General features: G+C 68.9%; 42 protein-coding genes. 24 read left to right on the top strand and 18 right to left on the bottom strand.

From position 1 onward, the window contains the following. Nucleotides 1-130 precede the first annotated feature (130 nt). The 5 genes from VGV06_11105 (at nt 131) to VGV06_11085 (ending at nt 5,159) form a co-directional block, all read left to right on the top strand. Nucleotides 131-1,246, top strand: a complete 1,116-nt coding sequence (locus VGV06_11105; protein ID HEV2055704.1) for a glycosyltransferase family 4 protein — start codon at nt 131-133, stop codon at nt 1,244-1,246. Then, entirely contained in the window at nt 1,243-2,412 is a 1,170-nt protein-coding gene (locus VGV06_11100; GenBank protein ID HEV2055703.1) for a glycosyltransferase, read from the top strand. Before VGV06_11105 ends, VGV06_11100 begins: the two co-directional genes overlap by 4 nt. A 6-nt stretch (nt 2,413-2,418) precedes the next feature. Further along, the gene (locus VGV06_11095) at nt 2,419-3,297 is read left to right on the top strand and encodes a glycosyltransferase family 2 protein (GenBank protein ID HEV2055702.1); all 879 of its coding nucleotides are present in this window, start codon (nt 2,419-2,421) and stop codon (nt 3,295-3,297) included. A gap of 19 nt (nt 3,298-3,316) precedes the next feature. Further along, nucleotides 3,317-3,928 (top strand): sugar transferase, encoded by a 612-nt coding sequence (locus VGV06_11090; GenBank protein ID HEV2055701.1) that lies wholly within the window; start codon nt 3,317-3,319, stop codon nt 3,926-3,928. 67 nt (nt 3,929-3,995) lie between these two features. After that, nucleotides 3,996-5,159: an NAD(P)/FAD-dependent oxidoreductase gene (locus VGV06_11085; protein ID HEV2055700.1), complete on the top strand. Its 1,164-nt coding sequence runs from the start codon at nt 3,996-3,998 to the stop codon at nt 5,157-5,159. On the opposite strand, the gene VGV06_11080 is transcribed toward VGV06_11085, so the two are convergent. Genes VGV06_11080 through VGV06_11055 form a run of 6 tightly spaced genes read right to left on the bottom strand, consistent with a single transcriptional unit; the run spans nt 5,156 to nt 11,494 of the window. Further along, the gene (locus tag VGV06_11080; protein HEV2055699.1) at nt 5,156-6,076 is read right to left on the bottom strand and encodes an LLM class F420-dependent oxidoreductase; all 921 of its coding nucleotides are present in this window, start codon (nt 6,074-6,076) and stop codon (nt 5,156-5,158) included. The genes VGV06_11085 and VGV06_11080 overlap by 4 nt on opposite strands. A gap of 15 nt (nt 6,077-6,091) precedes the next feature. Beyond that, nucleotides 6,092-7,237 carry an epoxide hydrolase gene (locus VGV06_11075; GenBank protein ID HEV2055698.1) on the bottom strand — a complete coding sequence of 382 codons (1,146 nt, stop codon included), beginning with the start codon at nt 7,235-7,237 and terminating at the stop codon, nt 6,092-6,094. After that, nucleotides 7,237-8,919: a methylmalonyl-CoA mutase family protein gene (locus VGV06_11070; GenBank protein ID HEV2055697.1), complete on the bottom strand. Its 1,683-nt coding sequence runs from the start codon at nt 8,917-8,919 to the stop codon at nt 7,237-7,239. The genes VGV06_11075 and VGV06_11070 overlap by 1 nt, the downstream gene beginning before the upstream one ends. Beyond that, nucleotides 8,920-10,422, bottom strand: coding sequence for an AMP-binding protein (locus VGV06_11065; protein ID HEV2055696.1), 1,503 nt, complete (start codon nt 10,420-10,422; stop codon nt 8,920-8,922). A gap of 15 nt (nt 10,423-10,437) precedes the next feature. Further along, nucleotides 10,438-10,848: a cobalamin B12-binding domain-containing protein gene (locus tag VGV06_11060; protein ID HEV2055695.1), complete on the bottom strand. Its 411-nt coding sequence runs from the start codon at nt 10,846-10,848 to the stop codon at nt 10,438-10,440. A 31-nt stretch (nt 10,849-10,879) separates the two neighbouring features. After that, nucleotides 10,880-11,494, bottom strand: a complete 615-nt coding sequence (locus tag VGV06_11055; GenBank protein HEV2055694.1) for a response regulator — start codon at nt 11,492-11,494, stop codon at nt 10,880-10,882. A 280-nt stretch (nt 11,495-11,774) separates the two neighbouring features. Here VGV06_11055 and VGV06_11050 point away from each other — a divergent pair, with 280 nt between their 5' ends. Next, nucleotides 11,775-12,803 carry an Ldh family oxidoreductase gene (locus VGV06_11050; protein ID HEV2055693.1) on the top strand — a complete coding sequence of 343 codons (1,029 nt, stop codon included), beginning with the start codon at nt 11,775-11,777 and terminating at the stop codon, nt 12,801-12,803. Between the two features lie 171 nt (nt 12,804-12,974). On the opposite strand, the gene VGV06_11045 is transcribed toward VGV06_11050, so the two are convergent. From VGV06_11045 to VGV06_11030, 4 genes are all read right to left on the bottom strand, one after another. Then, nucleotides 12,975-13,385, bottom strand: coding sequence for a PIN domain-containing protein (locus tag VGV06_11045; protein HEV2055692.1), 411 nt, complete (start codon nt 13,383-13,385; stop codon nt 12,975-12,977). Continuing rightward, nucleotides 13,363-13,620 carry a ribbon-helix-helix protein, CopG family gene (locus VGV06_11040; protein ID HEV2055691.1) on the bottom strand — a complete coding sequence of 86 codons (258 nt, stop codon included), beginning with the start codon at nt 13,618-13,620 and terminating at the stop codon, nt 13,363-13,365. Before VGV06_11040 ends, VGV06_11045 begins: the two co-directional genes overlap by 23 nt. Before the next feature lie 181 nt (nt 13,621-13,801). Continuing rightward, nucleotides 13,802-14,605 carry a DUF3800 domain-containing protein gene (locus tag VGV06_11035; GenBank protein HEV2055690.1) on the bottom strand — a complete coding sequence of 268 codons (804 nt, stop codon included), beginning with the start codon at nt 14,603-14,605 and terminating at the stop codon, nt 13,802-13,804. 97 nt (nt 14,606-14,702) lie between these two features. Further along, the gene (locus VGV06_11030) at nt 14,703-15,512 is read right to left on the bottom strand and encodes an amidohydrolase family protein (GenBank protein HEV2055689.1); all 810 of its coding nucleotides are present in this window, start codon (nt 15,510-15,512) and stop codon (nt 14,703-14,705) included. A 49-nt stretch (nt 15,513-15,561) separates the two neighbouring features. Here VGV06_11030 and VGV06_11025 point away from each other — a divergent pair, with 49 nt between their 5' ends. Both VGV06_11025 and VGV06_11020 read left to right on the top strand, forming a co-directional pair. Then, nucleotides 15,562-15,783 carry a hypothetical protein gene (locus tag VGV06_11025; protein HEV2055688.1) on the top strand — a complete coding sequence of 74 codons (222 nt, stop codon included), beginning with the start codon at nt 15,562-15,564 and terminating at the stop codon, nt 15,781-15,783. Then, nucleotides 15,780-17,075 (top strand): APC family permease, encoded by a 1,296-nt coding sequence (locus tag VGV06_11020; protein ID HEV2055687.1) that lies wholly within the window; start codon nt 15,780-15,782, stop codon nt 17,073-17,075. Before VGV06_11025 ends, VGV06_11020 begins: the two co-directional genes overlap by 4 nt. A gap of 129 nt (nt 17,076-17,204) precedes the next feature. Here VGV06_11020 and VGV06_11015 read toward each other — a convergent pair whose 3' ends face one another. Then, entirely contained in the window at nt 17,205-18,002 is a 798-nt protein-coding gene (locus VGV06_11015; protein ID HEV2055686.1) for a BadF/BadG/BcrA/BcrD ATPase family protein, read from the bottom strand. Nucleotides 18,003-18,143: 141 nt separating this feature from the next. Here VGV06_11015 and VGV06_11010 point away from each other — a divergent pair, with 141 nt between their 5' ends. Genes VGV06_11010 through VGV06_10990 form a run of 5 tightly spaced genes read left to right on the top strand, consistent with a single transcriptional unit; the run spans nt 18,144 to nt 22,528 of the window. Next, nucleotides 18,144-18,719, top strand: a complete 576-nt coding sequence (locus VGV06_11010; protein ID HEV2055685.1) for an ABC transporter substrate-binding protein — start codon at nt 18,144-18,146, stop codon at nt 18,717-18,719. 54 nt (nt 18,720-18,773) lie between these two features. Beyond that, nucleotides 18,774-20,273 carry a sodium/solute symporter gene (locus VGV06_11005; GenBank protein ID HEV2055684.1) on the top strand — a complete coding sequence of 500 codons (1,500 nt, stop codon included), beginning with the start codon at nt 18,774-18,776 and terminating at the stop codon, nt 20,271-20,273. Nucleotides 20,274-20,304: 31 nt separating this feature from the next. After that, nucleotides 20,305-21,333 (top strand): cation diffusion facilitator family transporter, encoded by a 1,029-nt coding sequence (locus VGV06_11000; GenBank protein ID HEV2055683.1) that lies wholly within the window; start codon nt 20,305-20,307, stop codon nt 21,331-21,333. A gap of 41 nt (nt 21,334-21,374) precedes the next feature. Next, nucleotides 21,375-22,118: a glucose 1-dehydrogenase gene (locus VGV06_10995; GenBank protein ID HEV2055682.1), complete on the top strand. Its 744-nt coding sequence runs from the start codon at nt 21,375-21,377 to the stop codon at nt 22,116-22,118. Next, nucleotides 22,115-22,528 carry a TIGR03618 family F420-dependent PPOX class oxidoreductase gene (locus VGV06_10990; GenBank protein HEV2055681.1) on the top strand — a complete coding sequence of 138 codons (414 nt, stop codon included), beginning with the start codon at nt 22,115-22,117 and terminating at the stop codon, nt 22,526-22,528. Before VGV06_10995 ends, VGV06_10990 begins: the two co-directional genes overlap by 4 nt. A 9-nt stretch (nt 22,529-22,537) precedes the next feature. On the opposite strand, the gene VGV06_10985 is transcribed toward VGV06_10990, so the two are convergent. The 3 genes from VGV06_10985 to VGV06_10975 are packed head-to-tail and all read right to left on the bottom strand — an operon-like array spanning nt 22,538 to nt 24,810. Then, nucleotides 22,538-22,948, bottom strand: a complete 411-nt coding sequence (locus VGV06_10985) for a cupin domain-containing protein (protein HEV2055680.1) — start codon at nt 22,946-22,948, stop codon at nt 22,538-22,540. After that, nucleotides 22,941-23,954: an amidohydrolase family protein gene (locus VGV06_10980; GenBank protein ID HEV2055679.1), complete on the bottom strand. Its 1,014-nt coding sequence runs from the start codon at nt 23,952-23,954 to the stop codon at nt 22,941-22,943. Before VGV06_10980 ends, VGV06_10985 begins: the two co-directional genes overlap by 8 nt. 1 nt (nt 23,955) lies before the next feature. After that, nucleotides 23,956-24,810: a TauD/TfdA family dioxygenase gene (locus VGV06_10975; protein ID HEV2055678.1), complete on the bottom strand. Its 855-nt coding sequence runs from the start codon at nt 24,808-24,810 to the stop codon at nt 23,956-23,958. 71 nt (nt 24,811-24,881) lie between these two features. On the opposite strand from VGV06_10975, the gene VGV06_10970 reads away from it, so the two are divergent. The 3 genes from VGV06_10970 to VGV06_10960 are packed head-to-tail and all read left to right on the top strand — an operon-like array spanning nt 24,882 to nt 27,387. Beyond that, nucleotides 24,882-25,265, top strand: coding sequence for a PPOX class F420-dependent oxidoreductase (locus VGV06_10970; GenBank protein HEV2055677.1), 384 nt, complete (start codon nt 24,882-24,884; stop codon nt 25,263-25,265). An 8-nt stretch (nt 25,266-25,273) separates the two neighbouring features. Continuing rightward, nucleotides 25,274-26,197, top strand: a complete 924-nt coding sequence (locus VGV06_10965) for a glycine/sarcosine/betaine reductase selenoprotein B family protein (protein ID HEV2055676.1) — start codon at nt 25,274-25,276, stop codon at nt 26,195-26,197. Continuing rightward, nucleotides 26,194-27,387: a CoA transferase gene (locus tag VGV06_10960; protein ID HEV2055675.1), complete on the top strand. Its 1,194-nt coding sequence runs from the start codon at nt 26,194-26,196 to the stop codon at nt 27,385-27,387. Before VGV06_10965 ends, VGV06_10960 begins: the two co-directional genes overlap by 4 nt. Before the next feature lie 247 nt (nt 27,388-27,634). On the opposite strand, the gene VGV06_10955 is transcribed toward VGV06_10960, so the two are convergent. The 3 genes from VGV06_10955 to VGV06_10945 all read right to left on the bottom strand — a co-directional run bounded on the left by VGV06_10955 (nt 27,635) and on the right by VGV06_10945 (nt 34,056). Next, nucleotides 27,635-31,030: an adenylate/guanylate cyclase domain-containing protein gene (locus VGV06_10955; protein ID HEV2055674.1), complete on the bottom strand. Its 3,396-nt coding sequence runs from the start codon at nt 31,028-31,030 to the stop codon at nt 27,635-27,637. 318 nt (nt 31,031-31,348) lie between these two features. Beyond that, nucleotides 31,349-32,887, bottom strand: a complete 1,539-nt coding sequence (nagZ, locus tag VGV06_10950) for a beta-N-acetylhexosaminidase (protein HEV2055673.1) — start codon at nt 32,885-32,887, stop codon at nt 31,349-31,351. Beyond that, nucleotides 32,884-34,056 carry a DUF1343 domain-containing protein gene (locus VGV06_10945; GenBank protein ID HEV2055672.1) on the bottom strand — a complete coding sequence of 391 codons (1,173 nt, stop codon included), beginning with the start codon at nt 34,054-34,056 and terminating at the stop codon, nt 32,884-32,886. The genes nagZ and VGV06_10945 overlap by 4 nt, the downstream gene beginning before the upstream one ends. A gap of 167 nt (nt 34,057-34,223) precedes the next feature. Here VGV06_10945 and VGV06_10940 point away from each other — a divergent pair, with 167 nt between their 5' ends. Together VGV06_10940 and murQ are read left to right on the top strand one after the other, a co-directional pair. After that, nucleotides 34,224-35,414, top strand: coding sequence for an ATP-binding protein (locus tag VGV06_10940; GenBank protein HEV2055671.1), 1,191 nt, complete (start codon nt 34,224-34,226; stop codon nt 35,412-35,414). 5 nt (nt 35,415-35,419) lie between these two features. Then, the gene (gene murQ, locus VGV06_10935; protein HEV2055670.1) at nt 35,420-36,316 is read left to right on the top strand and encodes an N-acetylmuramic acid 6-phosphate etherase; all 897 of its coding nucleotides are present in this window, start codon (nt 35,420-35,422) and stop codon (nt 36,314-36,316) included. A gap of 6 nt (nt 36,317-36,322) precedes the next feature. On the opposite strand, the gene VGV06_10930 is transcribed toward murQ, so the two are convergent. Further along, nucleotides 36,323-38,053: an IlvD/Edd family dehydratase gene (locus tag VGV06_10930; protein HEV2055669.1), complete on the bottom strand. Its 1,731-nt coding sequence runs from the start codon at nt 38,051-38,053 to the stop codon at nt 36,323-36,325. 72 nt (nt 38,054-38,125) lie between these two features. On the opposite strand from VGV06_10930, the gene VGV06_10925 reads away from it, so the two are divergent. Genes VGV06_10925 through VGV06_10900 form a run of 6 tightly spaced genes read left to right on the top strand, consistent with a single transcriptional unit; the run spans nt 38,126 to nt 43,521 of the window. Next, nucleotides 38,126-39,283, top strand: a complete 1,158-nt coding sequence (locus tag VGV06_10925) for a mandelate racemase/muconate lactonizing enzyme family protein (protein HEV2055668.1) — start codon at nt 38,126-38,128, stop codon at nt 39,281-39,283. After that, entirely contained in the window at nt 39,280-40,077 is a 798-nt protein-coding gene (locus VGV06_10920) for an SDR family NAD(P)-dependent oxidoreductase (GenBank protein HEV2055667.1), read from the top strand. Before VGV06_10925 ends, VGV06_10920 begins: the two co-directional genes overlap by 4 nt. A 6-nt stretch (nt 40,078-40,083) precedes the next feature. Further along, a complete protein-coding gene (locus VGV06_10915) occupies nt 40,084-40,494 on the top strand; it encodes a DUF4864 domain-containing protein (protein HEV2055666.1) in 411 nt (136 codons plus the stop codon). A gap of 21 nt (nt 40,495-40,515) precedes the next feature. Then, complete coding sequence (locus VGV06_10910; protein ID HEV2055665.1) at nt 40,516-41,709, top strand: acyl-CoA dehydrogenase family protein; 1,194 nt, start codon at nt 40,516-40,518, stop codon at nt 41,707-41,709. Between the two features lie 22 nt (nt 41,710-41,731). Then, the gene (locus VGV06_10905) at nt 41,732-42,718 is read left to right on the top strand and encodes a 2-oxoglutarate and iron-dependent oxygenase domain-containing protein (GenBank protein ID HEV2055664.1); all 987 of its coding nucleotides are present in this window, start codon (nt 41,732-41,734) and stop codon (nt 42,716-42,718) included. Nucleotides 42,719-42,726: 8 nt separating this feature from the next. After that, on the top strand, nt 42,727-43,521 hold the full coding sequence (locus VGV06_10900) for an enoyl-CoA hydratase-related protein (protein HEV2055663.1): 795 nt from the start codon (nt 42,727-42,729) through the stop codon (nt 43,519-43,521). Nucleotides 43,522-43,596 lie beyond the last annotated feature (75 nt).

Raw genomic sequence — 43,596 nt, 5'->3', positions numbered from 1 at the left:
CCATCCTGGGCGACCCCGCGCTGCGGGCCCGGCTGATAGCCGCGGGCCGGCTCCGGGCGCGTCTCTACACCTGGGAGGCCACGGCCGCCAAGACCCTCGAGGTCTACCGGCGGGTGCACGGAGGCGTCGTGTGACAACGGTCGCGCCTCTCGCGATCGCCATGGTCCAGCGGTTTCTTCCGAGCCGCTCGCGCGGCGGGGTCGGCCACTTCACCCACGGGCTCGCGAACGCGCTCATGGAGCGGGACCACTCGGTTACCGTGTTCAGCCAGGATCCCGCCCCCGGCGGCGCCCGCTACCGTGTGGTGCAGGTTGGAGATCGGAAGCGCCCGGCCGGATCTCTGGGGGCGCCGCTGCTGTTCCCCCTGCAGATCGCGCGGCAAGACTTCTCGCCTTTCGACATCCTCCACGCCCAGGGCGATGACCAGCTGATCCCGCGCTCGGATACGCCGCCCGTGGTGCGAACGCTGCACGGCTCGGCCCTGGCCGAAGCCGTGCACAACGGCTTGAAGCGCGGGTCCGCCACGCGCTTTCTGATGCATCTGTACTTCTACGCGTGGGAGCGCGTCGCCGCGGCGCGCGCCGACGTCGTCGTGGCGGTCTCCGCCGACACGCGGCGCCACCACCCCCGCGTGCACCGGGTGGTTCCGAACGGAGTGGATCTGCGGCGCTTCGCGCCCCGGGGGGACAGCCGTGCCGCGAACCCGGCGATCCTGTTCGTGGGCGAGCTGTCCACCCGAAAACGCGGCGTGCTGCTCGTCAAGGCGTTCCGAGCCACCGTTCGGCCGGCCGTACCCGGGGCGGAGCTGTGGCTGGTGTGCCCCGAGCGCGTCGAGGGGGACGGGATCCGGTGGCACGGGGCCGTCGACGAGGATGCGCTCGCGCGACTCTATCGACAGGCCTGGGTGTTCTGCCTTCCCAGCTCTTATGAAGGGTTCGGACGGCCCTATGTGGAGGCTCTGGCTGCAGGCACCCCGGTTGTCGCGACCCCGAACGCCGGGGCGCTGGAGGTGCTCGGCCACGGCCGGTACGGGGTCATCGCCGAAGACCACGAATTGGGTCCCGCGCTCTGCGCCGTCCTGAATGATCCGGCGCGCCGAGAGGTGCTCAGCCGGCGCGGGCTCGAGCGGGCCGGGATCTATGCCTGGGAGCGGATCGCCCGAGAGTACGAGGAGGTCTACGAGAGCGCGCTTGTCGAGAGGCGGCGTGAGCGGCCGGCGCCCGCCGCAGGCCGGGGAATGCGATGATCCCCGTCCTCTACCTCCAGTCCACCTCCGAGATCGGGGGCTCCGACGTGACTCTCTTGCGGACGGTCGAAGCGCTGGACCGCACCAGGGTCGAGCCGCACGTCGTGCTGCCGCACGACGGGCCCCTGGTCGAGTCGTTCCGGAAGGCCGGCTGTGGCGTACATCTCCTGCCGGCCATGCGGAAGCTCACTCGGCAGCAGGGCATCGCGTATCTGGGGCGCTACGTCGCCGGCTACGTGCCGGGCGCGCTCGCCATCTCCAGGCTCATCCGGCGCGAGGGCATCGCCCTGGTTCACACCAATTCCATTCACAATTTGTACGGCTTCCTCGCGGCGCGCTGGGCCGGTCGCCCTCACATATGGCATGTCCGCGAGATCGTCGTGCAGTCCCGCGCCGTCCGATGGCTCGAGGTGAGGCTGGTCCGGCGATTCTCCACGCGCTTCGTCGTCGTGAGTGACGCGGTCGGGGAGATGTTTCGTGGGCGCGACGGCCGCGCCCCGAGCCACATGATCAAGCTCTACGATGGCGTGGACCTGGATTCGTTTCATCCGCGGCAGCGGGCCGACAACCGCATCCGCCGGGAGCTCGGCCTCGGTGATACCGTGCCCCTTCTTGGGATCGTCACACGCCTGGATCCTGTCAAGGGCGTCGATGTTTTCCTCGAGGCTGCGAGCCTGGTGCGCCGTGCCGTGCCGGAGGCGCGTTTTCTCGTCTGTGGCGGGGAGATCGCGGGGCACGAGGGCTATGAGGCGTCGCTCCGGCGCCGGGCCGAGACGCTGGGGCTCGCCCAGGCCGTCCTGTTTTCCGGCTGGCGCTACAGCCCCCGCGACATCCCGGAGGTGTACGGGGCGCTGGATGTGTCGGTGCAGTGCCCGGCGAACCCGGAGCCCTACGGACTCGCCAATGTCGAGGCCATGGCTTCAGGCGTGCCCGGTGTCGCCGCCGCCGCTGGGGGACCGCTCGAGCTGTGCGTGCAGGGCGAGACCACACTGCTCGTCCCGCCCCGGGATCCCCGAGCGACCGCGGAGGCCGCGATCGCCCTTCTGCGCGAGCCCGTACGCCGGGCCGCCATGGGCGCCGCCGGCCGGCGGCGCGCGGAGCGGCTCTTTGACCGCCGGCGGTGTGTCCGGGCGCTCGAGGATCTTTACGCCACGGTAGTTGGGTGACCCTGAATGGACCTCTCGGTCATTATCGTCAGCTTCAACTCGGCGGGGTTCATCGAGCGGTGCCTCGCGTCGGTGGAAACATGTCTCCGCGGGGTGAACCATGAGGTCTGCGTGGTGGACAATGCGTCGTCTGATGGGTCGGCGAGGCTGGTTCGCGAGCGGTTTCCACGCGTGACGGTGATCGCCAACCGGGTGAATCTCGGGTTTGCCGCCGGTGTCAACCGCGGTCTCGACGCGACCGAGGGCCGCTACGTGCTGTGGCTGAATCCGGACGCGGAGCTGCTCGACGCGGGAGCGGGCGATCTGGTCGACTACTTCGAGAGGCATCCGAGGGTCGGCATCCTCGGCCCGCAGCTTGTCGATCCGTCCGGCGGCGTCCAGCTTTCCTGCCGGTCGTTCCCGTCGTACCGGACCGCGCTCTTTCACCGGCACTCCCTGCTGACGCGCTGGTTTCCGAAGAACCCCGGTAGCCGCGAATACCTGCTGAGCGACTGGGACCATGGCACCGCGCGAGAGGTGGATTGGGTCTCCGGCGCCTGTCTGCTCCACCGCCGCCGTCTCCTCGACGAGATCGGCCCGTTGGACGAGCGCTTCTTCATGTACTGCGAGGATGTCGATTTCTGCCTGCGGGCGAGGCAGGCCGGCTGGAGCGTCCAATACCACCCCGGGACGCGAGTGCTCCATCACATCGGCGGGAGCAGCCGCGCCGAGGCGTTCCGCATGGTCGTCGCGCGGCACCGGAGCATGTGGCGCTACTACGCCAAGCACTTTCGACGCCATCCTCTGAAAGATGCGGCGGTCGCCGCGGCTGTGTGGGGCCGCTGCGCCCTGCTGGTCGCGCGCGCGGCATGGGCCGGGACCCGACCCCCGCGCGAGGCCGGCTGACCTGGACGGAAGACGCGCGATGCCCGGCGCAAAGCGCCTTTTCGACGTGCTCCTGGCTGGCCTAGGCCTGCTCGGCTCGCTGCCGCTCTGGGCGTTCATCGCGGTCCTGATCAAGCTCGACGACGACGGGCCCGTGTTTTACGGCCAGGCCCGTGTGGGTCAGGGGGGCACGTCTTTCCGGAGCTGGAAGTTCCGCTCCATGGTGTTTGACTCGGATCGGCGCTTCGGCCCGCTCCCGGCTGCGGAGGATGACGCGCGGATCACGCGGGTGGGACGCCTGCTGCGCGCGACCGCCATGGACGAGCTGCCTCAGCTCTGGAACATCTTCGTCGGTGACATGAGCTTCGTGGGGCCCCGCGCGTTGGCGCCCGCCGAGATCGAGGTCGAGGGGTCAGGCCTTGCCGTGCCACTGGAGAAGATTCCGGGCTACGAGGCGCGACATCGCGTCCGGCCCGGGCTCACGGGCATCGCCCAGATCTACGCGAGCCGGGACCTGCCGCGGCGCCAGAAGTTCCGTCTCGACCTTCTCTACATAAGGAAGCAGAGCTTCTGGCTCGACTGCAGGCTCGTGGCGCTGTCCTTTTGGATCACCTTCCGCGGCCGCTGGGAGCACCGAGGCCGGAAGGTCTGATTCCGCCTCACTACGCGAACCTGTCGGAAAGGTTGCTCAGGCCGGAGACGGCCGATATCATAGCGGCATGCACGATCTCGCGATCATCGGGGGGGGGCCGGCCGGGCTCCTGACCGCCCGGCGCTGCGCCGAGGCCGGCCTCGACGTGGTGGTCCTCGAGGAACACGCGGAGATCGGTACGCCCACCCACTGCACCGGGATTGTCTCCCTCGAAACGGCCGCACTCGCCAAGATCCCTGATGACATCGTCCTCGGCCGGCTCGAGCGCGCGAGCCTCGTCTCGCCCGGCGGCGGCTCGTGCGAGGTCAACTGGACCGCTTCAGGGAACGAGGGAATCCTCGTCATGGACCGCGGGCAGTTCGATCGGGACCTGGCCGAGAAAGCGCAGCGGGCGGGCGCGGCGATCCGCACCGGCGCGCGCGTGGACGCCGTCGAGGTGGACGCCCGAGGCGTGACGCTCAATATCGGCGGGCAGGACATCACGGCACGTGCCTGCGTCCTCGCCTGCGGCGTGTCCTACCGCCTCCACCGCCAGCTGGGGTTCGGCCTGCCGGCGCAGGTGGTCCACACGGCGCAGGTCGAGGTGGATGCGGAGCCGTCCGAGAAGGTCGAGCTCTACTTCGGCCGCGAGGTGGCGCCGGACGGCTTTCTTTGGATCGTGCCGATCAGGCGCGGCGACCGCCCGGGGCTCAAGCTGGGGGCGCTCGCGCGGGGTGATGCCGGCGCGTATCTCTCGCGCTTCGTCGAGCGCCCGAAGATCCGGGCGCGGCTGAGATCGGCGCCCGGCCCCATGATCCGGCGGCTCCTGCCGCTCGAACCCGCGCCGCAGACGGCCGGGGACCGGATCCTCCTCGTGGGCGACGCGGGCGGCTTCACCAAGCCCACGACAGGTGGCGGGATCTACTACAGCCTGCTGACGGCGTCGCTGGCCGCCGACACGCTCATCGAGGGCTTCCAGGCGGGCAGGCTCGACGCCGAGTTTCTGGCGCGCTACGAAAGCCGCTGGGCGGCTGAGCTCGGCGCCGACATCCGGGTCTCCGCGTGGCTCCGGCAGTTCCTGACCCGGTCCCGCGACGCCGAGATCGACGGCCTCATCCGCGCCCTCGCATCGGACTCGGTGCAGGCCGTGATCCACAGCACCGCGAGCTTCAACCGTCACCGCGACGTGATCCTCGCGCTCGTGCGCGAGCCCGGCATCGCCTCCCTCCTCTTTAAATCCCTCTTCCGCTAGCAGGCTGCCCCTGGGGCCAGGGCGTTCATGACCTCGAGCGCGCGCTCGAGGGTGACGCCGCGCGGGTCGAAGTTGGTCTCGAGGAAGAGCTCGGTGAGCCCGGCTAGGGCGTAGCGGCCCACGTCCTCGCGGATTTCGTCGAGCGTGCCCCAGAGCGGCCGGCGCTCCTTGCCCTGCGGGCTCGCGTGGAGCTGGAAGCTGCCGCGCGAGACGATCTGGAGCGACGCCGGGTCCCGTCCTTCTTTCTCGGCAGCGGCCTTGATCTCGGCGACGAGCGGCGCCACCTGCTGGAGCGGCACGTTGCCGCCGTTGAAGCCGTCGCAGGCGACGGCGCGCCGGATGACGGCCGGCCCGTAGCCGCCGATGGTGATGGGCGGGTGCGGGCGCTGGACGGGCTTGGGCTCCACTCTCGAGCGCGGCACCCGGTAGAACTCGCCGCTGAACTCGACGGGGTCCTCGGTCCAGATCGCCTTGAGGCAGCGGAGGAACTCGTCAGCGCGGCGGCCGCGGGCCTTGTAGGGCACGCCGACCGCCTCGTACTCGTCCATGGACCAGCCGATGCCAAGGCCCACGTCGAGCCGCCCTCGCGAGAGCACGTCGAGGGTCGCGAGCTGCTTCGCCAGCATCACCGGCGTGTAGTACGGCATGATCAGCACGCTCGTGCCGAGCCTGATGCGCGACGTGGCGCCCGCCACGAAGGCCAGCGAGACGAGCGGGTCCATCACGCGCTCGAAGGCCTTCGGCCAGGGCTGGCCCGGCAGGGGCGGGTAATCGTTCTGGGGCCGGATCGCGTAGAGGAGGCGCTGGAAGACCCAGAGCGAGTGGTAGCCGAGCGCCTCGGCGCGCTGCGCGATCAGCACCTGGTTGTCCGGCGTCGCCCACGGCCCCGCCATCGGCAATGAGAATCCGAGCTTCATGCGGTCGGCCTCCCGTCAGCGAAGGTCGCGGAAGAAGGCGCGGAGGTCGTCCACCAGCGCCTGGGGCTCCTCGAGCGCGGCGAAGTGCCCGCCTGCGGGCATGACGGTCCAGCGGCGGATGTTGTAGACGCGCTCCGCCCACGAGCGGGGCGGCCTCACGATCTCCTTCGGAAAGGCGGCGTAGGCCGTCGGCACCTCGACGCGCTGGCCGTCGCCGATGGGCCACGGCGCGTGGTACCGCGCGTAGTAGGGCCAGAAGGACGAGTTGATCGCGCCCGTGACCCAGTAGAGCGTGATGTTGGTAAGGAGCTCGTCCTTGGTAAACCGCCGCTCGACGTCGCCGCCGCAGTCGCTCCACGCCCTGAACTTCTCGACGATCCAGGCCGCGAGCCCCGCGGGCGAGTCCGTGAGACCGAACGCCAGCGTCTGCGGCTTCGTGCCCTGGATCCACTGGTAGCCCGTCTCCTCGCGGAGCCAGGCCCCTAGGTCGTCGAGGTAGGTACGCTCCTCCGGCGTGGGGTCCTTCGGGCGGGGGAGGTCGCGACGGAGCGAGAGAAGGTTCACGTGGATGCCGGCCAGCCGCTCCGGATAGGCGACGCCGAGCCGGGAGGTGATGAAGCCGCCCCAATCGCCGCCCTGGGCGGCGAAGCGGCGGTAGCCCAGGACGTCTGTCATCAGAGTCGCGAACGCGTCGGCGATCTCCGTGACCCCGAAGCGCGGCTGGCCCGGCGCGAAGGAGAAGCCGTAGCCGGGAAGCGACGGTGCGACCACGGTGAAGGCATCGCGCGGGTCGCCGCCGAAACGGGCGGGGTCGGTGAGCATCGGGATGATCTTGTGGAACTCCCAGATCGACCCGGGCCAGCCGTGCGAGAGCAAGAGGGGCAGCGGCGCGGGGCCGCGACCCTCCTCGTGGATGAAGTGGAGATCGATGCCGGCGACGGGCGCCGTGAACTGGCGGAATCCGTTGAGGAGCGCCTCGTGCCTCCTCCAGTCGTAGCGCGTCTGCCAGTAGCCGCAGAGCTCCTTCACGTACGCGAGGTCGGCGCCGTAGGCCCACGGAGCGCCCGGAGCCTGGTCCGGCCAGCGGGTACGCGCCAGCCGCTCCCGCAGGTCGTCGAGCACGGCCTGCGGCACCTCGATCCTGAACGGCGTCGCCGACATCAGAAGACGGGCTTCTCGACGTAGGCGCCGAAGAGGCCGCGCAGGCGAGCGACGATCTCGCCGAGGGTTGCGCGCGCCTTGACGGCCTCGATCGTGACGGGCATCAGGTTGGCGCCGGGGTTCTTCGCCTCGGCCTCGAGGCTGTCGAGCAGCGCTGCGACCTTGGCGCCGTCGCGGCGGCGCCGAACCTCCTGGAGGCGCGCGACCTGTCGCGCCTCGACGGCCGCGTCCACCTTGTGGATCGGCACCGGCACGGGGGCGGCAGGCTCGACGAAGCGGTTGACGCCGATCAGGGGCTGGTCGCCCGAGGCGCGGCGCCGGGCGGTGTCGTAGGCGGAGTCCGCGATCTCGCGCTGGAAGTAGCCTTCCTCGATGGCCTTGACGGTGCCGCCGAGCGCATCCACCTTGGCGAGGATGTCGAAGACACGGCGCTCGATCTCGTTCGTCAGCACCTCGACGTAATAGGAGCCGCCCAGGGGGTCGATCACGGCGACCACGCGGCTCTCCTCGGCGATGATCTGCTGGGTGCGGAGCGCCAGCTTCATCGCCTCTTCGGAGGGGATGGCGTAGGCCTCGTCGAGCCCATTGGTGTGCAGCGACTGCGCCCCGCCGAGCACGGCGGAGAGCGCCTGGAGCGTCGTGCGGACGACGTTGTTCATCGGCTGGGCCCGGGTCAGGGTTGCGGCCGCCGTCTGGCAGTGGAAGCGCAGCCTCATGGACTCGGGCTTGGTCGCGCCGAAGCGGTCTTTCATGATGCGCGCGTAGATGCGCCGCGCGGCGCGGAATTTCGCGATCTCCTCGAAGAAGTCGTTCTGCGCCACGAAGTAGAAGGCCAGCCGCGGCGCGAACTCGTCCACCGCCACGCCCGCGCGGGTCACCTCCTCGACGTAGGCGATGGCGTTGGCCATGGTGAACGCGACCTCCTGGACGGACGTCGCCCCCGCCTCGGAGATGTGATAGCCGCTGATGTTGATCGGGTTGTAGCGCGCCATGTGACGGGCCGACCACACGATCATGTCGCGCATGATGCGCATGGACGGGCGGATCGGGAAGATCCACTCTTTCTGGGCGATGTACTCCTTGAGGATATCGGCCTGGACGGTGCCCGAGAGGTGGTTCAGGTCGCAGCCGCGGCTCTGCGCCAGCGCGACGTACATGGCGAGCAGGATCCAGGCCGTCGGGTTGATGGTCATGGACACCGAGATCTTCTCGAGGTCCACGCCCGCGAAGAGGGCTAGGACGTCGTCGAGCGTGTCCACGGCTACGCCCTCGCGCCCGACCTCGCCCAGCGAGCGCGGGTCGTCGGAGTCGTAGCCCATGAGGGTCGGCATGTCGAAATCCACGCTGAGCCCCGTCTGCCCCTGCTCGATGAGGTAGCGGAAGCGGCCGTTGGTGTCCTCGCCCGTGCCGAAGCCCGCGATCTGGCGCATGGTCCAGAGCCGACCGCGGTACATGGTCGGATACGGCCCGCGCGTGTAGGGGTACTGGCCGGGCAGCCCGAGGTCCTCGTGGCGGAGGTCCTTGATGTCTTCGGCGGTGTAGACGCGCTTGAGCGGCAGTCCCGACAGGGTCCGGTACTTGCTTCGGGACTCCGGCTGGCGCTCGAGGAACGCCCGCAGCTCGCCCGCCTCCCACGCCGCGCGCAGCGCCGCGGACCGCGCGATCTCGTCGCTGTCGAACACTTACGCCTCCCTCTTCTCCGGTGCCTCGCGATAGAGGTCGCGGTCGTCGATGACCCGGCGCGCCTTGAACTCCGTCCGGGGCAGGGTGCCGTGGGGGACCAGCTCGACGACCGGGTGAACGCCGAGGCGCACCCGCAGGCGCTCGCGCATGAGCGCGCGAAGCGCGTCGAGCCGTGCCGTGTCGCCCCCTGCCGTGTCGCCCCCCGCTGTGTCGCCCCCTGCCGTGTCTCCAAAGTCGGCCGCGGCTTCCGCGCGCACGAGGAGCTCGTCCATCGCCTCGTGGCGCGAGACGATCACCTGGAACTCGCCCCCGAATCCGTCGATGGCGCGGAGCGTGTCCTCGATGGCGCTCGGGTAGACGTTCTCGCCGCGGACGACGATCATGTCGTCGAAGCGGCCGTAGAGCCCGTCCGGGAGGCGCGGGTAGGTGCGCCCGCACGGGCACGGCGCATCCGTCCAGCGCGTGCGGTCACCCGAGACGAGGCGGATCATGGGCTGCGACGTGCGCTCGAGGTGCGTGTAGACCGGCGTGCCTTCTTCGCCGTAGGGAACCGGCTCGTACGTTTCGGGATCGCAGACCTGCGTGTAGACCACGTCCTGCCAGAGGTGCATGCCGGTGCGGTGCCGGCACTCGCTGTTGGTCATCCACGGCGTCATCTCGGCCATGCTGCCCATGTCCACGCAGATGCCGCCGAAGGTGTCCTCGATGAGCCGCCTCGTGGCGGGAATGCCCGCGCCGGGCTCGCCGGAGAAGAAAAGGATGCGGAAGCCGAGACTCCGGGGGTCGATGCCCTCGCGGCGTGCCGTCTCGGCGAAGTGGAGCGCGTACGAGGGCGTGCCGTAGAACGCGCTCGGCCGGAGGTCGCGAGCCCAGCCGACGGCGGCCAGGGTCTGCCCCGCCGCACCGGCGCCGAATGGGAAGGCCGTCGCGCCGAGCCGTTCCACGCCCGCGAGCGCTCCCCACGAGCCCATGTACAGGCTGAAGAAGGAGCAGATCAGCACGCGATCATCGGGGCGGATGCCGGCCGCCCACAGGATGCGGGCATGCGCCTCCGCAACGCGCGCCCAGTCATCCCGGCCGATGCCGAAGACGGTGGGCCGCCCCGTGGTGCCGCTCGTGCCGTGAATGCGCGCGACGTCAGCCGCCTCGATGCCGAGGTAGTCGCCGAAGGGCGGGTGCGCGGCCTGGGCTAGGTGAAGCTCCGCCTTCTGGACCACGGGGAAGCGCCTCAAGTCCTCGAGACTCTTGAGGCTCGCGGGCGACACGCCGGCCTCCTGCCACGTGCGCCGGTAGAACGGGCAGCGCTCCCACGCGTACGCGACCTGCTGCCTGAGCTTGGCGAGGATCAGCTCGTCGCGGGCGGCGGCAGGGGCGCACTCGATCTCGGGAAGCCAGCACGGCTCGTCGGGCCGCGGCGCATACCCGGAATCGTAGCGGGGCGGCCAGACCGCGAGGTCGATGCCGCGCGCGTGCCGGAGGGCTTCTAGGTCGAGAGCGCGCATGACGATCCCGGCGGATCAGCCGGCCGGCTGGGAGGCCGCGAGCCCGCGGACTCGCGCGACAACCTCGTCGGGCGGCGTGTCCTGGAGGATGACGTCGGCCACGCCCATGGCGCGGAGCGCCGGCACGTCCTCGTCGGGGACGACGCCGCCGACCACGAGCCGGACGTCGTCGGCGCCGGCCTGGCGCATCAGCTCGACGATCCTGGGGACGAGGGTCATGTGGGCGCCCGAGAGCAGGCTGATGCCGAGGACGTCCACGTCTTCCTGGACCGCGGCGGCCACGACCTCCTCGGGCGTCCGGTGGAGGCCGGTGTAGATCACTTCCATGCCGGCGTCCCGCAGACAGCGCGCGACGATCTTGGCCCCGCGGTCATGGCCGTCGAGCCCGACCTTTGCGATCAATACGCGAATGGGTCTGCCGGACATGGGAGGGGGGACGCCGTCGAGGGGAGCGCCGCTACACGCGCGAGGGCCGGGTGGTGCCCACGTCCTCCGCGCGCTGGACTACCGGCACCGGCCCGGCGGCCGCGTTGACGGCCGCCTCGGGGACGGGCCCGTTGCTGTTGGCCGGCGGGCTCGCGAGCGGCGCGGTCGGATCGACGCTCCGCGGCGGCGTATCGAGGACCTCGCGGACCTTGAGCGCCAGCGCGTCCGACGTGAAGGGCTTGGAGAGGAAGGCCATGCCCGCGCCCAGCACGCCGTGGCGCACGATGGCGTCGACGGTGGAGCCGGACATGTACAGCACCTTCATGTCCGGGCGAACGGGCTGGAGCCGCTGGGCGAGCTCGCGGCCGCCCATCTGCGGCATCCCGACGTCGGTGACCATGAGGTGGATGGGGCCCCGGTGGCGCTCGCTGATCTCGAGGGCCTCGACGCCGTGGCGCGCCTCGAGGACGTTGTAGCCGTTCATCTCCAGGATCTCGCGGATCACCGCGCGGACGCGGAGCGCGTCCTCGACGAGGAGGATGGTCTCGGCGCGCTGAGGCACCACCTCGGATACGATGGCAGGCTCGACTCGCGGAGTCTTCACCTCTTGGGCGGGCAACTGGGTGAGGTCACGGCGGCTGTTCATGCGCGCAGCTCCCAAATGATCTCTGCTCTCGGAACCCCCTACTACTATGGATACTCCGTCCGATGAGGTTACGAGAGTTTGAGCCTTGGGGCAAGGTTTATGCCCTGAGGCAACGCACGGCGTCATGTCATGCTGCCGACAGCGCTACCGACGAGGGAAGTCCCAATGCGGCCGGGGAGTTAGACCGGGTCGCGGCGTGCAAGCTCGTTGGGGCGTGGATGAACCCGGATCCGGTCGACGGCGTAGCGCGCGACGGGCGTCGTGCGGTATGGTTTCGGACATGCCAACTATAGACCCGATCCGCCTCGAGAGCACCGCGACCCGCATCTTCGAAGGACTCGGCGCGCCCCCCGACGACGCCGCGTGGATCGCTCACCTTCTCGTCCTCGCCAACCTCCGCGGTCACGACTCCCACGGCGTCATCCGCATCCCGCAGTACGCCCAGGCCGTGAAGGCAGGCGGGATCGATCCGACGTCGCCGGTAACCGTCGTTGCCGAGACGCCGGTGACCGCCCGCCTCGACGGCGGCCGCGGCTTCGGCCAGGTCGTCGCGCGGCGCGGGATCGAGCTGGCCATCGCGAAGGCCAAGGCCGCCGGACTCGCCGCCGTCGGGCTCTCGCGCACGACCCATGTCGGGCGCCTCGCCGACTACGCCGAGATGGCCGCCGCGCAGGGACTGGTCGGCATGCTCTGGGTCAACGCCGTCCACGGGCTCAACGTGGCGCCGTGGGGCGGCGCCGCGCGGCGGCTCGGCACCAACCCGCACGCCATCGGCATCCCGGGCGAGGGCGGGCCCGCGATGGTGCTGGATTTCGCCACGAGCGTGGTCGCCGAGGGCAAGATGCGCGTGAAGAAGAACCGCAAGCAGCAGGCGCCGCCGGGCTGGTTCATCGACGCCGAGGGACGCTCCGCGACGGATCCCGAGATCTTCTACGGCGATCCGGTCGGGTCGCTGCTGACGGCCGGCGAGCACAAGGGCTACGGGCTCTCGCTCGCCGTCGAGATCCTGGGCGGCATCCTCTCGGGCACGGGCCCGGCCGGCCCCGGCCCCGGCCTCTTCGCCAACGGCACCCTCATGATCTGCCTTGATGTGGAGCGCTTCGTGCCGCTGCCCGAGTTCCACAAGCAGGTCGCCGGATTGTTCGATTTCGTCAAGTCGGCGCCGCTCGCGCAGGGCTCGAAGGAGATCCTGATCCCGGGCGAGCCCGAGGCGCGGCTCGAGGCCGGACGCCGCCGCGACGGCGTCCCCGTCGAGGACGAGACCTGGAACCAGATCGAGCAGGTCGCCGCGGAGCTCGGGGTCGGCTAGATGCCAGAGGGCATGAAGATGGCGCTGCAGGAACGCGCGTTCACCTCGCCCATCTGGTATACGCCGGGCAAGTGAAGCTTCAACAGGAGGAAACGGGCAAAGATGGGGTTCGTCGGCTTCGCCCGCGGCCGCTGGCAGACTTGGAGGGGGTGCGCTAGACCGAAATGGTGATCAATTCGGCATCACACAGGGAATAGCAAGGCGGCTGTGGCGGCGGTAGATACGGAAGTCGGTATCTGTGGTGAGAAGGACGGCGTCAGCCAGCGCTTCGGTCATGCGCACGAGGTACGCATCGGCGAGGCTCATCGGCAGGTCGGCATACTTTTCCATGAGCTTCAGGACGCGCTCAAGGTTCTGCCCTAGATCGAAGGCGGCGACTACGACGCGCCGGCGAAGAAGCACGGCCAGTCGGGAGCCGCCGCGGGCTCCCAGAAGATGGAAGGTCTCGGACAGCACCGCCTCGCACGTCCTCCAGGGCGGCGGGAAGAGCGGTGGCTGGGTGGCCGCCCAGCGGTGGTTGCCGTCACGGCGGCTCAGCAGAGCGATCAGAAAGCCAGCGTCAACGAGGACGCTTCTGGCCATAGCCGGTCGTCTTCAGGTACCGCTTCCTTCGCGCACTCAGGTCGGCGGGCAACCCATCCACCGAGCCGACGAGATCGGCGATGGCGTCGAGCGGTGCTGGCCGACGGCGTCGAGATCCAGCGGCCAGGCTCAGGCGCTCGCGGACGACATCGGACTTCGGCAGCTTGCGGTCGCGGCACTCGGCCTCGATCTCGGCAACGAGCGCCTCAGGCAGGCGTACGGTCAGGGTCTTCATGCTCCTGTCGTAACACGACCATGCCAGACGCGCAAGACAGAACACTGGGACGCGACAAATGAAGGAGAATAATGAGGATGTGAACAAGCAGGAGCGCATGTATTCGCCGGGCGTCGGTCACTCCGTACCAGACGTCGCCGCGAGTCTAGCAGAACCCCACGCGCCGCGCGGGTGCGGCTGGTCAGTAGTGGAGGATTAGGCCGTGCCGGAGCGCGTCGAGTTCCGGATCGGCAAGTCGATGGCTGAGGAGGTCGTAGGTGCGCGTGTCGCCCTGCTCCCACTTCTTGAAGACCGCCCAGGAGTAGTAGTCGGCGACCTGCAGCCACGGGTTGCTCGCGCTCGGGTGGTGGTAGGGCTCGAACCGCGTGGCCTTGGGCAACTCGTGCCGACAGGCCGTCTTGATCGCCTTCTCGGCCGCCTCGCGCCGCACGTGCATCGGCAGGGTGTCGGTGAAGACCAGCACCGTGTCGGTGCCGGGCGCGAGGTGGCGGCGGAAGACGTGTTTGAGCACGCTCGACGCGAACTCCGGGTAGAAACGGTGGGGCACCCGCAGGTCGGGGTACACCTTGGCCTTCTCGATCACCACGGTGGCGAACCGCCAGGTCTCGTGGCGCGCGAGGGCGGCCACCACCGTGTCCCGGTTCACTTGCTTGACCTCGGTCGCGTGGAAGCGGTGGAGGTCGTGCCCCTGCTTCAGCAGGGCGAAGCGGAGGACTGTGAGCGCGCCGCCCAGCGGGGCGGGATCGTAGGTCCAGGCGGCCGTGAAGACGTAGTACCGGCTGCCGGAGGGCTTGTAAGGTGAGGTTCCCCGACTCGTCGAGATGGACGTGCAGGGTCGGCATGCGGGAGGTCCTAAAAAATGACCTCCCCGCCTAGCCTTGCGGCCGACCCCCTTGGGGTCCTTTCGGCGGGGAGGTACCTTTTCGCTGTCAGGACACAGGTAGAGTACCTGCCCCCTGTCCCGCGTGTCAATTTCAAGCGGCAAGAGGCGGCGGTCAGGTGGAGCGGCGCCATGACGGCGTCCCCGTCGAGGACGAGACCTGGAGCCAGATCGAGCGCGTCGCCGCCGAGCTCGGGGTCGGCTAGGGGAACAGCTTCTCGAGGTTCTTGGAGGCGATCTTGTCGGCGACGTCGGGCGGCAGCTGCTGGAGGAACCGGCGCGCCTCTGCCGCCATATCAACCACCTGTTCCCACCTGGATGTCGTCCAGGTGTCGCTGCCGAGCATGAAGCGGTCGGCGTGGCGGATCAGGAGCGCGCGCCACGCCGGGTCGAGGGTGCCGCCCGGCGCAACGTCCCCGTAGCGGTAGGACAGGTCGGCCCAGAGGTTTGCGTGCTTGTCCATCAGCGCGCCCACGGCCGGAGCACCCGAAGACATGCCGGCGTGCGCCCAGATGATCTTCGACTTGGGCTCGATGGCGAAGAGCTCGACCACGGCGGCGGGGTCGGAATGCGCATGGAGGTACAGGGTGCGCTGGACGGCGATCTCGGTGATCCGCTTGAGCACGGGCGTGTGGATGTCCTTGCCGCTGAGGTGGAACTCGCCGATGCCCTTGTGGACTCCCTTGGCCAGCCGCTGCTCGAGGTAGGGGATGGTGGACGGGTCGCGCCACCACGTGCTCATGTCGTCGCGCGTGTGGTAGGGGCGGAGGATCGGGACCACCCGCTTGGGATCGCGCTCGTAGAGCTTCAGCGTGCCGTCGTCCGGCGTACTCGACACGAGAGCGCGTGCGATCCCAGCCTTGTCGAGGATGGCGACGATCTGGTCGGGGGTGTAGACGCTCCAGTCGGGCCTGCTGTAGTGGATGTGCCCGTCGAAGAGCAGCGCGTCAGCGCCCGCCGCCGGGCTGCCGGCCGAGAGGACGAGGGCCGCGAGTGCAACGATCAGTCGCATTGACCCAGAGGCTATCACAACTTAGGATGCCCGTCGGGGGAGGGCTTCCATGCTCGACGCGGTAGGCATGAACGAGATCAACAAGATCTTCGCCGTCATCGACGCCATGGGCGTCCACCGGGAGCAGGTGGTCATCCCGCTGGGCACGGGCAAAGGCCGGGTGCGGCGGCTGCCCAGCGGCAAGCTAGAGATCATCGTGGACGCCGAGACGCCGATCGACGTGTGGCTCGAGGGGCTGCCCGACCTGATTCGCGCCGCGCAGTCGGCGTGAGGGCTGCCGCGCGCCAGCGCCTGTCCTTTCTCCCGCTGCTGGCCGTCGTCTTCTTCAACGTCAGCGGCGGCCCCTACGGCGTCGAGGACGCGGTATCCGTCTTCGGCCCCGGGCTCACGCTCCTGCTCCTGGCGCTCACGCCGCTCCTCGTCAGCACGCCCGTCGCACTCGCCATGGCGGAGATGGCCTCCGCGCTGCCCGAGGAAGGCGGCTACGTCGCCTGGGTGCGGCGCGCGTTCGGCCCCTTCTGGAGCTTCCAGGTCGGCTGGTGGAGCTGGCTCAACAGCTTCGTGGACGTGGCCGTGTACCCCGCGCTCTTCGCCGACTACCTGCGCTTCTGGCGCCCCGAGATGACGGCCGTCGAGCGCTGGCTGCTGGCGCTCGGCTTCGTCTGGCTGCTCACGGCCGTGAACCTCTCCGGCGTGCGCGTGACCGGCTGGGGTGCCGTGGCCCTCTCGGCCGGCGCGCTCGCGCCCATCGTCGTCCTTGCCGCCGCCGCGGCCTCACATGCCGGGCACGCGCCCTGGTCGCCCTTCGCCGCGCCGGGGCAGGGGCTCTGGAGCGGGCTCGGCGTCGGGATCGCGGTCATGATGTGGAACTACTCCGGGTGGGACACGCCGAGCACGGTGCTGGGCGAGATCCGCCAGCCGGGGTCGTCGTACCGTCGCGCGCTCTGGTGGGCGCTCCCGCTCATCGCGCTCGCCTACATCGTCCCGGTGGCCGCGGGACTGGCCGCGACCGGAGACTGGCAACGCTGGCAAACCGGCCACTGGCCGGTCGTCGCCGCCCAGGTCGGCGGGCCCTGGCTCGCGGGCGCGGTCGTGGCGGGCGCGGTCACGGCCACGGCCGGGCTCTTTCTTTCGCTCGTGCTGACCAACTCGCGGCTGCCCTACGTGCTGGCGCGGAAAGGCCAGCTGCCTCGCTGGCTGGCGGCCACGCATCCGAGGACCGGCGTGCCCTGGGCCGCGGTGCTCCTGTCGAGCGCCGTCTACAGCGTCTGCGCGCTCTGGTCCTTCAAAGAGCTCATCGTGCTGAACGTCTGGCTCTACTCGCTCACGCTCCTGCTCGAGCTCGCCGCTTTCGTCGCGCTGCGCCTGCGGGAGCCCGCGCTGCCGCGCCCGTGGCGCGTGGGCGGCGGCGCCGCGGGCCTCTGGCTGACGGCGGCGCTGCCGTCGGCGGCGGCGCTCCTGGCGATGGCGACGGCGGGCTGGAAGAACACCGCGGCCGGAATCCTCGCCGCCTTCACGGGCCCAGTTGCCTGGGCCCTCTGGCGGCGAGGAAGCCGCCGATGAGGGCCCATCTGCTTCGTTGGCTCTCTCGGCCGCAGGCTCAACGTAGCAGGGCTACGCCTCGCCTGCGACCTTCGAGCGCCGCCTCGCATCTGGACCCTTCTCGCCGGCCAGAGGCAATCGAGCGCCGTGTCAGCGTGAGCGGGCGAGGCGGGCTGCGGTTTCGAGCGCGCTCTTGCGCGGCGCGATGGGCGCGATCGCGAGCCCGAGGCCGCGCGCCATACGCCAGACCTGCGACCGGTAGGCGCGGTCTTCGAGGAGGCTGCCCGCCCAGCTGACGCTGATCGGCGAAGACAGGCGCGCTTCTCGGGCGGCAGCGCGCATGGCCAGCGCCAGAGCGAAGGCGCCCTGGGTCACCGCGAGACGCGCGGGGCCCCGTCCGCGGCGGGCAAGCTTCAGCACCCGCGGGGCGAGCGCGGCGACCAGCGCAACGGCATTGGGAGCCTGCGCGAGCCGGCGCGCGCGCGCCGGATAAACCGCGGCGAGCCAGTCGCGGCCGATCGCGAAGGCGGAGCCGCCGTCGCCCAACAGCGGGCCGAGCCCGCCCGCGCGGACCCAGCGGCCGCGCGCGCCGCGGCCGAGCACGATCGAGCCCGTGCCCGCGAGCACGAGCAGTCCCGGGCGACCGCCGAGGGCCCCGAGGTGCGCGGCCTCGGCATCGGAGAGGACGGTCACCCGTCGCGCGAGTGAGCGCAGGCTCGCGACCGCGGCGCGGCGCTCTGAGGCCGTCCAGACCCCGCGCGTGGCCACGACCAGGTGCGCCACCCGGGCGCGCCCGAGCCGCCAGCGCCGCCAGATCGCGCCGAGCGCGGCTCGCAGATCCCGGGACGCGGGCCTCCGCATGACCCGCCGCCGCCCCCGCCCGTCGACGGCGAGCACACGCAGCCAGGTGCCGCCCGCGTCGACGCCCACCGTCCAATTGCGCGTCATTGCGGCCATTTTGCCCCGGCACCCCGAATCTTCGACACTGAATTCTCAACTGGCTGCTACGTTTCATAAGCTGTGAGAGACTGAAATTGCGAGGCTGCCCTGTCACGAGGGCGAAACCACCACGAAGGGAGCGCAGGCGCAATGTTGAACATCATGATGGCAGTGCTGCTGGCAGCGGCGGGCACCGCGATGGCGGCCGGCCCGACGGAGACGGTGCAGACGGCGGTGCAGCAGGTCGTCTCCAGCCAGAGCGGCCCGGCGGCCAAGACGCTCTCCACGGCCGAGCGGCGCGCCGACATTCGGAAGATCACCGAGACCCTCTTCGACTTCACCGATATGTCCGAGCGCTCGCTGGGCAGCGCGTGGACCCAGGCGTCGCCGGCCCAGCAGCAGGAGTTCGTCCGTCTCTTCAGCACCCTCATCGCCAACGCGTACCTGAGCAGGATCGAGCAGTTCGCGGGCGAGCCCTTTACATTTGTCGGCGAGAAGATCGACGGCGACGAAGCCTCGGTGCAGTCCCGCGTGGTGACGCCGAAGGGCTCCGAGGTCGCGCTCGATTACCGGCTGTACCGCGCGGACGGCCGCTGGACCGTCTACGACATCTACGTCGAAGGCATCAGCCTCGTGAGCAGCTACAAGGCCCAGTTCAACCGCATCATCCAGCGCGGCTCCTTCGCCGAGCTGCTCAAGCAGCTCCGCCAGAAGGTCGGCTCCTAGTCTTCCACGATCCCGCGGGGATCCCGCGGGCTTGAGTCATAATGGCGCGAGCCCATGGCCGCGCCCGCGGGATCCGCGCTCACCTGGCCCGACTTCGCCATCCTGGCGGCGGCGCTGGCCTTCCTCGTCGCCATCGGCGGGGCCTTCAGCCGCGAGCAGCGGGGGACAGCGGACTTCTTCCTCGCGCGCCGCCGCATCCCCTGGTGGGCCGCGTGCCTCTCCTTCCTCGCCACCGAGATCAGCGCCGTCACCATCATCGCGGTGCCGGCCACCGCCTACAGCGAAAACTGGGAGTACGGGCAATTCTTCGTGGGCTCGAGCCTGGCCAAGCTCGCCGTCGCCTACCTCTTCATCCCGGCCTTCTACCGCTACGACTGCACGACCATCTACGAGTTCCTGCTCTACCGCTTCGGCCAGGCCAGCCAGGTGACGGGCTCGGTCTTCTTCTTCATCACGCGTCTCCTGGGGTCGGGGGTGCGGCTCATGGCCGCCGCCCTGGCCGTCGCGGTGCTCGTGGGCTGGCCGCTTTGGGCGACGATCGCGCTCTTCACGGTGGTGTCCATCACCTACATCGCGCTGGGCGGCGTGAAGGCCGTGGTCTGGACCAATGTTTTCCAGGCCTGCACCTTCCTCGTGGGCGGCGCCTTGACCGTGGTCTTCCTCGCCTCGCGTATCGACGGCGGGCTGGGCGCCATGCTCGGGACGGCGGCGGAGGCGGGACGGTTGAGCGTGATCAACTGGGGCCCCGCGCCGGGCGCCCCCGATTTCTGGCGTCGAGTGCTGACGGACCCAAACATCTTCTGGCTGGCGATCCTCAACGGCTTCATCGGGTCCATGGCCGCCTTCGGCACGGACCACGACCTCATGCAGCGCCTATTGACCGTCGAGACGCGGGGCGAGAGCCAGCGGACGTTGGCGCTCACGCCGATCGGCACGCTCGTGACGCTGCTGCTCTACCTGGCCATCGGCGCGGGCCTCTTCACGTACTACGCTCAGCATCCGGGGGTTGACTTGCCGCGGCCGGACGAGATCTTCCCGTTCTTCATCCGCACGGCGATGCCCGAGCTCCTGCGCGGCGTCATGCTCACGGCCATCGTGCTGGCCTCGATCGACTCGCCGCTCGGGTCGCTCTCGGCCTCCTTCGTCACAGACATCTACCGGCCGCTGCTGGCGCCTGGGCAGTCCGACCGCCACTATCTCTGGGTCTCGCGCCTCGCAGTCGTCGCCTTCGGGTTGATGCTGGCGGTGCTTGCCTGGGGCTTCTCCTTCTTCGACAAGATTCTCTGGCTCGCCTTCAAGATCGCCGGCGTCACCTTCGGCTCCCTCCTCGGCGTCTTCCTGCTCGGCCTTCTGACCCGCCTGCGCGCCAACCGGGCCAACGTCGCCGCCATGGTCATCATGGGCCTGGTCAATCTCGTGCTGCTGGTGCTCTCGGAGACGGGCGTGATCGCGCTCGCCTGGTCCTGGCTCGTCATCCTGGGCACGGCCGGCACCATGACGTTGGCGCCGCTACTGGCGCCGGTGCTCGACCGCGGGAGGGAATCTCCCGCCTGACCCGGGCGGGCAGGCAAGGTAGAATCGGGTCGTGAATCCCGAGACCTCGGTTGCCCCAGAAACGTCCGTTGCTGACGACGCGCGCATCCGGCTCCGTGCCGGCCTGCTCTCCCTGGTGGTCGCCGTCCTCATGCTGGCGGCCAAGTACCAGGCCTACCGAATGACCCGCTCCACGGCGGTGCTCTCCGACGCCCTCGAGTCCATCGTCAACGTGGTCGCCGCCGTCTTTGCGCTGGGCGGCCTGCTGTTCGCCGGGCGCCCCGCCGACCGCAACCACCCTTACGGCCACGGCAAGATCGAGTTCTTCTCCGCGGCCTTCGAGGGCGGTCTCATCGCCTTCGCCTCGGTCGTGATCGTCTACGAGGTGGCGCGGGTCCTGCTCGCCGGGGCCGAGGTCAGGCAGATCAGCACGGGAATCCTGATCGTCTTCGGGACCGGGCTCGTGAACCTGGTCCTCGGCTGGTACCTCGTGCGCACCGGTCGCCGCTACCAGTCGCTGACCCTCGTGGCCGACGGCCAGCACGTGATCGCGGACTTCTGGACCAGCTCGGGTGTCGTCGTCGGGTTGCTGCTGGTGCACTTGACGGGCCGCGCGTGGCTCGACCCGATCGTCGCCCTGCTGGTCGCGCTGTCGCTCATGTGGACGGGCTTCAGGCTCGTTCGTCACGCCGCGGGCGGGCTCCTCGACGAGGAGGACCCCGTGTTGTTGAGCCGCGTGCTCAACGCCCTCCAGGGCTACCTCGGCCACGGCGTCATCCGCGTGCATCACCTGCGCGCCATCCGCTCGGGGCGATTCCACCACGTCGAAGCGCACCTGGTGGTGCCGGAGTTCTGGAGCGTGGAGCGGGCCCACGAGGTCTCGGAGGACGTGGCCGCCCGCGTGATCCGTGACCTAGGCGTCGAGGGGGAGATGGTCTTCCACACCGACCCCTGCCACCGGACCTACTGCGCAGTCTGCGACCTCGAGGACTGCGCGATCCGCCGCGAGCCGTTCCTGAAGGTGACGCCGCTCACGCTCGAAGAGGCGGTCCAGCCGGACATGCCGCATCCCGCGCCCTAGGCTCGCCTGCCGGGCGCTCTGACCACGGAAAGGGAAACGCTATGAGACTCGGAGGAAAAGTCGCGCTGATCACGGGCGGGGCCAGCGGCATGGGCCAGAGCGAGGCCGTCATCTTTGCCAAAGAAGGGGCGAAGGTGGTTGTGGCCGATGTGCTCGAGGCGGAAGGGCGGCAGGTCGCGGACGGCCTGGGCGGGATGGGTCGCTTCGTCCGCCTGGACGTGACGAGCGAGCCGGCCTGGCAGGAGGCGATCGCGGCCACGCTCTCGCAGTTCGGCAAGCTCGACGTCTTGGTCAACAATGCCGGCATCAGCGGGACCTTCGATCCGGACCCCCTGAGCACCTCTGCCTGGGACCGGCTCATGGAGGTCAATGCCAAGGGCGTCTTTCTCGGAATGAAGCACGCGATTCCGGTGATGGAAAAGGCCGGCGGCGGCGCCATCGTGAACATCTCGTCGGTCTCCGGCTTCGTGGGCCAGAAGGGGATACACATGGCCTACAACGCCTCGAAAGGCGCCGTGCGGCTCATGACCAAGTCGGCCGCGGTGCAGTACGCCCGGAGCGGCATCCGCGTGAACTCGGTGCATCCGGGCGTCATGCCGGCGATGCGCACGTCCAAGGCCACCGCCGATCCCGCGTTCCGCGAGAAGATGCTCGCGGGCGTGCCCATGCGGCGCCCGGGCCGCGTGGAGGAAGTCGCGTACGCCGTGCTCTTCCTGGCCTCTGACGAGGCCTCGTACATCACCGGCACGGAGCTGGTCGTCGACGGCGGCTGGCTCGCCGTATGAGCCTCGACGATCCGGCCATCCAGACATTCCTCGGGACCAAGCAGATCGCGCTGCTCGCCACTGTGCGGGCAGACGGCGCGCCGCTCGCGATGCCGATGTGGTTCCTCCACGACGCGGCGACCGTGACCATGATCAGCGTCGAGGGCACACAGAAGGTCCGCAACCTGCGCCGTGACCCTCGGGTCTGCGTGGTGGCCGAGGCCGGCGGTGGGGGCGGGGACATACGCGGCGTGACCGTCCTCGGGCGCGCGGAGTTTCTGGCCGACGGCCCCGAGCGGCGCGCCCTCATCGAGCGCTTCCACGAGAAATACCCCCGCCTGGCGACCCTGTGGGGTGGTCGGGCGATGCCTGCGAACCGCGTGATGTTCAGGATCGCGCCTGAACGGGTGAAGAGTTGGGGGCTTGCCTGACCCGAGCCCTCAGCCGTCGAGGGTCTGGTAGCCCCTTGCATCGGTCGCACGGCCGTCCTTGTACTCCACGATCCGCCTGGGTGACACGTGGGTGCCCAGGAGCCTCAGCACCTGATCGCCGACGACGCGGAAGCTGTGCGGGACGTTCGGAGGCAGCGCGATGGTGTCGCCCTTTTCCAGCCGGACCTTGTCATCCTCCCGGCCATCCATCCAGGCCTCGGCGGAGCCGTCGAGGACGTGCAGGACTTCCATGTAGGGGTGCGAATGCACCGGCGCGACATACCCGGGCTGGGACGTCTGAATACCGGTTCGTATCGGCGTCGTGCCCGCATCGTCGCCGAGGATGAGCTGGTAGACGGCGTCCGGACCGAACTTGACGATCTCGGTGTCGGCGAGACGAATCACCTTCATGTCAGCCATGAGAGTCCTCCTGCATGCCCAGCAGGGCCTCGAGGTTTCGCCAGAGGATGCGCTCCTTCTCGTCCTGGGTCAGGCTCTCGAGCCCCTTGACCCAGGCGACGGGAGAAGGATGCCACGGAACGAACGGCCAGTCGCTGCCGAGCACCACCCGGTCGGCGCCGACCTGGTCGAGCAGGAAGCGCAGCGCGGCCTCGCTGCCCGTGACGCAGTCGTAGTAGAGGCGCCGCTGGTAGGCGCTCGGCGGCTGGGGGATGCGGCGAGCCTCGGGGCGGCCCTGCCAGCCGCGGTCGAGGCGTCCCATCGCGTAGCACGCCGGGCCGCCGCCGTGGGCGATGCAGACGCGGAGATTGGGACACGCTTCGAGGACGCCGCCCGCGATCAGGATCGCGACGACGATCGCGTCGTCGAGGATGACACCGAGGCTGTTGAAGAGGCCGTCGCGCGGGGTCCTCTCCATGAGGAAGTTATGCTGCGGCTGCGGGTGGAAGAAGAGCACGGCGCCCATCGCCTCGGCGGCCTTGAAGAACGGCAGGAACTTCGGCTCGTCCCACTGTAGGCCGTTTACCTGCGTGTCGAGCTCGGCGCCCTTGAGGCCGAGGACGGTCACCGCGCGCTCCAACTCGTTGATCGCCGCCTTGACGTCCTGCACCGGCAGCGTGGCGAGGCCGGCGAAGCGCCGGGGCCACCGGCGCGTCATGCCCGCGATCTCGTCGTTGACCTCCCGCGCGAGCTGCCGGCCCTGCGCGGGGTCGAGGTGGTAGCCGAAGAACGGCGTGTGGATCGAGATGACCTGGACGTCGACGCCCTGCGCGTCCATGTCTTCCATCCGCTCTTCCGCCGTGAAGCGCACCTTGGGCGAGGTGAAGCCGGTGCGCTTGCCGTTGCCCACGACGGTGCCGATGCCCTCGCCCGGCTCGTGCCGATAGCCGTACCACGCAGCGCCGGCGTCGGCGGCGCGCCACAGCGACTGGGGGACGACATGAGCGTGAATGTCGATCGTGCGCATGCTACTTGGCGGCGACCCTGCCCGCGGCGGCGTGCTCCTTGATCGAGACGCGCCAATGGATGCGGTCTTCCTCGGGCGGGTAGTCGCCCGCCGCCCTGTGGTACGAGCAGCGGTTGTCCCAGATGACGATGTCGCCCTTGCGCCATTTGTGGCGGTACTCGGCGTCGGGTTGGATCATGCGGCCGGTCAGCTCCTCGATCATCTCGTCGCTCTCGCGCTCGTCGAGACCCTCGATGCGCAGGATCTTGCCGGGATCGAAGTAGAGCCCCTTCCGCCCGGTCTCGGGATGAGTGCGGATGATCGGATGGAAGACGGGCGTCCAGTCGCGGTCCTCTTTGTTCAGCAACGCCGTCGCCTTCCGGCGGCCGCCATAGGTGAAGGCCCCCAGAACGCCGTCAAGACGCCGCTGGAGCGCCTGCGGCAGCGCATCGTACGCCGCGTACATGCTGGCGAAGTGCGTGTCGCCGCCGGTGCTGGGAACGGCGAGGGCATAGAGCTGGGTCGCCTTGAACGGCTCCTGATCGTACGCGCCGTCGGTGTGCCATCCTTCGGCGCCGCGTCGATAGATGGCCATGTCGAGCGCGCCGTCCGGCCCGAACTTGTTGACGCCCAGCAGGGTGATCTCGGGATAGGTGGGGTGGCGGGTCGCCTTCGACGGGTGCGGCTGGACGAGCCCGAAGCGGCGGCTGTAGCGCAGGAAGTCTTCGATCTGGAGGTCCTGGTCCCGAACCACGAGGACGTTGCTATCGAGCCACGCCCGATAGATCACGGCGAAGCCCCCGTCGTCGAGCGTCTTGACGTCGATTCCCTGGACCTCGGCGCCGATTTGTGGCCCCAGGCGGCGAACCTCGATCATGGCAGGGAGAATAGCATCAAGTGCCCGTCCCCGGTTTGACCTGTCCCCGGTGATCTGGCACGATCGGCGCGATGGTAGCAGCCGGCGTCGCCGAACTCGATCGGGCCCGCTACATAAGCTTGGCCACATACCGCCTTAACGGCGCCGAGGTCGCGACGCCTGTCTGGTTCGCCGCGGCCGACGGCAGGCTCTACGTGTTCACCGCCGAGCAATCGGGCAAGGTCAAGCGGCTGCGGCATTCCCAGCGGGCGCGGGTCGCGCCTTCGGATGCGCGCGGTCGGGTTCGTGGCGAGTGGCGGGAGGCCACCGCGCGCATCCTGACGGAGCCCCGCTCGATCGAGCGCGCCTACGCGGCGCTTCAGGCAAAGTACGGCTGGCAGATGCGCCTGACCAACCTGCTCTCACGCCTGACCGGCCGCATCAACCACCGCGCCTGGCTCGAAATCCAGTTATAGTGCCCCATATGGGAGATCCGAAGGTATTCGCCGCTGAGCACGACGTGCCGATCCAGTACATCCAGCGCACGCGCGACTACTACCTGGCGCTCGGCTACGGCGCGTATCGCTGGGCGCACTTCGACGACGTGCCCTTCACGCCGCTCACCATGTCTCTGGCGAAGGCGCGCGTGGCCCTGATCACGACGGCCGCGCCGTACCAGCCAGGGCTCGGCGACCAGGGGCCGGGAGCGAAGTACAACGCCGCCGCCAAGTTCTACAAGGTCTACTCTGATACCTCGGAGACGGTGCCCGAACTGCGCATCTCGCACGTCGGGTACGACCGTAAGCACACCACGGCCGAGGATCCGAACACCTGGTTTCCGCTGGCGCGCCTGCATGAGGCCGTGAAGGCGGGACGGATCGGCACGCTGACGCCGCGGTTTTACGGCGCGCCGACGAACCGGAGCCACCGGGTGACGATGGAAACGGACGCGCCGGAGCTCCTCCGGCGGTGCAGGGAAGACGGCGCGGACGTGGCCGTGCTCGTCCCGAGCTGACCCGTGTGTCACCAGACCGTGAGTCTGGTGTCCAGGCATCTCGAGGCCAACGGCCTCCCGACCGTCATCATGGGATGCGCCAAGGACATCGTGGAGCGTTGTGGGGTCCCGCGCTTCCTCTTCAGCGATTTCCCGCTCGGGAACTCCGCCGGACGCCCGTTCGACGTCGAGTCGCAGTCGGCCACGCTGGAGCTGGCGCTGCGCGTGCTGGAGGGAGCACCCGCGGGCCGGACCACGGCGCAGTCGCCGCAGAGATGGCGTGACGACGCGTCCTGGAAGCTCGACTTCTACGACCTCGCCAAGCTGACGCCGGAGGAGATCGCCGAGCGGCGCAAGGAGTTCGACGTCGTGAAATCCGTGGCGAAAGCTAAGCGCGAAAAAGACGGCGTATGAGCAAGCCGTTCGCCGGCGTCCGGATCCTCGACTTCACCCGGTACCTCGCGGGCCCGTACGGCACCTACCAGCTGGCGCTCCTCGGCGCCGACGTCCTGAAGATCGAGTCGCGCGACGGTGACGAGACGCGCAGCCAGCTGATCAGCAAGGAGTGGGCGGACCGCAAGATGCCGCCGGGCTTCCTGGCGGTGAACGGCAACAAGCGCAGCATCACGCTCGACCTCAGGCGGCCGGAGGCGGTCGAGGTGGTCAAGCGGCTCGTCGCCACGGCCGACGTCGTGTGGGAGAACTTCCGGCCCGGTGTGATGGACAAGCTCGGGGTCGGCTACGAGGCGCTGTCTGCGATAAACTCGCGGTTGATCTACTGCGCGGTCTCGGGCTTCGGCCACACGGGACCGGAGCGGACGACGGCCGCCTTCGACGGCAAGCTGCAGGCGATGTCCGGGATCATGTCGATCACCGGCGAGCCCGCGGGCGGCCCGATGCGCGCCGGCTTCGCGATCTGCGACACGATCGGCGGCATCACCGCGGCGCTGGCGGTGGCAAGCGCGCTCTACCAGCGCACCCACACCGGGCTGGGGCAGTTCGTGGACGTCGCGATGCTCGACGCCGCGCTCGCCTTCATCCCCGGCCCCGTGTCCGAGTACACCGTGGCCGGCATCGAGCAGCGGCAGATCGGCAACGACTCAGTCAGCCGCAAGCCGACGGCCGGCCGCTTCCGGGCGCGGGATGGGTACATCGTCCTCTCCGTGCTGACGGAAAAGCAGTTCGTGAGACTCATGCGCACGATCGGGCGCGCCGACGCGCTCGACGACCCGCGGTTCAAGGACTGGCAGGCGCGGACCGACAACGTGGCGGCGCTCCGCGAAGTCATCGAAGGCGCGCTGGCGACGGACGATCCCAAGAGCTGGGAGGCGCGGCTCACCGCGGCCGACGTTCCGTGCGCCTGCGTCTGGAAGATCGACGAGATCGTCGAGCACCCGCAGCTCAAGCACCGCGACGTGCTGCAGACGGTCGACTCGCGCTATGGACCGATGCGACTCGTGGGCGCGGGCTTCAGGCTCGCGCACGGCAGCCCGGGCATCGACCGGGAGCCGCCGACCCTCGGCGAGCACACGGACGAGATCCTCGCTGAAGCGGGCTACGCGCCGGCCGAAATCGAGCGCCTGCGGCGCGACGCCGTCATCTGACCTTCAGGCCCTCGAACGGCGGGACGAACGCTAGCTCCGTGATGGCGGGTACCTCCGCCAACCGAGGTCCGACGGTCGCTGATGATTCGACAGTATCGGCGTGATGGCAGCGGCCACTATCCGCACTGTAGGGATGGTCCCCAAGGATAGCCCCACGAACGAGAACGGGTATCATGCTGGCTACGCGCACTTCAGGAGCCGAGTGAGCCTAAGTCGCGATTCTCAGCTTAGCAGCGGGGACAGCACATCAGTCGATCGCCAATGCGTCGAGCAACGCCCGCGCATCCTTCAGGTCGGCGGTGTCGAATCCTTCGGTGAACCAGGCGTAGACCTCCGCCAGCAGGCGTCGCGCATCCTCGCGCTTGCCCTGTCGTTGGAGCAGACGGCTCAAGCTCGTCGCGGCCCGCAGCTCGAGCGACTTGGCGCTCTGGTGTCGAGCGATCTCGACGGCCTGACGAAAGCAACGTTCCGCGTCCTCTGCCCCGGGACCGGCGCCCGCCAGGAGCAGCTCGCCTTTAAGCCGATACAGCTCGGCCTCGTTGAAGCGGGCCGACGTCTCTCGCGCGTGCGTCAGGCCTTCGGCGACCGCCTGCAGCGCCTCCTCGATGCGGCCGGCGCCGCGATAGGCTTCAGCGAGTGATGCCCAACAGTGCGGCAGTTCGAGCACGGCTCCGGAGCTCCGACACACGTCCATTCCGCGCACGATGAGCGCGAGGCCTTCGTCCACCTGCCCTTCCTGCGCGATCGCCCAGCCTTGCTCGACCATGCCACAGCCGAGAAAGAACGCATTCCCCTGCTCCGTCGACAAGGCGATGTCGGTCTCGGCGCAGGCCTTGGCGAGTGGGGCCTCTCGACGAAGGTGACGGACCACGGCGCCGAACTCCACGGCCAAGATCATGCTGAACGTCTGGGACAGCTCACGCGCAAGCGCGATGGCCTCCTCGTTACGTCGGACGGCTCGATCGGGATAGCCCAGGTACCACAGCGCAACCGCTGAAAAACTCCGGCATGCGACGCCAGGGTCATAGCCTGCGTGTTGGTGGGCGAGGACGCGATGCTCGTCGGATCGATACAACTCGATGCCGCGCTCCAGGTGTTCCAGGGAGCGGGTGAACTCACCGAGCCAGTACAGGGTGTCGCCGAGGACATCGTGGGCAACCAACCGCAACGCCGCGTCGTCGTCGACGGCCAGGGCCAGCCGGAACAGCTCTTCAGCGAGCTCCAGTGCGGTCTTCAGATCCCCGCGCAGCTCGTGGAATTCCCAGAGCCCTCTGAGCACGGCGAAGAGCTCTGACCTCCCGCCCAACTGTCGGCACAGCGCCAGCGCTTGCGTGTAGTTCTGTTCGACTTCGCGCGCTCCGAGGCCCTTCGTGGACATCAGGGCCGGCCCCAGGGCCGTCCGCAGAGCGACCTCGCGCTCCCGCCGGTCGCGACTGTCGGGCAGCGTCGCCAGGACGTTCAGTCCCTTCGTGAAGTGCGCAATGCCTTCGAGGTTCGCTGACCGTTCGACCGCGCGTTGGCCCGCTCGCTGCCAATAGTCGACCGCCTGATCGGCCAGACCGGCCTCAGTGTAGTGGTGGGCTACGAGCTCGGGTTGCGTTCCGGTCGTCCCCGGGAATCGTTCGACAAGCGTGTCAGCAATTCTCGTGTGAAGTTGCTTCCTCCGGCTCATCAGCATCGATTGGTACGCGGTCTCCTGGATCAGCGCGTGCTTGAAGATGTACGTGGCATCGGGAGGCACCCCGCGCTGATGGAGCAGGTCGGACTCGCCGAGTTTTTCGAGCGCGGCCTGCAACGTCCTGTCGTCGATGGATGCGATGGCGCGCAGGAGCTCGTACGGAAACGTGCGCCCGAGCGCCGCGCCGACCTGCGCCACTTCCTTCACCGTGCCCAGGCGATCGAGCCGGGCCATGAGCGAATCCTGGAGCGTCGAGGGAATCGCCAACGGAGGAAGCGCCTCGGTCAGCTCGTAGCGGTCGCCCTGGTCTCGAAGCAAACCGGATTCGAGCACCATTCTCGTGAGCTCTTCCACGAACAAGGGAACGCCGTCGGTTTTTGCAACGACCTGCTGTAGGACTTCGGCGGGCAGCGACTTTCCGCCCGTCACTCGCTCGACCATCAGTTCGGTCTGCTTTCGTGTCACTCGGTTCACCGTGAGGTAGGTGAAGTGACTGCGATGGGCCCACGGCGGTCGAAATTCCGGGCGCGACGTCATGAGCATCAAGATCGATGCAGCCGGCACCTGACCGAAGACGAAATCGACGAGCTCGCGCGTGGACGGGTCAGCCCAGTGAAGATCTTCGACGATGAAGAGGAGCGGTTGCTCTGCGGCGAGCGCCAAAAGCTGGGCCACGATGGCTTCGAACGTCTTCTCCTTCTGGCGTTGAGGCGTGAGGTTCAATGGCGGGTGCTGGTCGGGAACCGCAACGGACAGGAACGCGGCCCAGAGCGACACCGCCTCGGGCTGGGCCAGACCATATCGGACGAGTCTTGCTTCGATCTTCGCGACCCGCTCGGGTGGCGCGTCATCTCGATCGAACTGGAGCGCGCGCTCGAAGAGGTCGATCAGCGGATAGAGGGCGCTGTCCTGGTGGTAGGGAGAGCAGCGACATTCCCACCCGAGGTACCCCTCCGCAGCGATGTGATCTTTCAAGACCCGAACCAGCCGCGACTTGCCGATCCCGGGCTCGCCACTGAGCAACACCACGTGGCCGCGTCCATCTTTGACGTGCTCCCAACGGTCGAGGAGCAGGCCGACTTCCTGATCGCGTCCTACCAGCGGCGTGAGTGCCTCCGCTGCCGAAGCTTCCAGCGAATTCGCCGCCCCGCCGTCACCCTGGACCCGGTACGCGCGCAGCGGTGCCGGCAGCCCCTTGACAACCTGCGCGCCGAGGTCAGTCACCATGACCGATCCCCGCAGGAGTCGATGCGTCGCGGCGCTGATCACGACGGTATCGGACTCTGCGATGGCCTGGAGGCGCGCCGCGACGTTCGGTGTTTCGCCGAGCGCCAACTCTTCGCGCCGGCTCGCTCCGCCGATTTCCCCGATCACGACCAGCCCCGTGTGGATGCCGACACGGACCGCAAGCGTGATCCCCTTCTCGCGTTGCAGGCGCGCGTTCAGCGTTGCGATCGCCTCGATGATGCCGAGGCCGGCTCGTACGGCGCGCCGAGGGTCGTCCTCACTGGCGACCGGATACCCGAAATACACGAGCAGACCGTCGCCGAGGTACTGCGCGACATTGCCATGAAGCTGGCGGATCACGGCGTCACATACCTGCTGGTAGGAGCGCACCACGTCGCGGAGCACCTCGGGATCGACCCGGGCTGCCAGCTCTGTCGATCCGACGAGGTCGCAGAACATCACCGTGAGTTGCCGGCGCTGCGCCTCTGCGGGACTCTTCGAGGCGCGGACGATTTCGGTGAAGTCTTCGGCAGTGGCGGCCTCGGCCCTGACAAGATGTAATGGCTCGGGTGTCGGTGTGGGAGTCGCCGCCAGCGGTGTTCCGCAGTTATCGCAGAACGTGCTTCCGGCCTCCACCTTCGCGCCGCAGCTCGAACAGACGGGAGCGAACAGTGCGCCGCACTCGCGACAGAATCGTGCCCCCTCGCGGTTCTCTGCCTGACACTGAGAACAGTTCATGCCGGGCCTCACACCACCTTTTCGGGACGTGGCGCACTTTAGCGCGGCTCAACGAGTGGGGTCAAGCGAGCCGAGTGGCACCCGTGTTTCCTCTACGAGGAAAGTGTACTCGTGATCCCGACCCAAGAAGTTCCAGGGCTCCACGTTGTACTGGATTCGCGTACTTGTCAGGATACCTCGGTAACCCTTGACGGGCGGTCGAGAACAAGTCAAGCCATCCTCGGTGGCAGGCCGCCATCCAAACCTCGAGAAGCTTTCGCGTGGTTCTGTGACAGGGCCGGAGAGAGCGCGGGACCAAGCCGGCTCTAGCTGAGGGCGCTAGGCTCTGGGTTTCGCACGAGCGGGGGCGAGGAGACGGGCGAGGGCTGCGTCGAGCTGGCAGCGGCGCCAGCCGTAGGCAGTGATGCCGACGACGCCTTGGGCGAGATACTCCGCGTCCCACGGGTCGCGCATCAGCACGACGCCGAGGGCGCGCGCCGACTTCTGGAGCGCATCCAGCAGCGCGCGGCTGGACGGGTAGAGGTGGGCGTCGTAGAGGAAGAGGATGGTCGCGTCGGCGCCCCGGGCCGTCGAGGCGGCGCGTGTGATCTCGGTTTCGCTCGGCTCCACGCCGACCACCTCCACCACGGGTTCGATGCCGTAGAGCGCCAGCGCCTGGGTGACGAAGCGCGTCTCGTCCAGCATCGCGTCCTCGACCGTGACCCTCTCGGCCAGCGACGACAACCGTGGAAAGACGGCGACCACTCGACCGTTGAGGGCGCGGCTGAATGCGGCGCTGGGCGGGGTCACCGGCGTCACGGCGCGGGTGGCGAGAGCCTTGGCGAGAGCCTCGCCGTCGCGCTCGGGGCGTGGCGGGCCGCCCTCGAATCGCGCGGAGCGCTTGGCCGCGAGCGCGTCGAGGCGCGCGGCGCTTTGCTCGAGTCCCCGCGGGGGCAAGTCCGCGGCGCTGTAGGCATCGAGCAGGGCGGCATGGGCTTCACGTTGGCGCGCAGGCGTGTGGCAGACGAGCAGCAGGTCGTGCCCCGCCGCCGCCGCTCGCACCGTAGCCTCGCCCACAGTGCAGATCTCGCCGATCGCGCCCATCTCGAGGTCGTCCGAGACGATGACGCCGCGGTAGCCGATCTCGTCGCGCAGGTACTCCGCGACGATCAACCGCGAGAAGGTCGCGGGCGTGTCCGGCGCGGGGTCGAGGCGTGGGTAGAGCGGGTGCGAGGTCATGATGCAGTCCACTCCCGCCTCGATGGCCGCGAGGAACGGCGGCACGTGCGTCGCGTGCATCTCGCTCCAGTCGGAGTCGATGACGGGCAGGCCCAGGTGGGCGTCTTTGGTCGCGTGGCCCTTGCCCGGGAAGTGCTTGGCGCAGGCGGAGACGCCGGCCGACTGGAGCCCGCGGATGCGCGCGGCGCCGTAGCGCGCTACAAGGGCCGGGTCCTTGCCATAGGAGCGGATGCCGATGTTCGGGCTGTAGCGCTCGGTCAGCACGTCCAGCACCGGGGAAAAGTTCACGTCCACGCCGAGCCTGCGCAGCTCGCGGCCCTCGAAGAGTCCCTGGCGGTTGACGAAGTTTACTTCTCCCGCGGTGCCTGCGGCCAGGTTGTCGGGGAAGATGGTGACGGCGCGGCCGAGCATGATGACGCGCCCGCCCTCATGGTCGGTGGCAACCAGCAACCTGCGGCCGAGCGCTTCCTCGAGGCCTGTCAGCAGGCGGTGAAGGCGCTCGGGCGTCTCGAAGTTGCGCCGGTACAGCATGAGGCCTGCCGCCTGTGTCTCGCGGAACAGACGAATATCGGCGTCGCTCAGGTCGGGTCCCGGCAGGCCGAACATGAGACGGCGGCCCACGAGCGTCTCGAGTGTCATCTATAGAGAAGGAACGGGCGGCGCGCGCGGGCGAAGCCGGCGAGGTCGCGGCGCCAGGAGGCTTCGAGGCGCCCGAGTGGCGCCCCATCCTCGATCGCGCGGCGAATGGACGGGCCGCCGCCGAGGAGATCGATGGGGAGCGTGCGCCGCTCGAACTCGTACGGCGGCTTCCGCCACCTGAAGTGTCGCGGGGCCTGACTGCGCGCCTCGGCTAGGAGCGCGATGTAGGTCGCGACGGGTTTAAACCGCTCCGGATCGCTCACGTGGACCTGCACGCCGCCGCAGCGCCGCCCCTTCCATTTGTGGAAGGCGGGCTCGAAGCCGATCGCGCGGAAGCGCGCTCCCGGCAGCCGCCTGCGCGTAAGCGCCCGCTCCAGCCGCGACCCGTCGAGGAAGGGGGCGCCGATCCACTCGAACGGCCGCGTCGTGCCGCGGCCTTCGGAGAGATTCGTGCCCTCGACGAGGCAGCCGCCGGGATAGACGCGGGCCGTGTCCGGCGTCGGCATGTTCGGCGACGGCGCCACCCAGGGCAGCCCCGTGTCCTCCCAGCGCATGGCGCGTTGCCAGCCGAGCATCGGCACCACCGTCAGGTCGCATCCGAGCCCGTGCGTGTCGTTGAGATAGCCCGCCAGCTCGCCGATCGTCATGCCGTGTCGCGTCGGCAGGGGATAGAGACCGACGAACGAGGCGAAGCGCGGATCCGGCATGTTGCCTTCGAGCTTCTCGCCACCGAGCGGATTCGGCCTGTCGAGCACGACCACCGGCAGTGCCGCCCGCGCGGCCCCGCGCATGGCGAGCGCCATCGTCCAGACGAAGGTGTAATAACGCGCGCCCACGTCCTGGAGATCCACCACGAGGGCGTCGAGCCCTTCGAGCGCGCGCGGGTCGGGGGCGAGGCGCTTACCGTACAGGCTCACGACGGGGAGACCGGTCAGCGCGTCGCGCTCGGCGCCGATCTTCGCGTGGTCCTGGGCGGCTCCCATGAGGCCGTGCTCCGGCGCGAAGAGACGGCGGAGCTTCGCGCCGCGGATAGCGCCGATGGCGCGCGCCGCATGACTTAGGTTGCGGGTGACAGAAGCCTGGTGGCAGAGAAGGCCGACGGTGCGCCCGTGAAGGAGAGACGGGAACCGCGAGACCAGCACGTCGAGGCCCGACAGGACGGCGGCCATGGACCTTTATAGTAGGCCCGACTTACGGCTGGACCAAGCGAGATGGATGGTCTTGGGTCCAGGACGTAAACCGCGTTTACGGGGTTCGGGCTCATCGAATAGTGGGTAGAAATTCACCATTCAATGGGTAAAATATACCCATGATTCGGAGACATATCGAGACGAACTTGAAGGCGGCGCTGGGCGATACGCCCGTGGCCCTGCTTGTCGGCGCGCGTCAGACGGGAAAGAGCACCCTTGCCCGGACGCTCGTTCCCAAGAATCGATACGTGACGTTGGACGATGCCACGACTCTGGCGTCTGCGAAGGCGGACCCTACGGCGTTTGTCGAACAGTTCGACACGCTGGTCGCGATCGACGAGGTTCAGCGCGTGCCGGAGCTGTTCCTGGCCATGAAGGCGGTCGTTGATCGACGGCGCCGGCCCGGCAGGTTCCTTCTGACGGGGTCAGCGAACGTGCTCATGATCCCGCGGATCGCCGATTCCCTGGTCGGGCGAATGGAGCATCTGACCCTCTGGCCGCTGTCTCAGGGTGAGATCGCCGGACGCCGGGAGGGGTTCGTGGACGTCCTCTTGGGAGCCCGCCTCCCATCTGCGCCTCTTCGGGTAAGGCGGAGGGAGATTCTCGGTCGTGTCCTCCGTGGCGGCTATCCCGCGGTTTACAGACGGGATGAAGGCCGGCGCCGAGCCTGGTTCGGCTCCTACGTGACCGGCGTGCTCCAGCGGGACATACGCGACCTCGCGAACATCGAGGGACTGACCGCGCTGCCACGGTTGCTTGCCCTGCTCGCCGCTCGGACAAGCGGAGTCTTGAATCTGGCGAGCATCAACAGCGCGATCGGCATCTCGTACACGACCCTGCAGCGCTATATGTCGCTGCTGGAAACCACCTTCTTGATCCGTACCGTGCCGGCCTGGTCGAGGAATCTGGGCAATCGGGCCACGAAGACGCCGAAACTCCTGTTCGCGGACACGGGTTTAGCGGCGGCCTTGCTGGGACTGTCCCGGGAACGCCTGGAAGCCGATCGGGAGGTGTTTGGCAGGTTGTTCGAGAATTTCGTGACGATGGAATTGGTGAAGCAGGCCTCCTGGCATATGAAGAGGCCTGAGGTGTTCCATTTCCGGAGCCAGAAGGGTGCGGAGGTGGATGTCGTCCTGGAGGTCGATGGCCGGATCATCGGGATCGAGGTCAAGACGGCTGAGAATCTCAGCGGCGATGACTTCCGCGGCCTTTCCATCCTGGAGGATATAGCCGGGCGGCGGTTCCACCGGGGGATCGTCCTCTACATGGGCAATCGGATCGTCCCCTTCGGATCGAAGCTGCATGCGGTCCCGTCATCCGCATTGTGGAAGTGGTGAGGAGCATGGCGAGGATTCACTACGACCGCCTGCCCACCGAGCGCCCCAACCCGCGAAGCCGCGCGCTCGACCGGCTGAGCCCCGTCGCGATCGCGCGTTTGATGAACCGAGCCGATCGCGAAGCGGTGAAGGCCGTCGGCAGGGCGGCCCCGGCCATCGGCCGCGCGGTCACGGCCATAGTGGCGCGCCTCAGCCGCGGCGGCAGGCTCATCTTCGTGGGCGCCGGCACGAGCGGCAGGCTGGGGGTCATCGAGGCGGCCGAGTGCCCCCCTACCTTTAATACGCGCCCCGGCCAGGTCCAGGCGGTCATGGCCGGCGGGCGGCGGGCGGTGTTCCGCTCGGTGGAGGGCGCCGAGGACGACGCCCGCGCGGGAGCCCGCGCGGTCCGCGGGCGGGCCGATCGTCGCGACGCGGTCGTGGGCATCGCCGCGAGCGGCGTCACGCCCTTTGTCCGCGCGGCGCTCGGCGAGGCCCGCAGGCGCGGCGCGCTCACCGTGCTCGTGACGTGCAATCCTTCAGTGCCTCACGCGGCGGCACGAATTGTCATCGCCCTCAGGGTCGGGCCGGAAGTGCTCGCGGGCTCGACCAGGCTCAAGGCGGGGACCGCGACCAAGCTCACCCTTAACACGCTGACCACCGCCGCCTTCACGCGGCTCGGCAAGGTCCACGGCAACCAGATGGTGGATCTCCAGCCGCGCTCGGCTAAGCTCCGCGCCCGCGCCCGGCGGCTCGTGCGGGATCTCGGGCAAGTGAGCGCGGCGCGCGCCGGGAAGCTTCTCGATCAGGCGGGCGGGAGCGCCAAGGTCGCGGTCGTGATGGCGCGGCGCCGCGTCACGGCCGTCGAGGCGCGGCGGAGGCTCAGAAGCGCGGGCGGCTTCCTCGGGCCCGCAGCGGGGATCTGAGCGCGGCTACGAGTGGCTCGGGCCCGCTGTGTCCTCCGACCTCACCGGCGTCTGCCCGCGAAGGAAATCGAAATCCACTCCCTCGTGGGCCTGGAGCACGTGGTCGAGGAAGAGCCTGCCGTAGCCCCGTGTGAAGTGGGGAGGGCGCGGCTTCCAGAGCGCCCGGCGGCGCGCCAGCTCCTCGTCCGGGACGCGGAGCGTCAGGCGGCGGTTCGGCACGTCGAGCTCGATCTCGTCCCCGTTCTCCACCAGCGCCAGCGGTCCGCCCACCTCCGCTTCGGGCGAGACGTGAAGGACCACGGTCCCGTAGGAGGTGCCGCTCATGCGGGCGTCGGAGATCCTGACCATGTCCTTGACGCCCTTCTTGAGGAGCTTCTGCGGGATGGGCGCGGCCCCCCACTCGGGCATGCCGGGCGCGCCCTTGGGCCCGACCCGCTTGAGGACGAGCACGGAAGTTTCGTCCACCGGAAGATCCGGGTCGTCGATCCGCGCGTGCAGGTCGTGGTGGTCCTCGAAGACGACGGCGCGCCCACGATGGGTCAGGAGATGCTGCGAGGCGGCCGACTGCTTGAGCACGGCGCCGCTCGGGCAGAGGTTGCCCGTCAGGATGACCGTACCGCCCTCGCTCGAGATCGGCATCGCGAGCGACCGGATGACGTCCGGGTTCATGTTTCTAGCACTCGCCACGTTTTCGGCGATGGACGCGCCCGTGACGGTGGGCGCGTCGCGGTGGAGGAGCGGCAGGAGCTCCTTCAGGACCACGGGTAGCCCGCCCGCGTAGAAGAAGTCTTCCATCAGATACTTGCCCGAGGGGCGCACGTTGACCAGAAACGGCGTCGTCCGCGACAGCTCGTCGAAGCGCGAGAGCGGAAGCTCCACGCCGGCCCGTCCCGCGATGGCGACCAGGTGGATGATCGCGTTGGTCGAGCCGCCGATGGCCATGTCGGCGCGGATCGCGTTGTCGAAGGCCTTGGCGGTGAGGATCTTCGACGGCTTGAGCCCTTCACGCGCCATGTCCATGATGCGGCGCCCGCTCATCTCGGCGAGCGCCATGCGCCGCGAGTCGGGCGCGGGGATGGCCGCGTTGCCGGGCAGCGTCATGCCGAGCGCCTCGGCCATCGCGGCCATGGTCGAAGCCGTGCCCATGACCATGCAGTGCCCCGCCGAGCGGGACATGCACGACTCCATCTCGCACCATTCTTCCTCAGACAGGCGGCCGGCGCGCAGCTCGGCCCAGTAGCGCCAGTTGTCGGTGCCCGAGCCGAGCTCTTCCTGCCCCCACATGCCGCGCAGCATGGGCCCGCCCGTGACCATGATGGCCGGCACGTCGGCCGAGGCGGCGCCCATCAGCATCGCCGGCGTCGTCTTGTCGCAGCCCGACAGGAGGACTACACCATCGAGCGGGTAGGCGCGGATGCACTCCTCCACGTCCATGGCCATGAGATTCCGGAAGAGCATGGTCGTGGGCTTCATGAGGACTTCGCCCAGCGAGATCGTCGGGAACTCGAGCGGGAAGCCGCCGGCCGAGAGCACCCCGCGCTTGACGGCCTCTGCAACCTGGCGGAGATGCGAGTTGCAGGTGGTCAGCTCCGACCAGGAATTGGCGATGCCGATGACGGGGCGGCCGTCGAACATCTGGTCGCTCCACCCTTCGGCCTTGAGCCAGGAGCGATGGGCGAAACCGTCGAGGTCCTTCTTGCCGAACCAGTTCCTGCTGCGAAGCTCGGGGCCTGCCATGGGGTGTCTCCTCCAGCGTAGGGTTTGGCACGGTTGGGTTGGGGTGCGCGCCAGTATAGAATGGCCGGCGCCATGAAAATCGAACGGATTAGAACCTACCATCTGCGCGTGGAGCTGACACCGGCCGAGGCGTTCGCATATTCTCAAGCCCACGTCACCGCGCGGACGGCCATGCTGGTCGAGATCGTGGCCGACGACGGCCGCTCCGGCTGGGGCGAGGCCTACGGGCCGCCCGCCCCGAGCCGGACCATCATCGACGAACTCTACGCGCCGCGGCTCATCGGCCGCGACCCCATGGACACGACGGTCATCTGGGAAGAGCTCTACGCGGCGATGCGCGACTACGGCCGCACGGGCTTCCCTGTGGCGGCGCTTTCGGCGGTGGATATTGCGCTGTGGGACCTCAAGGGCAAAATCCTCGGCCAGCCCGTGGCCAAGCTCCTGGGCGGCGCGTTCCGCACTCAGCTCACGGCGTACGCGACGGGACTCTACCGTCACGACGTCCCCGACCACGCCGCCGCGCTCGCCGCCGAGGCGCGCGCCTATATCAACGACGGGTTTCGCTTGATGAAACTCAAGGTCGGCTTCGGAGTGGACGAGGACGCGCGCAATGCGCGGGCGGTGCGCGACGCGATCGGCCGGGAGTGTCGCCTCGCGGTGGACGCCAACCACGCCTACGACGCCATGACGGCCATCCGGCTCGGGCGCCTCATCGAGCCCCTGGACATCGCGTGGTTCGAGGAGCCGGTGGTGCCCGAGGACCTCGACGGCTACCTGCAGGTGAAGCGGGCGCTCACGATACCCATCTCGGGAGGCGAGGCCGAGTACGCGCGTTTCGGCTTCCGCGCGCTCGTCGCGCGCCGCTGCGTGGACATCCTCCAGCCGGACATCTGCGGCTGCGGCGGCTTCACCGAGGCCGCTCGCATCGCCGCGCTGGCCAACACGTGGGGCGTCACGGTCTATCCGCACGTCTGGGGCAGCGCGGTGGGGCTCCACGCGAGCGTTCAATGGGCGGCCTCGCTGCCGCCGAATCCGGCGGCGCTGATCCCGGGCGAGCTGTGGTTCGAGCTCGACAGGACGCCCAATCCCTTCCGCGAACAGTTGGCGACCGAGCCGCTCAAGCGCGCCGGTGCTATCATCGGGGTCCCCGAGCGGCCCGGGCTCGGCCTCGAGGTGGATCGCGCCGTGCTGGAACGCTACGCAGTCACGACAGGAGAGACGAAGCGATGAGACTCCAGGGCAAGGTGGCGGTGGTGACCGGCGGCGGCGCGGGCATCGGGCGTGGCATCGTGTTGTGCATGGCCAAGGAGGGCGCCGACATCGCCATCCCTGACATCCAGGACGCCAACGCCGAGGCCGTGGTGAAGGAAGTCCAAGCCCTCGGGCGCAATGCGGTATCAATGCGCTGTGACGTGACCAAGGCCGCCGACGTCAAGGCCTCGATCGATCGAATCAAGAAGGATCTCGGCCGGATCGACATCCTGGTGAACAACGCCGGCATGGCCTCCGCGCCCGGCATGCCCTTCACCAATAATTCGGAAGAGGACTGGGACACAACCTACGCGGTCAACCTCAAGTCGGTCTTCCTCACGTGCAAGGAGATCGCGCCCTACTTCATCGAGCGGAAGGCGGGCCGTATCATTAATATTGCCTCCATCGCCGGGCCCTTGGCGGCCCAGACCATGCCGCCCTACTCGGTCGCCAAGGGCGGCGTCATCACCTTCACGCGCGTGCTCGCCAAGGACCTGGCGGTGCACGGGATCACCGTCAACGCGATCTGCCCCGGCGTGCTGTGGACGGCCTTCTGGCAGAAGCTCGCCCAGTACCTCGCCGACACGAACCCCGCCTTCAAGGGAATGACGGCGCGCCAGGTCTTCGACAAGCGCATCGGCGACATCATCCCCCTGAAGCGCGAGCAGACGCCCGAGGACATCGGCTGGGCCGCGACGTTCCTCGCGTCGGAAGAAGCGCGGAATATCACGGGACAGGCGCTGAACGTCGATGGCGGCTCGGTGATGCACTAAAGGCCTATGTACACTCTCATCCTCGCGCTGCTCCTGCTCGTGCCGGCGCTGCCCGCGCTGGCGCAGACGGCGAAGCCCGCGCCGAAGGAGGCGACCGAGCCCGTCATCAAGCAGCTCGAAGCGTTCCGCCGCGGCGACTTCGACACGGCGTACACGTTCGCGTCCTCCGAGATCAAGGAGCAGTTCAGCCGTCCCGCCTTCGAGCAGATGGTCAAGATGGGATACCCGGAGATCGCCCACTCGACCTTCGCCACCATCGCGGCATCCGCCGTCGCGCCGAACGGCCACGTCTACCTCTCGGTGAAGATCCGCGGCGCCAACGGCAACAGCATCGAGGCGTTCTACGAGCTGGTGCTCGAGAGCGGCCAGTGGAAGATCAACGGCGTCACCGCCAAGCCCGATCCCGGCCTGGTGTAGCGCGCGCCCGGAGAGCACTCCATGGACTTCGACTTCACGCTAGAGCAGCAGCGTTTCCGCGCCGAGGCCCGCGCCTGGCTCCTCGAGAACGTGCCGGCCGACCTCAAGGGCCGGGCCTTCGCCGCCTCGCGCGCCGACCGGCAGGAAGTGGACCGGCTGCGCGAGTGGCAGCGCACGCTGCACAAGGCGGGCTACGTCGGGCTCGATTGGCCCGCCGAGTACGGCGGCCGCGGCACGTCCCTCATGGAGCAGATCATCCTCTACGAAGAGATGTCGCGGACCGAGGCGCCGCAGCCGGTCAACCGCGGCGGCATTTCCATGCTCGGTCCCACGCTCATGACCCACGGCACGGCCGCGCAGAAGGCGCGTCACCTCGGCAAGATCTTGAACGCCGAGGAGATCTGGTGCCAGGGCTTCTCCGAGCCCAACGCCGGCAGCGACCTGGCCAATCTCCAGACGCGCGCCGTCCTCGACGGCGACTCGTACGTCATCAACGGCCAGAAGGTCTGGACGAGCATGGCGCACGTGTCCGAGTGGGGGTTCTTCCTGGTCCGCACGGATCCCAGCGCCGCCAAGCACAAGGGCATCACCTTCATCCTCGTGGACATGAAGACGCCGGGCATCAGCATCAGGCCGCTCCGGCAGATCACGGGCGAGGCCGAGTTCAACGAGGTCTTCCTCGAGAACGTGCGCGTGCCGGCGTCGAACGTGGTCGGCAAGGTCAACGAGGGATGGGGCGTGGCTATCACGACGCTGGCCCACGAGCGCGACGTCTTGACCATGATCCGCCACATCAGCCTGCGCACGGCGCTCGAACGCCTGATCGCGCTCTCGAAGCGTACGATGCGAAACGGCAAGCCGGCATCCAAGGATCCGGTGCTGAGACAGAAGATCGCGGGTCTCCAGGTCGCAGAGCGCTGCCTCCAGCTCAACGGCTACCGAAGCCTGACCAGGATCCTCCAGGGCGCGCACCCGGGCCCGGAGGGCTCGACCTCCAAGCTTTTCTGGAGCCAGGTGGACCAGGAGCTGGCCGACGTCGCCACCGAGGTCATCGGCCCCTACTCGCAGATCGCCGCGCCGAGCGCGCTTGCCCCCGACGACGGCCAGTGGGAGTTCTACGCGCTGCTCGCCCGCGGCAGCGGGATCCGCGCCGGCACCTCGGAGATCCTCCGCAACATCCTGGGCGAGCGGGTGCTCGGACTCCCGAAGGACTAGGACCCCGCAGCGCTCAGATCCCATGGCTCTCCGCGAAGTTCCGCTCATCGACATCGCGCCCTTTCTCGCCGGCTCCGCCGACGGGCGGCGTCGCGTGGCGCCCAAGGTGGGCGCGGCGTGCGAGGAGATCGGGTTCCTGATCGTCACGGGGCACGGCGTGCCGCGCGAGCAGGTCGACGCGATGTACGACGTCTCGAAGCGATTCTTCGCGCTTCCGTTGGAGGAGAAGATGAAGGCTCGCGGGCGCGACCGGAGCCGCGGCTACGGCCCGATCGGGGAAGAGGCGCTCTCCTACGGGCTCGGCAGGGCCGCGCCCGCCGACGTCAAGGAGGGCCTCTACGAGGGGCCGATGGACGTCCCCGACACCGCCTACTTTCGTGGGCCCGAGGGAGCGCCGCACTTCGTTCCGAACGTCTGGCCCGAGAAGCCGCCCGAGCTGCCTTCGGTGTGGCGCGCCTACTATCGGGAGATGGAGCGGCTGGCCGCCGACATCATGCGCGTCTTCGCCGTCGCGCTCGACCTGCCCGAGCGCTTCTTCGCCGACAGGATCGACAAGCACGCGAGCCGCGTGCGGGCGATCAACTACCCTGACCAGGCAGAGCCGCCGCTGCCCGGGCAGCTCCGCGCCGGTGAGCACACCGACTACGGCACGATGACGATTCTGAAGATCGAGGACGCGCCGGGCGGCCTCCAGGTTAAGACCCGGCAGGGCGAGTGGCTCGACGTGCTGCCGGTGCCGGATGCCTTCGTGGTCAACATCGGCGATCTCATGATGCACTGGACGAACGACAAGTGGATCTCAACGCTCCACCGTGTGCTCAATCCGCCGCGCGACGCGAAGCTCGGCACACAGCGCATCTCGCTCGCCTTCTTTCACCAGCCGAACTACGACGCGCTGATCGAGTGCCTGCCGAGCTGCGAGGGGCCCGGCAACCCGGCCAAGTACCCGCCTGTCACCTCCGGCGAGCACCGCAACCGCAAGTTTTCGGCGACCACCGTCGCCTCCTGAGGAGAGCCATGACCGCCCAGACCGACGAGCTGCTCTACGACGTCAAGGACAAGGTCGCCACGCTCACGCTCAACCGCCCCGAGAAGATGAACGCGTTCACCGGGCCCATGATCGACCGGTGGGCCTGGGCGCTCAACGAAGCCCAGCGTGACCCCGACGTCAACGTGGTCGTGGTGACGGGTGCCGGCAAGGCGTTTTGCGCGGGCGGCGACGTCGCGCGCATGGGCCAGGGCGAGCCCTCGGCGCTCGACGGCAAGAACGGGCTCTGGGAGGGCATCCACCGCGTGCCCAAGACGCTCGAGCAGATGGACAAGCCCGTCATCGCGATGATCAACGGCGTGGCGGTGGGCGCCGGCATGGGCATGTCGGTGATGTGCGACCTGCGCATCGCCGCCGACACCGCGCGCTTCTCGACGGGCTACGTCCGCGTCGGGCTCGTGCCCGGCGACGGCGACACCTATTTCCTGCCGCGCCTCGTCGGCACGGCCAAGGCGCTCGAGTTGCTCTGGACCGCCGACTTCATCGAGGCGCCCAAGGCGCTCGAGCTCGGGATCGTCAATCGCGTCGTCCCCGCCGACAAGCTGGCGGAGGAGACCTACGCGCTCGCGCGCCAGATCGCCGACGGGCCGCAGATACCTATAAGGATGATAAAGAGGCTGGTCTACCAGTCCATGCGCCTCGACCTGCGCACGCACCTCGACCTCGTCTCCTCGCACATGGGGCTGGTGCGCCAGACCGCCGACCACAAGGAAGGCGTCCAGGCCTTCAAGGACAAGCGCCCGCCGAAGTTCACCGGGCGGTAGGAGCTGTGGCGGGAGGCGGGCGGCCGCTACACGGCCTCCGCGATCGCCTTGCCGAGGTCCGCCGTCCGCGCCTTC

It is taken from the genome of Candidatus Methylomirabilota bacterium, from assembly GCA_035936835.1.
Taxonomy (GTDB): domain Bacteria; phylum Methylomirabilota; class Methylomirabilia; order Rokubacteriales; family CSP1-6; genus AR37.
This window is presented reverse-complemented; position numbering and strand designations above follow the sequence as displayed.

Bases quoted from the DNA above. Each gene is read 5' to 3' on its own strand.
- VGV06_11065 (HEV2055696.1), bottom strand. From the start codon at position 10,422: ATGCGCGCTCTCGACCTAGAAGCCCTCCGGCACGCGCGCGGCATCGAC.
- VGV06_10985 (HEV2055680.1), bottom strand. From the start codon at position 22,948: ATGGCTGACATGAAGGTGATTCGTCTCGCCGACACCGAGATCGTCAAG.
- VGV06_11010 (HEV2055685.1), top strand. From the start codon at position 18,144: ATGTTGAACATCATGATGGCAGTGCTGCTGGCAGCGGCGGGCACCGCG.
- VGV06_10980 (HEV2055679.1), bottom strand. From the start codon at position 23,954: ATGCGCACGATCGACATTCACGCTCATGTCGTCCCCCAGTCGCTGTGG.
- VGV06_11040 (HEV2055691.1), bottom strand. From the start codon at position 13,620: ATGAAGACCCTGACCGTACGCCTGCCTGAGGCGCTCGTTGCCGAGATC.
- murQ (HEV2055670.1), top strand. From the start codon at position 35,420: ATGGCGAGGATTCACTACGACCGCCTGCCCACCGAGCGCCCCAACCCG.
- VGV06_10915 (HEV2055666.1), top strand. From the start codon at position 40,084: ATGTACACTCTCATCCTCGCGCTGCTCCTGCTCGTGCCGGCGCTGCCC.
- VGV06_10930 (HEV2055669.1), bottom strand. From the start codon at position 38,053: ATGGCAGGCCCCGAGCTTCGCAGCAGGAACTGGTTCGGCAAGAAGGAC.
- VGV06_10955 (HEV2055674.1), bottom strand. From the start codon at position 31,030: ATGAACTGTTCTCAGTGTCAGGCAGAGAACCGCGAGGGGGCACGATTC.
- VGV06_10960 (HEV2055675.1), top strand. From the start codon at position 26,194: ATGAGCAAGCCGTTCGCCGGCGTCCGGATCCTCGACTTCACCCGGTAC.
- VGV06_10970 (HEV2055677.1), top strand. From the start codon at position 24,882: ATGGTAGCAGCCGGCGTCGCCGAACTCGATCGGGCCCGCTACATAAGC.
- VGV06_10945 (HEV2055672.1), bottom strand. From the start codon at position 34,056: ATGGCCGCCGTCCTGTCGGGCCTCGACGTGCTGGTCTCGCGGTTCCCG.
- VGV06_11045 (HEV2055692.1), bottom strand. From the start codon at position 13,385: ATGGCCAGAAGCGTCCTCGTTGACGCTGGCTTTCTGATCGCTCTGCTG.
- VGV06_10995 (HEV2055682.1), top strand. From the start codon at position 21,375: ATGAGACTCGGAGGAAAAGTCGCGCTGATCACGGGCGGGGCCAGCGGC.
- VGV06_11025 (HEV2055688.1), top strand. From the start codon at position 15,562: ATGCTCGACGCGGTAGGCATGAACGAGATCAACAAGATCTTCGCCGTC.
- VGV06_11030 (HEV2055689.1), bottom strand. From the start codon at position 15,512: ATGCGACTGATCGTTGCACTCGCGGCCCTCGTCCTCTCGGCCGGCAGC.
- VGV06_10900 (HEV2055663.1), top strand. From the start codon at position 42,727: ATGACCGCCCAGACCGACGAGCTGCTCTACGACGTCAAGGACAAGGTC.
- VGV06_11015 (HEV2055686.1), bottom strand. From the start codon at position 18,002: ATGACGCGCAATTGGACGGTGGGCGTCGACGCGGGCGGCACCTGGCTG.
- VGV06_10975 (HEV2055678.1), bottom strand. From the start codon at position 24,810: ATGATCGAGGTTCGCCGCCTGGGGCCACAAATCGGCGCCGAGGTCCAG.
- VGV06_11100 (HEV2055703.1), top strand. From the start codon at position 1,243: ATGATCCCCGTCCTCTACCTCCAGTCCACCTCCGAGATCGGGGGCTCC.
- VGV06_11080 (HEV2055699.1), bottom strand. From the start codon at position 6,076: ATGAAGCTCGGATTCTCATTGCCGATGGCGGGGCCGTGGGCGACGCCG.
- VGV06_11060 (HEV2055695.1), bottom strand. From the start codon at position 10,848: ATGTCCGGCAGACCCATTCGCGTATTGATCGCAAAGGTCGGGCTCGAC.
- VGV06_11050 (HEV2055693.1), top strand. From the start codon at position 11,775: ATGCCAACTATAGACCCGATCCGCCTCGAGAGCACCGCGACCCGCATC.
- VGV06_10990 (HEV2055681.1), top strand. From the start codon at position 22,115: ATGAGCCTCGACGATCCGGCCATCCAGACATTCCTCGGGACCAAGCAG.
- VGV06_10905 (HEV2055664.1), top strand. From the start codon at position 41,732: ATGGCTCTCCGCGAAGTTCCGCTCATCGACATCGCGCCCTTTCTCGCC.
- VGV06_11085 (HEV2055700.1), top strand. From the start codon at position 3,996: ATGCACGATCTCGCGATCATCGGGGGGGGGCCGGCCGGGCTCCTGACC.
- VGV06_10925 (HEV2055668.1), top strand. From the start codon at position 38,126: ATGAAAATCGAACGGATTAGAACCTACCATCTGCGCGTGGAGCTGACA.
- VGV06_10910 (HEV2055665.1), top strand. From the start codon at position 40,516: ATGGACTTCGACTTCACGCTAGAGCAGCAGCGTTTCCGCGCCGAGGCC.
- VGV06_11075 (HEV2055698.1), bottom strand. From the start codon at position 7,237: ATGTCGGCGACGCCGTTCAGGATCGAGGTGCCGCAGGCCGTGCTCGAC.
- VGV06_10920 (HEV2055667.1), top strand. From the start codon at position 39,280: ATGAGACTCCAGGGCAAGGTGGCGGTGGTGACCGGCGGCGGCGCGGGC.
- VGV06_11090 (HEV2055701.1), top strand. From the start codon at position 3,317: ATGCCCGGCGCAAAGCGCCTTTTCGACGTGCTCCTGGCTGGCCTAGGC.
- VGV06_11055 (HEV2055694.1), bottom strand. From the start codon at position 11,494: ATGAACAGCCGCCGTGACCTCACCCAGTTGCCCGCCCAAGAGGTGAAG.
- VGV06_11095 (HEV2055702.1), top strand. From the start codon at position 2,419: ATGGACCTCTCGGTCATTATCGTCAGCTTCAACTCGGCGGGGTTCATC.
- VGV06_11005 (HEV2055684.1), top strand. From the start codon at position 18,774: ATGGCCGCGCCCGCGGGATCCGCGCTCACCTGGCCCGACTTCGCCATC.
- nagZ (HEV2055673.1), bottom strand. From the start codon at position 32,887: ATGACACTCGAGACGCTCGTGGGCCGCCGTCTCATGTTCGGCCTGCCG.